Source organism: Rhodococcus sp. A14 (assembly GCF_011603105.1).
Lineage (GTDB): Bacteria > Actinomycetota > Actinomycetes > Mycobacteriales > Mycobacteriaceae > Rhodococcus_F > Rhodococcus_F opacus.
Map to the genome: position 1 here is coordinate 56,528 of NZ_JAAOQS010000014.1, position 55,811 is coordinate 112,338.

The following is a 55,811-nucleotide window of genomic DNA, read 5'->3' on the forward strand; positions in this document are numbered from 1 at the left end:
CCGCACGGGTGGAGGCCAACCCCGCGATCAGTGACGGCAGTTCGGCGTCGGGGACGGCGAGAATGAGCAGCTCGGAGCGGGCCGCGACCTCGGCCACCGGCAGAATCTCGGTCTCGGGGAGCCGGGTCCGTGCCCGGTGACGTGAAGCGTCGGAGACAGCCGAGCAGGCGACGACGACGTGACCCGCCCGCTCCAACGCGGCACCGATTGCTGTACCGACCCGGCCGGCGGAGACGATTCCTACCGTCAACCTCGCAGGCGCAGGGCCATTAGTGATCCCGAAAGAGGTCACCTTCGTCCTCTCGTTCGTTCCAGTCCCGCTCGGCGGGTACCAGACGTTCCAGGGTGAGGATAGCCCGGCTCGAACGCACCCCGCCATGCGCCGGCAGAGTGATATATGCCTCACACGATGCGGGTTGATCCTCGGGCGCGTCCGGCCTTACTCGGCCCGGCGACGCCGGCCACCGGTGCTCTGGCCGGTCCCGGATGCCGACTGCATGTTGGCCATGATCTCGGCGACGGACAGCCCGTTCGAGTGCGCACCCGACGGTTCGTCGTCCTCGGGCGCCCGACGGCGGCCCTGCCGCGCTTCGGGCTCTGCCTCAGCCTCTGCCTCTGCCTTTGAGTCGGGCTCGGGGACCGATTCGGGCTCGACCGGGGCGACAGGCTCCGGCTCGGGTGCCGGCCGGGTCTCGGCAACCGGCTCGGGCTCCGGTTCCGGTTCGACCTCGATCTCGGGTTCGGTCTGCCCGGCGTAGGCGGGTTCCACGATGGACGTCTCGGCGGTGACCGGATCGTCGTCCGGATTCGCGAAGTGGTGAGACGACTGGGCGGAACCGCTCTGATGCCCGGCCCCGGCGGCATGCCCTGCTCCCGGGATGTACAGGCCCGACGCAGCCGGCTGATAGCTGCTGTACGACCCGCCTGCGAGTTCCTGCACACGCGTCGAATCCGCCCGCAGCGCAATCCGTTCGGTCGGCATCGCGCCGTCGAACAGGGCCTCGAGATTCTTGCGGAGCGACGCGAGTTCGGCACGCAGCGCGGCGAGTTCTTCGGCGTCGGCGCGCACGTCGCTGCGCACCCGCTTCTCGACGGTGAGCTCGTATTCGCGCCGTGCCGAGATCTCCCGCTCGAGCTGCAACTCATAGACGGTCTGCAGGTCGTTGACCTTCGCCTTGTCGAGCGCCGACTCGCGCCGGTACTTCGTCATGGCGATGGCACCGACCGTGGCAGCCCACAGCGCGGCGACCAGGCCCACTCGCAGGAGTTGGACGCTGTCGCTGAAGATCAGGAAGAGGGACGCGATCACCGCAAGGGCGAGCAACCCCGCAACGATCATCTGGCTCGCGCTGCGCTTGTTGCGGCGCGCAGACTTGAGGCGACCAGGATTCGTCATGGTGCCAGGGTACTTGGCCGCGAAGGGTGCACCGCGCATTCCATCGGACCTGCGGCGATCCTCCATGTCCTCAATGCGCCGGCTCGTCCGAGGGGTCGTCGGGGGTGCGGCAGCAGTGTTCCAGCCACAGTGCCGCGCCGACGAGGGCCAGTGCGGCGACGAGGCCCACCCACGCGCCGGGAGTGTCCGAGCCCGCGGCCCGGAGCACCGAACGCTGCGGAAGCAGGTACAGCAGGAAGCCGCCCCACACCCCGGCCGTCGCGGCACCGACGAGCGCGGACGCCTTGGCGAGCGCCGCCACCCGGGCGGCGGTGATCGGGTGCAGCTGACGCGGTCCGTCGCCCACCTGATGGTTGCTGACCCGGGATCGCACCATGAACGCGAGCACGACCTCGATCAGCGCGACCGGATACAGCGACGCCCCGGCGTACACGGGAATCGGCGGAAACGAACCGTAGAACACACGGACCAGAATCCAGGTGGCGGCGACGGCGAGAGCGGCCAGGAACAGCAGATCCCAGATCCGGGTGGGTTTCATCGTGCCCGTCGGTTCCGGCTTCATCGCGACCGCCGGTCCAGAACGAGCTGCGTCCGGTGCACACCGGCGCGTTCCTCGTCGCCCAGCAGTGGCAGCAGCGCGTCCACCCGGGTCGTAGTCCCGTCGACCGGCAGCACGGCGTCGGGTTCGACGTCCAGCCACGGAATCAGCACGAAGGCACGCTCGTGCGCTCTCGGGTGCGGCAACGTCAGTTTCGGGTCGTCGCTGCGGACGTCGTCGCACGTGACGACGTCGACGTCGAGCGTGCGCGGGCCCCACCGTTCGATCCGCACCCGGTCGGCGGCAACCTCCAGTTCCTGCCCGCGCCGCAGCCAGCCGTAACCGTCGAGTGCGGGATCGTCGACGACGAGGACCGCGTTGAGGAAGTCCTGCTGCTCGACACCGCCCCACGGCGCCGTCGAATACACCGGAGAGACCGCCACGACCGCGTCGCCCAGACCGTCGAGAACGGACTGCAGATGGGCGAGGCTGTCGCCGACGTTCGACCCGATCGACAACACCGCGCGACTCATGGCCGCGACCTGTGCGCGACCACCGCGACGTCCGCGAAGGTCAGCGGGATCGGCGCGGACGGCTTGTGCAACACCACCTCGGTGCGCCGGACACGAGGGTCGGTCATCACCCCGTCCGCGATCTCCGCGGCGACGGTCTCGATGAGGTCCCGTGAGGGTCCCGCGACGATCGCGGCCGCGTGCTCGGCCAGTCCGCCGTAGTCGAGGGTGTCGTCGAGGTCGTCCGATGCGGCGGCGGGGGCGAGGTCCATCCAGACGGTGATGTCGACGTAGAAGTCCTGACCGTCCCGCTTCTCGTGTTCGAAGACGCCGTGATTGCCACGCACCTTCAAGCCGCGCAACTCGATTCGATCACTCACGTCCGGCTGCACCCTTTGCCCAGGCCTCGGCGACCGCGATGGCGTCGAGGGAACCCTGCGCGTCGTGCACGCGCACTCCCCACGCTCCGTGGGTGGCGGCGAGCGCCGAGACGACGGCGGTCGCGATCTCCCGGCCGGCGGGCGGGCGCGGTTCCCCGTCCGAATCCGCCAGCAGCGAACCCAGGAACCGCTTGCGGGACGCGCCGATCAGGACGGGGAATCCCAGCGCGTTGAACTCGGGCAGCGCCTTCAGCAGAGCCCAGTTGTGGTCGGCGTTCTTCGCGAATCCGAGACCCGGATCCAGCACCAGGGAACCCGGATCCACCCCGGCCTTCACGGCCAGGTCGACCTGGGTCATCAGTTCGTCCCGGACCTCACGGACCACGTCCTCGTAGTGGTCGGCGGTGCCGCGGTGCACGTAGTCGGCAGCCGAACGCCAGTGCATCAGGATCCACGGCACTCCGGCGTCCGCGACGACCGAGGCCATCGCCGCATCCGCACGGCCACCGGCGACGTCGTTGATGATCGACGCACCCGCCTCGATCGCGACCTCCGCGACCGACGCCCGCATCGTGTCCACGCTGACGCAGATGCCCTCGCCCACCAGGTCCGCGATCACAGGTGCGACGCGACCGGCTTCGACGTCGGGATCGACCCGCGCCGCGCCCGGCCGGGTGGACTCGCCGCCGACGTCGACGATGTCGACGCCGAGACGCTTCAGTTCCAGACCGCGCGCGAGCGCCGCGTCACGATCGAGGAAACGTCCGCCGTCGGAAAAGGAATCGGTGGTGACGTTCAGGACGCCCATCACCACGGTTCGGCCTGGCGCGGGCAACTCGATCACGGTCACTTCCGCAGAATAAGGTCCAGAGCCTCGGAACGTGAGGCCGCGCTGGACTGGAGCAGACCACGCACCGCGGAGGTGGTGGTACTCGCACCAGGCTTGCGGATCCCCCGCATCGCCATGCACAGGTGCTCGGCCTCGATGACCACGATCGCACCGCGCGGGTCCAGCTTGCGCATGACAGCGTCGGCGATCTGGCTGGTCAGACGCTCCTGCACCTGCGGACGCTTGGCGTACAGGTCGACCACGCGCGCCAGCTTCGACAGGCCGGTCACCTTGCCCGTCTTACCGGGGATGTACCCGACGTGGGCGACCCCGTGGAACGACACGAGATGGTGCTCACACGTGGAGTACAGCGGAATGTCGCGAACGAGCACCAGCTCCTGGTGCCCCTCGTCGAACGTCGTGTTCAGCACGGTGTCCGGGTCGGTGTAGAGGCCCGCGAAGACCTCGCGGTACGACCGCGCCACGCGGGCGGGCGTATCCCGGAGTCCGGGACGGTCCGGGTTTTCACCGATCGCGATCAGCAGTTCGCGCACCGCAGCTTCGGCACGCGGCTGATCGAACACCCGGCCTGTCTCGAGCGCCACGGGCTCACTACCGAGATGATTCACCGACAACCGAAACTCCTCCAGTACCGGGACCGATCGTCCCGAAGCAACAGCCTAGTGTCGGGCGGATCAGTTCGATCCGTCCGGTCCTTTCCAGGCCCTCGTCTGCGCGTCGTCGTCGCCGGTGCCACGCTGCTCGTGCGGTGGGTTCCACTGGTTCCCCGGACCCTGGTTTCCGGAGTACTGGCCCTCCGGATTCTGGTTGCCCGGATCGCGAGGCGGCCAGCCCGGAGCCGACCAACCCGCGGGGGCGCCGTAGTCCGGACGCGGCTGCGTCATCCCACCCTGCGGCCTGGCCGGTGCCGGCTGCGAGTAGCCGTTGGCGGGTGCCGGCTGCGGGTACTGCTGCTGCGGCGGAGCCTGCTGCGACTGCTGCTGGGCGAACACCGGCTCGGGCTGCTGGGGCCACGGCTCGCCGCGCTCGACCGCGAGTTCCCGCGGCGTCTTGACCGGCGGCTTGTCGGACGGGGTCCGGTGGCCGAAGTCGTTGAACGCGGTGATGCGCGGGCGCTTCTCGACGCTGTGGAAGATCTTCTCGAGATCCTTGCGGGTGAGCGTCTCGCGTTCGAGCAGCTCGGTGGCCAGGATGTCCAGCACGTCGCGGTATTCGTTGAGGATCGCCCACGCCTCGGTGTGCGCGGCCTCGATGAGGTTGCGGACCTCTTCGTCGATCTCGCGTGCGACCTCATGGGAGTAGTCGGACTGCTGACCCATCGACCGGCCCAGGAACGGGTCTCCGCCCTCCTGGCCGTACCGCACCGCACCCAGCTTGGCGCTCATGCCGTACTCGGTGACCATCGACCGCGCGATCTTCGTCGCCATGTCGATGTCGGAGGACGCACCGGTGGTCGGCTCGTGGAACACGAGTTCCTCGGCCGCGCGGCCACCCATCGCCATGACGAGGCGAGCGATCATCTCGGACCGTGTCATCAGGCCCTTGTCGTCCTCGGGCACCGTCATCGCGTGACCGCCGGTGCGGCCGCGGGCGAGGATGGTGACCTTGTAGACGGGCTCGATGTCGGGCATCGCCCACGCGGCGAGCGTGTGCCCACCCTCGTGGTACGCGGTGATCTTCTTCTCGTGCTCGCTGATGATGCGGCTCTTGCGGCGCGGGCCGCCGACGACACGGTCGACGGATTCCTCGAGCGCAGCCTCCGTGATGACGGTGCCGTTCTCGCGGGCGGTGAGCAGCGCGGCCTCGTTGATGACGTTGGCCAGATCGGCACCCGACATTCCGACGGTGCGCTTGGCCAGGCCTTCGAGGTCGGCGTGCTGGTCGATCGGCTTGCCCTGCGAGTGAACCTTCAGGATGGCGCGACGGCCGGCGAGATCGGGGGCGCCGACGGGGATCTGCCGGTCGAAGCGGCCCGGACGCAGCAACGCCGGGTCCAGGATATCGGGGCGGTTGGTGGCGGCGATGAGGATGACGCCGGTGCGGTCACCGAAACCGTCCATCTCGACCAGCAACTGGTTGAGGGTCTGCTCGCGCTCGTCGTGTCCGCCACCGAGGCCCGCGCCACGCTGGCGTCCGACGGCGTCGATCTCGTCGACGAAGATGATGCAGGGGCTGTTCTGCTTGGCCTGGTCGAACATGTCGCGCACACGGGACGCACCCACACCGACGAACATCTCGACGAAGTCCGAACCGGAGATCGTAAAGAACGGGACACCGGCCTCGCCTGCCACCGCGCGGGCGAGGAGGGTCTTACCGGTTCCGGGCGGCCCGTAGAGCAGCACACCGCGCGGGATCTTCGCTCCCAGCGACTGGTAGCGCATCGGGTTCTGCAGGAAGTCCTTGATCTCGTACAGCTCTTCGACGGCCTCGTCCGCACCCGCGACGTCGGCGAACGTGGTCTTCGGCATGTCCTTGTTGAGCTGCTTGGCCTTCGACTTGCCGAAGCCCATGACGCCGCCGCGACCACCGCCCTGCATGCGGCTCATCACGAAGAAGAAGATGCCGAGCAGGATCACCATCGGCAGGACGAACAACAGGATCGACGTGAGCCAGCTCTCCTGCGTGACCGTGGTGTTGTAGCTCTGCAGGCCCTTGTCGGAGATCTCGTTGAAGATCTGCTCGGACGCCGACGCCGGATACTTCGCGAGGATCTCGGTCTTGCCGTCGGTCGCGTCGTTGCCGTCCTTCAGCCACAGGCGGACCTGCTGCTCCCGGTCGTCGATCTGCGCCTTGTCGACGTTGTTCGCGTCGAGCTGCGCGATCGCCACGGAGGTGTCGACACCCTTGAATCCGCGCGTGTCGTTGCCGAAGTAGCTGAAGGCGTAGATCACCAGCAGGATGCCGGCAACTATCGCCAGGTTTCGAAACACAGTCTTACGGTTCATACAGGTCGGCCGAGATGGCCGGTCCTTTCGAGAGTGCGGGTCTTCCGGGTGCGCCTTCCGGCTGCCAACCGGACAAACCAGGTTACCGCGAAGGCACCCCGGCGACTCCAGGTAGCAGCCAACCGCCGTTGGGAGCGGTCTCTTTCTTTCAACGCATGCGATTGCCCATCGGTTCCCTCGGACTCGATCCGGGTCCGAATGTGCGGGAGTTCACCGCGCGGGCGCGACCCTCGGCCAGCCGCCGCCCACCCGCTCGATGTGAGCGGCCAGGGCCAGGATCCTGGCCTCTCCTCCGGGCGGTGCCGCGATCTGCACGGCCAGCGGTGTGCCCGAGTGTGAGTGCGTGCCGACGGGCACACTCGCCGCGGGCCACCCGACGAGATTCCACAGCGCACTGAACGGGGCGTACCGCACGTTGGCCACGATGTTCGACAGCCACGACCGCTCGCTCCACGTCGTCGCCGCGAGCGGCGGCTGCGCGAGAGCGGGTGTGATCACCACGTCGTAGTTCTCGAAGAATGCGCGCAGCGACTCTTCGAGCCTGCCCACCTGCTCGGGGCGGACGAACCGGCCCAGCGCGCGGCCCACCGCGACGTGCCTGCGGGTCCGCGGCTGCAGTAGCCGCAGATCGAGCCCCTTCGCGTCGGCGGCCGTTCCCGCGGTCCAGCGGGCGAGAACGGGAAGCAGGTTGACCGGGTACGGCAACGTCGCAGGCTCGACGTCATGGCCCGAGCCGGTCAGTTCCCTGCCCGCGCGCACGGCCGCATCCCGCCACTGCGGATCGACCGTGGCCAGGAATGTCGGCGACCCTGCCGCCACCGCGATCCGCAGTGGTTCCGACGCGCCGATCCGCGCGAGTTCGGGCCGGTCGGCGAGGACGGACAGCATGAGAGCGGCGTCGTCGACGGTCGTGGCGATGGGCCCGTTCTCGGCCATCCCGAACCACGAGGTGGCGCCGAGTTCGGACGGCACCACTCCCCTGCCCGGTTTGATACCGAACACTCCGCAGTTCGCGGAGGGGATGCGGATCGACCCCAGACCGTCGGTCCCGTGGGCCAGGGGCACCATCCCCGCGGCCACGGCGGCGGCCGCTCCCCCGGACGAACCCCCGCAGGTCCGCGACGGATTCCACGGATTGCGGGTGATGTGGCCGGGCGCGTCGGTGGTTCCCCACACCGCCAGCTCGGGGAGGGTGGTCAGGCCGACGACCACCGCTCCCGCCGCCCGCAGTCGCGCGACGACCGGGTGATCGGAAACCTTCGGTTCGGCACTGGTCGCACCCGATCCCTCGCGCATCGGCAGTCCGGCCACGGAAATGACGTCCTTGATCGCGACGGGCACTCCTGCCAGCGGAAGCGTGGACAGATCCGGCCGGCGAGAGAGGGCGAGGGCGTCGGCTCGGGCCTGTTCGGCGAGGACCGTGACGAACGCCTGAATCTTCGGTTCACGCTCGTCGATGGCCGCGAGCGCGGCCTCGACATGCTCCATCGGGCTCGAGACGCCCGAGCGAACCTGCTCGGCGACGACGACGGCTGAGGTGAACGGGGAGTCCCCCATCACCCGAGTATATGGTGCAGGGAAGCAGTCGTTTCGAGTATTCGCGCTGGATACAGTAGGTCTGCGGGGTTACCATTCGCTTGTCCCTGGATGGGACTCTTCACACCGCTCCAGACAACCTCGATGTGCCCAGAGAACCCGCCCAGTAGAACCCTCGATGTGCAATGACCAGAGGAAACGGGTCGGGCAGAGACGGATCGGCCGCTGGATCGGACTCTGCCGAACGGACCGTCGGAGTCACGAACTCCGAACACGAGAGCAGCGAAGCGACGGTCGCGGCCGGACCGTCGACGGTGGTTGCTGAGCAAACCATGTCCGCACGGACCATGACCGCCGAGCAGACCGCCGCCGCCGAACACACCGCGGCGGCCGAGCAAACCGCACCCGCCGAGCAAACCGCGGCCGCCGAACAGACCGCGGCCGCCGGTCCGACCGTGACCGCCCGCCAGCCGGACACGCTCATCACCACGCCGCCGGGCAATGCGGCGCTCGACGATGTCGAGGTCGGACAGCAGGTCGACGACTTCGATCTGCTGATGGGCCTGGGCAGCGGCGCGTTCGGCCGCGTGTTCCTGGCACGGCAGCGGTCGATGCAGCGACTCGTCGCGGTGAAGATCTCGCACGACAAGGGGAACGAGCCGCAGACCCTCGCCCAGCTCGACCACAACTACATCGTGCGCGTGTTCGACCAGCGGTTGCTCGAGGACCGCGAACTGCGCCTTCTCTACATGCAGTACCTGCCGGGCGGCACCCTGCTGCGGGTTCTGCGCCGCGTACGCGTCACCCCGGAACAGGACCGGACGGGCAGCCTGCTGCTGGATGTGGTCGACGAGGAGATGCGGGAGAAGGGCGAGATCAGGCCCACCGACTCGAGTGTGCGGGACGAGATCGCATCGCTGACCTGGCCGGAGACGATCGCGTGGCTGGGGCGGCGACTGGCGGACGCCCTCGACTACGCCGGCAAGCGCGGCGTCCTGCACCGCGACATCAAGCCCGCCAACATCCTGCTGACGGCCGAGGGGGTGCCGAAGCTCGCCGATTTCAACATCAGTTTCAGCGACACCGTCACTGGCGCGTCACCGCTCGCCTACTTCGGCGGATCCCTGGCCTACATGTCCCCCGAGCAACTCGAGGCGTGTCACCGCGGTATGCCCGGGACGGCGGCGGACCTCGACACCCGCAGCGACATCTTCGCGCTCGGCGTGATGTTGTGGGAGCTGATGTGCGGGCGGCGTCCGTTCGAGGACGAGGACGTGTCGAGCGAGTCGCTCGTCGCACTCGAAGCGATGCTGGACCGCCGCAGCCGCGACATCGACCCGGAGTTCCTCGACCAGTTGCCCTACGACTGCCCGCCGTCGCTGCGACGGGTACTCCTGACGTGTCTGGCACCGAAGCCGGAGGACCGGTGGTCGTCCGGTGCCGAACTGGCCCAGCAATTCGACCTGTGCCTGAATCCCCGGGCCCGCGACCTCGTCGATCCGCCGCCGAACAGTTGGCGCATGCGGCTGCGCCGCTTCGCGCTCCCGATTCTGGTGATCGGTATCGCGGTGCCGAACGCTCTCGCCGGCGCCTACAACTACCACCACAACAAGATGCTGATCATCAGCAATCTGACGCCGGAGGCCCAGCACTCGTTCGAATCGATCCAATTGGTGATCAATTCGATTGCGTTCCCGCTGGGCGCGATCATGCTGCTCTACTGGTGCCGATATCCGCTGCTCGTTCCGCGTGGTCTGCGCAAGGGGAAAACGTACGACCGCCAGACACTGGCCCGGGCCCGCACCGACACCCTGCTGCTCGGCGACCGCGTCGTGCTGGTGGTGTTCGGGTTGTGGGTCATCGCGGGCATCGCCTATCCGATTTCCCTGCAACTCGCGGCGGGGAACGTTCCGCCGGGCGCGTACGTGCACTTCATCGCATCACTGATCGTGTGCGGTGCCGTGTCGGTGGCGTACCCGTTCTTCGTGGTCGCGTTCTTCGCGGTGCGCTGTATCTACCCGACCCTGCTGCCGCAGGACATCGCCAGCAGCGCCGACGCGCACAAACTGCGGGGCCTCGACCGCCGGAGCACGCTGTATCTCGCGGTGGCCGCTTCGGTTCCGCTGGCCGGTGTGGCCGGGGTGACGTTCCTGTCGCCCGACGAGATCACGCTCGTGATCATCGCGGTCCGCATCCTGTGCGTCGGCGGCATCTTCGCGTTCGTCGGCGTGTACTGGCTGTTCCGGCAACTGGAGCAGGACCTGCGGGCGCTGGAGCTCGCCGTGTCGCACGAACCCGTCCGCTGACGAGCAGCGCGGAGATCAGCCGCCGTAGACGGAAGGCTCGAGGGTCCCGATGTACGGCAGGTCGCGGTACCGCTCGGCGTAGTCGAGGCCGTACCCGACGACGAATTCGTTGGGGATGTCGAAGCCGACGTTCGCGACGTTGACGTCGACCTTGATGGCGTCGGGCTTGCGCAGCAGCGTGACGACCTCGAGGGACGCCGGGTTGCGGCTCGACAGGTTGCGCATCAGCCAGGACAGCGTCAGACCGGAGTCGATGATGTCCTCGACGATCAGCACGTGCCGGCCGGCGATGTCCTTGTCGAGGTCCTTGAGGATGCGCACGACGCCGGAGGACGACGTGGACGACCCGTAGGAGCTGACGGCCATGAACTCCATCTGGGTGGGGATGGGGAGGGCCCGCGCGAAGTCGGTCATGAAGAAGATGGCGCCCTTGAGGACACCCACCAGGAGCAGATCCCCTTCCGGGGCACCCTCCGGGTAGCGCTTGGCGATCTCCTCGGCCAGTTCGACGGTACGTCGACGAATCTCGTCCTCGGAGATCAGTACCGATGCGATGTCGCCTTCGTACACGCGATCAAACCCTTCGTCGGTCGTCCAATCCGACGTTCAGCCTGCCACGTCGTCGGCGGACCACCAACCTCGCGTCCGGTGTTCCGCCCCCGATCGCCACCTGTCCCTGTCCCCGCCACCGTGCGACGAGGTCGTCCACGGCCCGCAGTTGCGTGTCTCCGAGACCGCGCGCACCGGCTGCGAGGAGCCAGCTGCGCAGCACCCGCCTGCGGACGGGTGGCGCCGACAGAACGAGTAGGGCCGCGTCGATTTCGCCGTTCACCACGACTTTCGCCTCGGCGTCGGCGGCCATCGCGTCGAGGACCGCCCCTTCCTCACGCAGGTGTTCCCCGGTGCGGGCGAGGGCCCCGGCGACGCCGCCGCCCAGGACGTCCTCGAGCAGCGGGAGCACCTCGGTGCGCAGCCGCACCCGCACGAAGTCGGGCGAGGCGTTGTGCGGATCCTCGTGCGGGCTGAGTCCCAGTTCCACGCAGGCCTGCCGGGTCACCGCGCGGCGCACGTCCAGCAGCGGTCTACCCCACGGGCTGTCGTACGCGCTCATCCCCCAGATGGATCGACCCCCCGAACCGCGCGACAACCCCAGCAACACCGTTTCGGCCTGGTCGTCGAGGGTGTGTCCCAACAGCACCGGGCGGGTTCCGCGCGCCGCGTCGAGGGCGCGGTAACGGGCCTGCCGGGCCGCCGCCTCGAGCCCGCCCGACCCGGTCACATCGACGGGAAGCACCTCGGCGGACGCGCAGCCGAGCGCTCGGGCACGGGCCGCGGCCTCGTCGGCCACGTCGGCCGATCCCGGCTGCAGCCGATGGTCGACGACGAGGGCGCACACCGAACGCGCCTCCGCGGCGGCCGCCGCGGTCAGCGCCAGTGAGTCGGCACCACCCGACAACCCGACCGCGATCTCGCCGTCCGGGGCGTGCGCCGCGATCCAGCGCCGCACGGCGTGACGAACCTCGAGGATCGCCGGCTCCTCGGGAAGCAGCGTCACCGGCTCAGCCCTTCTCGAATCAGCCCAGTACCCGGGACACCCAGGCGTCCGGCGCGTCGATCTCCGCGAGCCGGGGCAACGTGTCGGGGCCGGTCCACACGACGTTGAACCGGTCCATCCCGACCTTGTCCACGACGGCGTCGACGAACGCCTTGCCGCGCACGTATTGCGCCATCTTGGCGTCCATCCCGAGCAGCGCCCGGATGAGACGCTGCACCGGGTTGCTCTTGCGGCGGCGCCGCTGATCGAACGCGGCCCGGATGGCGGCCACCGACGGCACGACCGCGGGTCCGACGGCGTCCATCACGTGGTCCGCATGTCCCTCGAGGAGGGTGCCGAGCACCAGCAGACGGTCGAGTGCCTCGCGTTGCGGCTCCGCCTGGGTGGCGCGCAGCAGTCCGACGATGCCGCCCGGTGCGCCCGACTCGTCCGGCTCTGGGCGCCCGCGGTCGCGCAGCGCGGAGGACAACCGGCCGACCATGTCGGTGACGGACTCGTCCTCGGCGGATCCGAGGGTCTCCACCGACTCCTGCATGTAGCCGGTGAGCCACGGTGACGACGAGAACTGCACCCGGTGCGTCACCTCGTGGAGGCACACCCAGAGCCGGAAGTCGCTGGGCCGCACCCGCAACGTGCGCTCGACGGACACCACGTTGGGCGCCACCAGCAGCAGGGTTCCGTTGTCGCCGGTGAACGGGTCGTACTGGCCGAGGATCGCCGAAGACAGGTACGCGAGCATCGCCCCGGCCTGAAGGCCCGCCGGCTTGCCGAGCAGCATGCCGGGAGCGGCGTCGCCGCCCGTGAGTTGCGACATCGAATGCGCGGCGGCGTGGATCCACCCGGCCCGGTCGAGGATCTGGGCGGTCGGCACCGGAAGTCCGTCGGCGAGGCCGGTGACTTCCCGGACGGGCAGTTCCGCGCGCATCGACGCGTCGGCCAGTTCCGCGACCACGGTTTCGGCCGTGTACCGCGACGTCACCGGTCCGCTGCGCGCGAGCTTCACCCCCGTCCTGGCTGCGAGCTTCCAGTCGACGGCACCACTGAAGGCGTTTCCTTCGGCGGCCATCACTGGCACCCGCACGTGCGGAGCGCAGCGGCAAGTGCGTCGAGTGCGGGACGGCTGACCTCCGGCGGGCGGTCGTTGGACATCAGCGCGAACGTGAGCACCCGCCCGTTCTGGTCCACCACGTAGCCGGCGAGCGCGCTGGCCGTGGACAGGGTGCCGGTCTTCGCCCGCACCCACCCGGCGCCCGTGCGGTTCCCCGACGCGTAGCGGTCGGACAGGCTGCCCGTGGCGCCGGCCACCGGCAGGTAGTCGAGCATCGGCCGCAGGGCGGGATTGCCGTCGCCCGCGGCCGCCGTGAGGACCTGGTCGAGTGTGTGCGGCGCGATGCGGTCGTCGACGGACAACCCGCTCGCGTCGTGCAGGGTGAATCCCGACAGATCGAATCCGGCCGCGGTCAGCGTCTGGCCGATGGTCGCGACGGCGCCCTTGAACGATGCTTCCGCACCGGCATTCATGGCAACCTCCCGCCCGATCGCTTCGGCAAGCACATTGTCCGAGTGTTCCATCATCTGCCGCAACCGGTCGCGCAGCGGCGCGGACTGCACACTCGCCACGGTAGCCGCACCGGGCGCCGCGACCCCCGACGTGACCGCCGACGGGGCGACGCCGAGCGCACCGGCGAGCGTCCGTCCGGCGTCGAGCGCGGGTGTCGAACTGCGCGGCGACTCGTCCACGAGCGGGTCGGCCCGTCCGCCGTCGATCATGATCGGTTCGGTGGGGGTGATGAATCCGGCGCCGACGTCCGTCGGGAACCATCCCTGCGCCATGGTGTCGCCCGAGTAGATGCTGGTGTCGACCACGATGCTCGTCACCTGGATGCCCGCGTTCCGGACCTGATCGACCAGTTGCGAGATGTGCGCCGCACCCGGGTAGTAGCCGTTCTCCCCGACCGGCTTCGCGGTGAGAGTGGGATCACCACCGGCGACGAGGACGATCTCGCCGGGAGTCGCGCCCTGCACCACCTTCGTCGTCACCCGACGGTCGGACGGCAGCGCCAGCAGCGCGGATCCCGCGGTGAGGACCTTGGTGGTCGACGCCGGGGTCATCGGGGTCTGCGGGTTGACGCTCCACAGGACCTGACCGGTGACCGCGTCGGCGACCGTTCCGCTGAACTTGCCGAGGTCGGGGTTCGCGGCGGCCGGACCGACCGCGGCGGCGATCCCCTGCGCCGTCGGCATCGGCGCGTCGTCCGGCACCGGCGTGACCTGCGGGGCCGCCGTGATCGGTGCCGGTTCGGGCGCGATCGTCAGTTCACCGCGGCCCGCCGACGCGTTGTGCGCGGTCACCGCGACCACCAGAACAGCCGCCATCGCGAGCACCACGACGACGACCGACGCGAACAGAATTCGCATGTTCCGACGGTGGCGTCCCGCCAACGAGCCCATCTTCTTCTTTCCCTGGCCCGGCAACGCGCCTCCGTCTTCACTGTGATTCGTGGGTGGTCAGACAACCAACCTTATCCTCGACCCGATATCCTCTCCCCGAATCATCATCGACACGACAGCGAGGAATCGGCGTGGAGTTCGACGTCACCATCGAGATCCCCAAGGGTCAGCGAAACAAGTACGAGGTCGACCACGTGACCGGTCGCGTGAAGCTGGACCGCTACCTCTACACCGCGTTCGGCTACCCGGCCGACTACGGCTTCATCGAGAACACCCTCGGCGAGGACGGCGATCCGCTGGACGCGCTGGTCCTGCTCCCCGAGTCCGTGTTTCCCGGCGTCATCGTCGAGGCACGTCCCGTCGGCATGTTCAAGATGGTCGACGAGGCCGGCGGCGACGACAAGGTGCTGTGTGTGCCGGCCGGCGACCCGCGGTGGGACCACATCCAGGACATCGGCGACGTCCCGCAGTTCGAGCTGGACGCCATCAAGCACTTCTTCGTCCACTACAAGGACCTCGAGCCGGGCAAGCACGTCGAGGCAGCCGACTGGGTCGGGCTCGCCGAGGCGAAGGCCGAGGTCGAGGCTTCGCTCAAGCGTCTGAAGGACAACGGCGGGCACTGAGCCGGCGGCGAATCGTCTGGCACTGAGCCGGCGGCGAATCGTCTGGCACTGAACCTCTCGACGTTCACGGTAGCGGCGTCCATCCCCCGCGGGGGTGGGCGCCGTTGTCGTCTCTCACTCCTCCGTTTCTCCCCGCGCTGCGGCCTGGAGTCCGGACTCGCTGCGGAGCGGTACTTCCTTCCACAGCACGGTGAGGACGAAGGCGACGACGGCGAGCATCGACACGCTGAGGAAGACGGATCCGATGGCGTCCGCGAATCCTTCCCGGAAGGGCAGGGCCAGCACGTCGTCGAGTTTCCCGATCACCGAACTGTCCGTGAGGACTCCGCTGACGCCGGCGTGGTCGGGGGTGAGCATTCCCTGGCCCATGGCGGCCTCCGCGGGGTCGTTGCTCTGGGCGGCCGCCACGACGGCTCGACGGAAGTCGGATGTGCCTGCGGCGGCCGTCACCCGCTCGCCGATGGCCGGGGTGAGGCGGGAGAAGAGGATCGACAGGAAGATCGCGACGCCGGCGGTGCCGCCGATCTGCCGGAAGAACGTGGCCGCTCCGGTCGACACCCCCATGTCCTGTGGGGGCAGCGCGTTCTGAATGGCGAGGGTGAGGGGCTGCATCAGGTTTCCGAGACCGAGTCCGAGGATCAGCATGAACACCATGACGACGGGCATCGGGGTGTCGGCGGCCAGCGTGTGCAGCAGGAACGCGCCGACCGCGATCAGGGCGGTGCCCAGGATCGGGAAGTACCGGTACCGTCCGGTCCGCGAGATCATCTGACCGCTGACCACCGAGCCGGCCATGAGTCCGAGGACCATCGGCAGGATCTGGAACCCGGCGAGGGTGGGGCTCGAGCCCTTCACCACCTGCAGGTACTGGGGTAGCAGGGTGATGCCGCCGAACATGACGGCGCCCACGACGAGGCTGATCACGACGCCGAGCGCGAAGGTGCTGTTGCGGAAGAAGCGCATCGGGATGAGTGCGTCATCCTTCATCGCCAGTTCCACCGCCACGAAGGCGAGCACGCCGATGACGCCGATCACGTAACACGCCAACGACTTCGAACTTCCCCATCCCCAGCTGTGCCCCTGTTCGGCGACGACGAGCAACGGCACCACGCCGACCGCGAGGGCGATCGCACCCCACCAGTCGATCCGCCGGCTTCCGCTCGGTCGTCGCGGCAGGTGCAGCACCCGGGACACGACCGTGAGCGCGACGAGTCCCACCGGCACGTTGACGAGGAAAACCCAACGCCAGCCGTCGATTCCGAGGAGCTCGTCCTGTCCGGCGAACACTCCGCCGAGGACCGGCCCGAGGACGCTGGACGTGCCGAACACGGCCAGGAAGTAGCCCTGGTACTTGGCCCGTTCACGCGGGGAGACGATGTCGCCGATGATGGTGAGCGCCAACGAGAACAGACCGCCGGCGCCGAGTCCCTGGACCGCACGGAAGGCCGCGAGCATGTACATCGACGTCGAGAACGTGCACAGGACCGAGCCGATCACGAACACCGTGATCGCGAACATGAAGAACGGCTTGCGGCCGTAGATGTCGGACAGTTTGCCGTAGAGCGGCGTCGCCAGGGTGGCGGTGACGAGGTATGCGGTGGTTGCCCACGCCTGCAGCGAGTATCCGTCGAGGTCGTCGGCGATGGTGCGGATCGCCGTCGCCACGATCGTCTGGTCGAGCGCGGCGAGGAACATGCCGAGCATCAACCCGCTGAGTACAGCCAGGATCTGCCGGTGGGTATAAGCCACCGGCGTTTCGACCGAATTCGACACTGTTTCCTCGCTGCGCTGTCGTTTACTTGTAGTCGGCAAGTATGCGAGCGCAGCGAGGTTTCGGGCAACTGATGGACTGAGCTTTACCTGCGGATAAGGCTCTGCGACCGGCTATTCGCCCGTGAATTCAGGGGCGCGCTTCTCGAAGACGGCAGTGATCGCCTCGGTCAGGTCCTGCGACGGCAGGAACGCGGCGTTCCATGCGGCGACGTAGCGCAGGCTGTCGTCGACGGCGGCCGCGCGGGAGTGGTCGAGGACGTCCTTGATGCCATGGACGACGAGCGGCGGGTTCGCCGCGATCTCGGCCGCGGTGTCGTGCGCGGCGACGAGGACGGCGTCGGCGTCCGCGAAGACGCCATTGACGAGACCGATCTTCTCGGCGCGCCCGGAGTCGATGTCCTTGCCGGTGAGCGCGAGTTCCCGCAGATGACCGTCGCCGATGATGGCGGGCAGTCTGGCGAAGCTGCCCATGTCGGCGACGATCGCGACCTTGACCTCACGGATGCTGAACTTCGCGTCGGTGCTGGCGTACCGGATGTCGCACGCGGAGATCAGGTCGACGCCACCGCCGATGCACCAGCCCTGGATGGCCGCGACCACCGGTTTGCGGCAGTCGGCGACCGCGTTGATGCCGGACTGCATCCGCTTGATCATGTCGTGGAACGCGGTACGCGGGCCGGCCTGCGCCTTGTCGGCGAGGACGGAACCGAAGCTGCCGCTCATGGCGGGCAGGTCGAGACCGAAGGAGAAGTTCTTGCCGGAGCCGGCGATCACCACGGCCCGCACGTCCGGATCGGTGTCGAGTTCACCGAAGATCTCGGGGAGCTCGCTCCAGAAATCCGGGCCCATCGCGTTGCCCTTTCCGGGTCCGATGAGCGTCACCTGCGCGACGTGATCCTTGCGCTCGACGGTGAACGCATTCCAGGTCTTCTGTTCGGTCATTACTCAAGAGTAACCACCGCTCTTCGACGTCACGCGAAATACCCTGGAGGTCTCTGCACCGTCTTGTGAACGGACGGCCGCCATGACGCACCGGACGATCCCGGCCGGCGACGCCGTAGTCGTCGGCGCCGGAATGGGGGGACTGCTTGCCGCGGCGGCTCTCGCCGGAACGTTCCGGAGCGTCGTCGTCCTCGACCGCGACATCCTGCCCGACACGGCGACCGCGCGCAGGTGCGTGCCGCAGGCCCGGCACGTGCACGCCCTTCTCGCCGGCGGGCAGGCCGCGATGGAGGACCTCCTCCCGGGGTTCGCGTCCGAGCTCCTGGCCCTCGGCGCCACCGCGGGCGACGCGCTGGGCGACATCCGGTGGATCGTCGACGGACACCGGATGGCCCGCGAGATCAGTGGGGTCCCCGGCATTCTCGCGAGCAGAACGCTCGTCGAGTGGCAGATGCGCAGGCGGGTCGAGGCGCTGCCGAATGTGCGAATACTGGACCGTTCCGACGTCACGGGTCTCACCGTCGACGGCGGGCGGGTGACCGGCGTGACCGTGCAGCACCGCGGCGGCGTCCCACCGGAGGTCGTCGGGACCGATCTCGTCGTGGACTCGTCCGGCCGCAGTTCGCAGACTGTCGCCCGGCTCGGCGAGCTGGGTTTCGCGCCGCCGGCCGAGTCGCAGCTGGCCGTGGACGTCAGCTACGCGACGAGGCACTTCCGGCTCGACCCGCCGCATCTGGACGGGGATTCCGGCATCGGGATGGCGCCGGGACCGTCCAGTCCGCGCAGCGGATTCATGGGCGTGCAGGAGAACGGCACCTGGATCGTCACTCTCGGCGGGTACGGGGACGATGTGCCGCCGCTGGATCCGGACGGCTTCCTCGACTTCGTGAAGTCGTTCCCCGCCCCGGACATGTACGAGGCACTGCGCACGGCCGAGCCGGTGGACGACGGGGTGCGTTACCGGATCCCGACGACCGTCCGGCGGCACTATTCCGCGGACGATCTGCCGTCGAATTATCTGCCGTTCGCGGACGCCATCTGCTCGTTCAACCCGATCTACGGCCAGGGCATGAGCGTCGCCGCGGTGGAGGCGACGATCCTGCGGGACTGCCTGCGGTCGGGGCGCGCGCATCTCGCTCACCGGTTCCTCCGCGGGGCGAACCGGTGTATCGATGCCGCGTGGACGCTCACCGTCGACAACGACCTCCGGATCCCGGCCGTGCCCGGTCGGCGGTCGGCGCGGGTGCGGTTGGTCAATGCGTACACGTCCCGGCTCGATCGGGCGGCGTCCGTCGACCCGGCCGTGGGGTCCGCGTTCCTCCGGGTGACGCATCTTCTCGACCGTCCGGGGACGCTGCTCCGGCCGGCGACGGTGTTGCGGGTTCTGCTTGCGTCCCGCTGACGGACGACCGCGAGATTACCTGTATGTTGACGTCACAGATACCTGGAGGATCTGCGCCGCCACGAGAGGAAATCCGTGCTCGACATCGCCTGGAACCCGACGCTGAACACGCTGACCCGCAACGCCTGGCGACTGTCCTTCGGCGGCGGAATCGCACCGGTCCAGCGAACCCCGTCGACGCGCATCCACGAGGCGCCCCATCAGGACCTGTACCGGTTCGACAGCACCGAGACCGACGGCGGCCGACCCGTTCTCCTCGTGCCCCCGCTCGCGGCGCCCGCACACTGCTTCGACCTCCGGCCGGGCCAGAGCCTGGCCGCGCACCTCGTCGGTTCGGGCAAGGCGGCGTATCTCGTCGACTACGGCACGATGGGTTACTCCGACCGCGGCCTGGGGTTCGAGGACTGGATCGACGACTTCATCCCGGCGGCGGTCGACCGCGTGTCCCGACTCCACGACGGTGCACCCGTCGACCTGATCGGCTGGAGCCTCGGGGGAACGATGTCGCTGCTCACGGCCGCGGGCCGGAACTATCTGCCGATCGGTTCGGTGACGGCGATCGGCACGCCGATCGACTACGAGTCGGTGACCATGATCGCGCCGCTGCGGATGGTCGGCCGGTTCACCGGCGACCGCCCCCTCACCACCGCGACGCGGGCGATGGGCGGACTGCCCGCGCCGCTGGTCCAGGCGAGCTACCGTTTCACGGCACTTCAGCGCGAGCTCACCAAGCCGTGGTTCATCGCCAGGAACCTGCACGACACCGAGACCCTGGCACGCATGGAGTCCATCGACCGGTTCATGGCCGACATGCCGGGTTATCCCGCGCGGTTCTTCCGCCAGGTCTGCACCGAGCTGATCCTCGGGAACGCGCTCGCCGCGGGGAGTTTCCAGACCCGGAACGGCGCGATCGCGCTGGCCGATCTCGCGGTGCCGGTTCTCGCGATCGGTGGCACCGAGGACGTCATCGCGCCGATCCCTTCGGTCCGGGCGGCGACGGACGTGCTCACCGGTTCTCCGTCGGTGCGGTTCGAGTCCGCGCCGGGCAGCCACCTCGGGCTCGTCGCGGGCCCGAAGGCCAAGGACTCCACGTGGGCCCACATCGACGGCTTCCTCGACGGGGTCGTCGCGCAGACCGCCTGAGATCAGGTCAGTCCGGCCCTGGCGACGGCGCCCGCGAACAGCGCGGTGACCGCGGCGCCCATCGTCGACTGATCCACTTCCTCGGGGTCGACGGAGTGTTCGAGCACGAGGCCGGAGATGAGGGCCATCAGCGAGATGGCCGTGGTGCGGACGTCGAACGTGTCGTCGACCCCCCACTCCCGCGCGCGCTCGCCGATCAATTCGACGAGCCTTCCCCGCAATTGCCGCCGCTCCCGCAGGTAGGCCTGGGCGATCTGCGGGTCGCGTGCGGCGAGCACACCGAATTCGAGCACCAGCAGTGACCAGCCCGGTTCGCGCACCATCCACGACGCGACGGCCTCGCCCCCTTTGCCCGCGGCGTCCGAGGGGTTCATGCCGGCGATCTCGGCGAGGACCCGTCCCGCCAGTTCGAGTGAGCGCGCCGCGAAGAGTTCGGCGAACAGGTCCTGCTTCGACTCGAAGTTCGAATAGACCGCCCCCTTGGTGAACCCCGCCCGGCGGGCCACCTCGGCGAGCCGGGCCGCGCTGAAGCCCCGTTCCGCGAATTCCTCCGCCGCCGCGTCGAGGAGGCGCTGACGCACGACATCACGACCGGGACGCGTCGTGGGCGCCCATTCGGTGTGACGACTGTCCCGTTGACGATCTTCAGTCACGATACCTAGGGTATTCAATACCCACGGTATTGACAAGGATCGAGGACGTCCGATGACCATGACCGACAGCGAATCCCCCACCCCGGCTCCCGTGCACCACGACAGTCCGGTGTCGAAGTACGGCGCGCCCAAGGTGATGGTCGCGCTGGTCTTCGGCGTTCTGCTCCTCCAACTCGGCTTCATCCTCAGCTACGTGGCCGCGTTCCATCAGCCCACGCCCCGCGACATCGAGATCGGTGTCGTCGCAGCGGAGGGACTGCCCGCAGGCACGGACGAGCAGGTCGCCGACCGGCTCGACGCGATCGACGGCAGGCCGCTGCGCGCCCGTGTCGTCTCGGACACCGCGGAAGCCCGGCGGCTCCTCCACGACCGCGAGATCCAGGGCGCGTTCGTCATGAATCCCGTCGGCCCCGACACCCTGATCACCGCGAGCGCAGGCGGCAGCTCCATCTCCAGCGCGCTCGAATCGGTCTTCACCCAGGTGGAGAACAGTCAGGGTCGCCAGTTCACGCTCCGCGACGAAATTCCGGTCGGCGTGCACGACAACCGCGGACTCTCCGGCTTCTATCTGGCGGTCGGCTGGGTGGTCGGCGGCTACCTGCTCGCGGCGGCGATCGGCCTGTTCATCGGCGCCCCGCGAACCCTGCGTCAGGCGTCCGCTCACACGGCTGTCCTGTTCGGGTACGCCGTGCTGTCCGGCGCCCTCGGCGCCCTGATCACCACTCACGTGCTCGGCACGTTCGCAGGACACTGGTTCCCGCTGTGGCTACTCGGAACAGGCGTCGTCTTCGGCACCGCCGTGTTCACGCTGGGGTTGCGCGCCTCGGTCGGCATCCTCGCCGTCCCCCTCGCGATCGCCGTCTTCGTCATTCTGGGCAATCCCAGCGCCGGCGGGGCGTTCGGTTCGAACGTCATCCCCGCCTTCTACGCGGCCATCGGACGCTGGATCACCCCGGGCGCCGGCACCGAGGGAATTCGCAGCATCGTGTACTTCGACGACGTGGGGCTGGGACAGCCCGCGCTCGCCCTCGCGCTCTACTCGGCGGTCGGGCTCGGACTGCTGTTCGGGTTCACCGCCCGGCGCCTCCGGAAGCCGGAATCGACTACGCCCCGTTCCGATGTCGTGTCGGACGACGCTTCTTGATGTCGTACCGGGGGAATGGACCTACTCTTGGTTCATGCCGACGCCCCTGCACCCCCACGCCGCGCATGTCGCCGAGACTCTGATCGCGCGAGGGCACCATGGGGTGATCGTGACCCAGCCCGACTCCACCCACTCCGCGGCCGAGGCGGCGGAGTCTCTGGGGGTCGATATCGGGGCCATCACCAAGTCGCTGGTGTTCCTCCTGGACGACGACCCGATCCTGCTCCTCGTGTCGGGGGCACACGAGGTGGATCTGACGAACACGGGCAAACGACTGCAGGGAAATCTGACCCGGGCGCCCCTCGACATGGTTCGGATCGCCACCGGCCAGCCGATCGGGGGTATCGCGCCGCTCGGACATCCCACGAACCTTCCGACGTACGTCGACAACGCCCTGTCGGAGTACGCGGAACTGTGGGCGGCCGCCGGGCACCCGGACACGGTCTTCCGCACGTCGTTCTCGGAGTTGGTGCGGATCACCGCGGGTCTGGCGATCGACGTCGACTGAATCCCAGGCTGTTCACGCCCCTATAGTTGACGTCAGATCTCGTGAACGAGAATGACACAGTGCCCGCACGGGCCGACCCGGAGAATGATTTGTCCGACAGAGCCGAGAACGCCGAAACCGTCGATGGTTCGGACCTCCCCCGCGACCATCGACTCGCCCCCGGAATCTGCGCCGAGGATTACCGCGCAGCACTGCGTCGACACCCGGCGGGCGTCACCATCGTGACCCTCGATTCGGGGTCCGGCCCGGTCGGCTTCACGGCGTCCTCGTTCTCCTCGGTCTCACTGGACCCGCCGTTGGTGTCGTTCAACATCGCGAACACCTCCTCCAGCATCGATGCACTTCATTCCGCGGATTCGCTGGTGATCCACCTGCTCGGGGAACACCAGCAGCACCTGGCTCAGCGCTTCTCCCGAAGCGCCGACCAGCGGTTCGCCGACGAGTCGCTCTGGGCGCGACTCGACACCGGCGAACCGGTCCTCCACGGAACTCCCAGCTGGTTGCGGGTCATCGTGGACCAGCTGATTCCCGTCGGCGATCACACGCTCGTCATCGGCCTCGTCACCCGCGTCCATGCCGAGGCAGACGACGATTCCGCCTCGGCTCCCCTGCTGTACCACGAGGGCCGGTACTACCGGCCCACTCCGCTCGGTTCAGCGAACAACGGCAACTGATCTGGTCAGGATGCCAGTACCCGCTCGCGGAGGGGGAGGTCGAAACGACGCAGTGCTTCGTCGACGGCGGCGGCGGCGGTGACGAGACCTCGCTCCTCCAGCCACGGGAGGGTGCCGTCGACGAGCTGCTCCAGAACCCTGGGCAGCGACAGCGGCAGCACGGTCACACCGTCGGCGACGCCGGCCGCCTGGATGTCGGCGATGAGCCCGGCGAGGCCGACCGGAGTTCCGATGTACTGCAACGACACCGGAGCACGCGGTGCATCCAGTGCGCTGTCGAGGAGGGCCAGCTCCTTGCGCGCGGCGCGGGCCTCTCCGGCGATGAGGACCTCGAGGTCCACCAGGACGGTGACGCTGTCGGGGTCGCGACCGTCGGCGACGAGTTCGGCGCGGATCCGCGCGCGTTCCTGCTGCGCCTCACGCAGATCGGACGCCCGGATCCGGACGACGTTCGGCGGGAACGACGTGAGGTCGAGCTGATCCGTCGAGTCGGCGGTCAGGTCCACCCAGTAGTCCGCGCCGTTGATCGGCCGCGTGCCCGGGGCACCCTCGGCCGCCGGGTGATGGCCGGAGCCGGTCAGTTCGACGGCGACGCGAAGGGGACGGGATACGAAGGCATTGTCTCGAGACATAGGGGTTCCTCGGGAATGACGTGTGAATGAAACGGAGCTGGAAGAACGGTCAGCTCGAACACATACCCGAGGCGGTTCGGCACAGATCGACATGCCGACGGCACCAGTGAGCAATCATTGTGCTCCCAGCCTGCGATGCCATGTGGTCATACTAGCGCGTCTCGCGAAAAACGCGTCTCCGGCACCGGATTCCACTGGCCGCTCTCCTTGGCGTAGGTCCAGCTCCTGCGCCCCGCCACCAGCGTGCGCACCGCGTCGACCAGCCGATCCACGTCCCCGGAGCAGCTTCCGAGACCCACACTCACTCGCACGGCGCCGTCGGGCCGGCCGAGGCGTCCCAGCAGCGGATGGGCGCAGAACCGCCCGTCGCGAACTCCGATTCCGTGTTCGGCGGAGAGGTAGGCGGCGATCTCTCCGGGTTCGAACCCGTCGATCGTGAACGTCACGATCCCCACGGTGTCGGGGGCGTCCGACCACAGCCGCAGGAACTCCAGGCCGTCGACGGAGCCGAGGCCGTCGAGGAGGCGGCGGGTGAGCGCCGCCTCGTGTTCGGCCACCGTGCCGAAGTCCAGCTCGGACAGCGCATCGCACGCGGCGGCGAGCGCCGCCGCGCCGAGCACGTTGGGGGTTCCCGCCTCGTGCCGGGCAGGGGCGGGCGCCCACTGGGTGGATTCGACGGTCACGTTCCGGACCGCGCCGCCGCCTGCGAGGTAGGGCTCGGCGGCGTCGAGCCAGTCCCGGCGGCCGACCAGCACGCCGGCGCCGAAGGGTGCATACAGCTTGTGCCCGGAGAAGGCGAGGTAGTCGACGCCCCACTCCTCGACGTCGATGCGGCGGTGCGGCGCGAGCTGAGCGGCGTCGACGAGAATCCGTGCGCCGCAACGATGCGCCACCTCGGCGAGGGCTGCGATCGGCAGCACCTCGCCCGTCACGTTGGACGCTCCCGTCACCGCGAGCAGGGCGGTGGGCTTGGAGCACAGTTCGGCGACGAGCAGGCGGACGGTCTCGTCCAGCGTGTCCGCCGCCTGAACGACGCGAGAGTTCTTCCACGGCAGCAGGTTCGCGTGGTGCTCGATGTCGAGGACCACGGTGCTGCCGGGGACGCAGCCGGCGAGCAGATTCAGCGAGTCGGTCGTGTTCCGGGTGAAGACCACCACCTGGTCCTCGCCCGCTCCGACGAACCGGGCCACCGAGTCGCGGGCCTTCTCGTAGCACTCGGTCGACACCCGCGACGCGTAGCCGGCGCCGCGATGCACGCTGGAGTACGTCGGAAGCAGCGCCCCGATTCGATCGGTCACCTGCGCCAACGCCGGCGCACTGGCGGCGTAGTCGAAGTTGACGTACGCGCAGTCGCCACCTTGAACGAGCGGAACCCGCAGGTCGGAGCCCGAAACCTGGGCCAGGGGGGCAACACACACGTCAGCGGTCAATACAGCAGTCATCACGACATCCCTCGTAGTCAGGGACTCGTCGCAGGGTCGGTGCCCTCTCGGAGTCCGCGCTTGCCGGGTCCGGTATGGACCTCAGCCTGGTCGTCACCCGGAGCACCCCGCCGCGGTGGAGGGTTGCCGACCAGCAAGCCGGGGCTTGACGCTGGTACTCGTGACCTGTTTCGAAGATTGCAGGATCGACGCGCAGTTGTCAACCCGAAATCCGGGAGCGTCCGGGATCCGGGGTGAGAACTCGCGTCAGTTGGGGGTCACCCCGAGGAGCGGGGCGAGCTGATTGGCAATCGGGTTGAGGTCCAACTTGTTCGGATCCTTCTTGGGGGTGGAGTCCCACGGCTGCACGGTGGCGGGGTCTCCGAACACGATCCGGTTCGCGCTCCGGACACCGGTGAGACTGCCCTGCGGAGCTTCGCAGGATGCGGCGGTGTTCTGCGGGAAGTCCTGCTGCGTGTCGTCGAAGTTCGGGTCGTTCCGCTTCATCTCCTGGAGGATCGCCTGGGTACCCTCGTAGCCGACGGTGCACGACGGCGGATTGTTGGTCTCTGCCACCAGGCCCAGGTGAACGGTTCCGTCGTCGGGCGCAATGGTCGAAGACGCGGCCGCCACGCCGGGCAAATACACGAACAGCGTCTGCAGGGCGGTGGCCTGCACCGAGATCGCCTTCGCCGTGGCGGACAGGTTGGCGAGGTTCGTCGTGGCACCCGGCCCGGCCTCCGAGACGAGTTGCCCTAGTCGATCGCTCGCCGGATTTCCGTTGTCGATCAGCCGCCGGACGTCCGGGTCGCTGCTGCGCAGCCGATCCGCGAGCGAGTCCAGGTCGGCGCTGAAATCCTTGATCGCCGACGACTGTTCGGACTGCGTTCCCAAGACGGTGCGGCCGTCGCGCACCAAAGCCACTGTCCGATCGAGCGATTCGGCGCCCGACGCCGACAGCCCGGACAACGAATCCGCGAGCGACTGAAGGTCTTCACCCTTGCCGTCGAACGCCGCCCCGAGCAATTCTTCGACGGGAACCGGCGTCGACGTGTCGGCGGCGGCGATACGGGATCCGTCCGTCAGGTACGGAGCGAGCGACGCGATGCGATTCTGAAGGCCAGCGCCACGGCCATTGCCCAACGAGGTATCCGCGGGCTTCGCGTCAACGATGTCGCGGAGGTCGCGGGCGTGTCGCCGGGACTGCTGTACTACCACTTCAAGGATCGCATCGGCCTCCTCGAGGCCGCCCTGAACCACATCAACGACCGTGCCCGCGCCTACCGCAGCGAGGGTGAGGGATCCGGCGACTCCGCTCGCGACCGGCTCACCCGCTCCCTCCTCGGCGAGATCCAGGACCGTCCCGAGGTCGTGGAGAACTCGTTGGCCTGGAACGAGTTACGCGCCTCCGCCGTGTACGAGGAGGCGCTGCGGGAGCCGCTCGCACGGACCACCGCGGCGTGGGTGTCGGAGATCGCCGACGCGATCACGCAGGCGCAGGTCACGGGCGAGATCTCCCGCTCGCTCGACCCCCAGGCCACCTCGGTCACGATGACCGCCCTTGTCGAGGGCCTGTCCGGGCGGTGGCTCTGCAAGGAGATCTCCACCGAGGACGCCCGCTCCCATCTGCTCGGCGCGATCGACGTCGTGATGTCCGAGCCCACCCCCCGCACTCCCGACACTCCCGTCACATCCAGACCGAAGGAATAACGATGACCATTCGCACGATCACCGCACTGCCCGCACCGTCCTCACCGGCGCGCTTCACCGAATCCGCCCGCACGCCGCTGCGGGTCGGGCTGGTGCAGCACCGCTGGCGTCCCGATGCGGACGCACTGCGCACCGAATTGACCGACGCGATCGGTGAGGCCGCCGCACTCGGCGCCGAGGTGGTGTTCCTGCCGGAACTCACGTTGTCGAAGTACCCCGCCGACACCCGCGCGACCGGGGCCCCCGGCCGCGACGCCGAGGACCTCACGACCGGACCCACGTACAGTTTCGCGGCCGCCGCCGCTGCCCGGCACGGCGTCTGCGTCCACGCTTCCCTCTACGAACGAGCCGACGGCCCGGACGGTCTCGGTTTCAACACCGCCATCCTCGTCGCCCCGTCCGGCGAATTGCTCTCCCGCACCCGCAAGCTCCACATCCCCGTCAGCGCCGGCTACTACGAGGACACCTACTTTCGCGGCGGTCCCGCCGACGACGCCTACCCCGTCTACCGCTCGGCCGAACTGGGCGGTGCCGCACTCGGTTTGCCGACGTGCTGGGACGAGTGGTTCCCCGAAGTCGCGCGGATGTATTCGCTCGGCGGCGCCGAGATCCTCGTCTACCCCACGGCGATCGGGTCGGAGCCGAGCGCCCCGTCCTTCGACACCCAGCCGATCTGGCAGCACGTGATCGTCGGAAACGGCATCACCAATGGCACATTCATGGTGGTCCCGAACCGCTGCGGCAACGAGGGCGGCATCGACTTCTACGGTTCCTCGTTCATCTCCGACCCGTACGGCCGCGTGCTCGTGTCGGCTCCCCGCGACGAGGAGGCGGTCCTGGTGGCCGATCTCGACCTCGATCAGCGGAAGGACTGGCTCGATCTCTTCCCGTTCCTGACCACCCGCAGGCCGGACACCTACACCCGGCTGACGGATCCCGTGGACCACGAGCACCCCTACGGACTTCCGACGACGGTATCGGCCTCGGAGACCCGGTCATGACCTGGCGGATGCCGAGCGAGACCGAACCGCAGGAACGGGTGTGGATGGCGTTCCCGCCCCTCGGGGCCTCGATGACCGCGACCGCGGACGACGCGCACGAGGCGCGAACCGCGTGGACGGCAGTCGCCCACACGATCGCCGAATTCGAACCGGTCACCATGGTCGTCGATCCGGCGGATCGGAACGTCGCCCGGCAATACCTGTCCTCGGACGTGGACGTGGTCGAGGCTCCCCTCGACGACGCCTGGATGCGCGACATCGGACCCACGTTCGTCCTCGACGAGGACGACCGCCTCGGTGCCGTCGACTGGACGTTCAACGGCTGGGGACAACAGGGGTGGGCGACCTGGGATCGCGACCGGTCGATCGGCGCGGCCGTCACCCGGTGGTCCGGTGCGCAGCCGGTCCCGTCGTCGATGGTCAACGAGGGCGGCGGGATCCAGGTCGACGGTCGCGGAACCGTGCTCGTCACCGAGACCGTGCAACTGGACCCGCTGCGCAACCCCGGCCTGGACGCGGCGGGAGTCGAGGCGGAACTCGCGCGCACGATCGGCGCCGAACACGTCGTCTGGCTCCCCCGCGGCCTCACGCGAGATTCCGAGAAGTTCGGCACCAAGGGGCACGTCGACATCGTCGCGGCGCTGCCCGCACCCGGGGTGGCCCTCGTGCACTCCCAGCGCGACCGATCCCACCCCGACCACGAGGTGTCCGCCGAGATCCTGAAAGTTCTGTCCGACAGCCGTGACCGTTCCGGTGCGCCGTGGCGGATCGTCGAGGTACCGGCCCCGACGGTCCTGCGTGACGAGGAGGGCTGGGTCGACTACAGCTACATCAATCATCTCGTCGTCAACGGCGGCGTCATCGCGTGTGGCTTCGACGACCCTCACGATGCCCTCGCCCGCGACATCCTGTCGAGCGTCTACCCCGGTCGCCGCGTCGTCACGGTCGATGCCCGGCAGATCTTCGCGCGGGGCGGCGGCATCCACTGCATCACCCAGCACCAGCCTCGCGGGCGGATCTAGCGGGCACTGTTCTCGCGGTCCACTTCCGCGAGCCGCCTCGCCAGGAATCGCCGGGTCGGTTCGTTCGCCGCCAGGCCGATCGCGGCGCGGTACTCCGCATTCGCCTCCGCGGGCCTGCCCGCTCGGCGCAGCAGGTCGGCGCGGGTCGCGTGCACGGTGTGCGTCCGCGCCAGCCTCGGCTCCCCGGCGAGCGCGTCCAACTCTGCTAGGCCGGCGTCGGGGCCGTCGCGGAAGCTCACTGCGACAGCACGATTGAGACGAACGGTGGGCGAGTCACCGTACGTGCCGAGTTCGTCGTATCCCGCGACGACGGCGTTCCAATCGGTGGCCGCCCAGTTCGGCGCCGTCGCGTGGGCGGCCGCGATCGTGGCCTGCGCGCCGTACGGACCCCCTCCCCTGCGCCGTGCGGCCCGCAGGCACACGACACCTTCCTCGATCTTCGCCCGGTCCCAGCGCCGACGGTCCTGCTCCTCGAGGGGGACGAGATCACCCACGACGTCCGTTCGCTGAGCGCGCCTGCTGTCGTGAAACAGCATGAGCGCCATCAGCGCCCACGCCTCACCCTCGTCCGGCATCAGCTCGCACAGCAACCGGCCGAGCCGCAGCGCCTCCTCGCAGAGTTCGTCCCGGATCGCGGTGTCGCCGGACGTCGCCGAATAGCCCTCGGTGAACACCAGATAAATGCAGGCGAGCACCTGCGGGGTGCGCTCGGGCAGCAGATGGTCGGGCGGGACCCGGAACGGGATACCGGCCGTCCGGATCTTCGACTTCGCACGGCTGAGCCGTTGGGACACGGTCGGTTCCGGGGCGAGGAACAACCGGGCGATCTCCGCGGGCCTCAACCCGGCCACCAGGCGGAGAGTCAACGCGACCTGCGACTCCGGGGACAGCGCGGGATGGCAGCACGTGAACATGAGCCGCAACTGATCGTCACGCACCGGCCACACCTCTTCCTCGTCCGGAGGGGGAACGAGCCGCGCCGCATCGTGCTCCTTGTCGCCGCGCAACGACTCCCGGCGCAACCGGTCCAGTGCCCGGTTGCGGGCGACGGTCGTGATCCAGGCTCCAGGGTTCTTCGGCAGGCCCGCCTCCGGCCAGCTGCGGATCGCCTCGGCGAACGCCTCCTGCACCGCGTCTTCGGCGAGGGACAGGTCGCCGACCATCCGTGCCACGGTGGCCAGCGCCCGACCGGACTCCTCCCGGAAGACGCGGCTCAGCGTGTCGCCGTCCATTACTCGGCGTAGTCGACGATCTGCCGGAGTTCGATGCAGCCCTTCGGCGTCACCGGAATCTTCGCCGACAACGCGATCGCACTCTCCCGGTCGTCGGCTGCGAGCACGTACAGGCCGTTCGCGACCTCGGCTGTCTCGGCGAAGGGGCCGTCGGTGAGAAGAAGTTCCCCGTCCCGAACGCGGATCGTCGTCGCGGAGTCCGGCGGATAGAGGGCCCCGCCGCCACGCACCGCGGACCCGGCGAGCCGACCGAACTTCTCGTGCTCGGCCATTCCCTCGTCCCACTGGGGTGTGCCCGGCGCCACCGCCGCCGCCACCGGTTCGCGGAGCAGCGCCATCCAGCAGCCTGTCTGATCGGTCACGGGCATCCACTCGAACATCGGCCACAACTCGATGATCGCCTCGGGGATGTGCCGCGCCAGATTCAGCACCTCGTCCAGGTCCGGCCCCTCGAGGACGTAGAAACCACCGATCACCTCCGCGGTCTCCGCGAACGGACCGTCCGTGATCAGCGCACGGCCGCCCTCGTTCCGGATGGTGGCCGCCTCCGCGCTCGGATACAGGGCACCACCTCCGACGATCGCGGAGCCCGCTCTCTCCGTGAACGCCTGGTGGCGCGCAACGGCCACCGCGAACTCCGGACTATCCGGTGCCCATTCGGTGGCGTTCTTCTCGTCCGCCAGCAATGCCAGGTAGTACATGAGGTGATCCTTCCTCGAAAAGAAGGAACTCGGGTGCTCCTTCTGACCAGACGACGAAGAAGAGGGACGAACTTCGACACGTGCGGCGAGAGAACCGGCAACTGCGGGTGAAGAATGGACGACGAAGCCCTACGAACCACCAACTGTTCACCATCTGGCCACTTGATCGTGAGATAACGAGCCGTACGCATCACCACCCTCAGAGAAGGAATTCTGGATTGTCTCTCCAGTCGCCGACGGATTCGGACCTGTCGCTCCGTATACCCCGGGAATTCCTCCGCCGTGAATTCGCACCGGCGCCGCGCACTCTCGTCGACATCCTGTTCGCGACGGCCGAGGCGAACCCCGAAGCCCCGGCGATCGACGACGGCTCGACGTCGCTCACCTACCAGGAACTGCTCGAGGAGATCCGGCAGACCGCGGAGGTCCTGGCCGAATCAGGAGTCGGGGCCGGCGATCGCGTCGGAATCCGAATGCCATCCGGATCCTGCTCGCTCTACGTCGCGATCCTCGCGACGCTCGCCGTCGGCGCCGCCTACGTGCCGGTCGACGCGGACGACCCCGAGGAACGCGCCGAACTCGTGTTCGGCGAGGCGCAGGTCCGGTGCGTGATGACCGGCACCGGGATCACCGCGGGTACCGCCCCCGACAGGGCCGAGTCGCCGAGCGCCCGTCCGCCGACCGTCGACGATGACGCCTGGATCATCTTCACCTCCGGTTCCACCGGCACCCCCAAGGGTGTCGCGGTGAACCATCGCAATGCGGCGGCGTTCGTGGATGCCGAAGCCCGGATGTTCCTTCAGGAAGACCCGATCCGGCCCGGCGATCGGGTGCTGGCCGGACTGTCGGTCGCGTTCGACGCGTCCTGCGAGGAGATGTGGCTCGCGTGGCGTCACGGCGCCTGCCTCGTTCCCGCGCCCCGGTCCCTGGTGCGCAGCGGCATGGACCTCGGCCCGTGGCTCGTCGCGCGCGATGTCAGCATCGTCTCGACGGTGCCGACCCTCGCGTCGCTGTGGCCCGCCGAGGCCCTCGAGGCCGTGCGCCTGCTGATCTTCGGCGGCGAGGCCTGCCCACCCGAACTGGCGGAGCGTCTCGCCGTCGACGGACGCGAGGTATGGAACACGTACGGGCCCACCGAGGCGACCGTCGTGGCGTGCGGCGCCCTGATGGACGGCAAGAGTCCGGTCAGTATCGGCCTCCCGCTCGACGGCTGGGACCTCGCGGTGGTCGACGCAACCGGTGAACCCGTCCCCGAGGGCGACGTGGGCGAACTGGTCATCGGCGGTGTCGGTCTGGCCCGGTACCTCGACCCGCAGAAGGACGCCGAGAAGTACGCACCGATGCCGACCCTCGGCTGGGATCGCGCGTACCGCAGTGGCGACCTCGTCCGCCTCGACCGACGCGGACTGCTGTTCCAGGGTCGCGCGGACGATCAGGTGAAGCTGGGCGGCAGGCGGATCGAACTGGGCGAGGTCGACAACGCCCTGCAGAACCTTCCCGGCGTCAGCGGCGCCGCCGCGGCCGTGCGCAGGACCGGAGCCGGTCACCAGATCCTCGTCGGCTACCTGGTCAGCACCAACCCCGACTTCGACCTCAAGGCGGCGCACACCGCGCTCACCGAGCAACTGCCGGCGGCGCTGGTCCCCCGGTTGGTCCTGGTCGACGAACTGCCCACCCGCACGTCCGGCAAGGTCGACCGGAACGCCCTGCCCTGGCCCCCGCCAGGTATCGACGACGCCGCGGAGAAACTGGGTCTCGAAGGCACGCAGGCCTGGGTCGCGGGGCTGTGGACGGCGATTCTCGGCGCCGAGATCACGGGCCCCGACGACGACTTCTTCGAGCTCGGCGGCGGATCCCTCTCGGCAGCCCAGCTGGTCACGGCGCTGCGCGAACGGTTCCCCGAAGTGACGGTCGCGCAACTCTACGACCATCCGCGGCTCGGTTCGCTCGCGGAATACCTCGACGAGCTGGCGCCGATCGACGCCGCCGAACCCCGCATCGTCACACCGACTCCGCGTCGGAGCCAGCTCGCGCAGATCGCGGCCACGGTTCCGCTCACCACGCTCACTGGCCTGCAGTGGGTCACGTGGCTGGCCATCGCGAACAACGCCTTCTCGTGGTTCACGACGGTGTCGTGGGCGCCCACGGTGTCGTGGTGGTGGATTCTGCTCGCGTTCTTCGCGTTCATCAGCCCGGTCGGCCGGATGGCGATCTCCGTGATCGGCTCACGGATCCTGCTGCGCGGACTCGAGCCGGGAACGTATCCCCGAGGCGGCAGCGAACACCTGCGACTGTGGGTGGCGCTGCGCCTGACCGAGGCCAGCGGCGCCGCGAACCTGTCGGGCGCGCCGTGGATGCTCTACTACGCGCGGGCGCTCGGCGCCACGGTCGGCAAGGGCGTAGACCTGCACACGCTGCCGCCGGTCACCGGCATGCTCGAGCTCGGCGACGGTTGCTCCATCGAACCCGAGGTCGACCTGTCCGGGCACTGGGTGGACGGCGACGTCGTCCACATCGGTGCGATCAAGATCGGTCCGGGTGCGTCGGTGGGCGCCCGGTCCACGCTGATTCCCGGCGCCACCATCGGGCGAAACGCCGAAGTCGAGGCAGGTTCCGCCGTGTTCGGACGCGTCAAGGCCAATCAGCACTGGGCCGGTTCACCGGCGGTCAAGGTCGGCAAGGCCGTCCACCCGTGGCCCGAGGAGACCCCGCGCCGCGCCGCGTACTGGGTTCCCGCGTTCGGCGTGACGTCGATGCTCATCGCCGGACTGCCGATCTTCGCCCTCGTCGCCGGCATCCTGGTCATCGGCTGGTGGATCCGCGACGCCGGCACGATCGGATCCGCCGTACTCCAGTCGCTGGTGGTCCTTCCCGTCGCGACGCTCGTCAGCCTCGCCGTATTCGCCCTCCTCACGGTCGTGTCCGTCCGGCTGCTGTCCATCGGGCTGCGTGAGGGCTACCACCCGGTCCGCAGTCGCATCGGCTGGCAGGTGTGGGCCACCGAACGACTCATGGACTCCGCCCGCACGTTCCTGTTCCCGCTGTATGCGAGCCTCCTGACGCCGGGATGGCTGCGGTTGCTCGGCGCCCGGATCGGCAAGAACGTCGAAGCGTCGACCGTCCTCATGCTGCCGAAGTTCACCACCGTGGCGGATGGCGCATTCCTCGCCGACGACACGATGATCGCGAGTTACGAACTCGGCGGCGGCTGGATGCACATCGAACACGCGAAGGTCGGCAAGCGCGCCTTCCTCGGCAACTCCGGGATGACCGGTCCGGGTCGGCGCGTGCCCAAGAACGGTCTCGTCGCTGTGCTCTCGGCCACGCCGTCGAAGGCGAAATCCGGTTCCTCCTGGCTGGGCAGTCCCCCGGTCCGTCTCCGCAGGGCGCCCGGCGACACCGACGCCTCCCGCACGTTCCGTCCCCCGGTCCGGCTCAAGATCGCCCGCGCGGTCGTGGAGACGTGCCGCCTCATCCCGGTGACGGTGACGTTCGGAATCGGCCTCGGTGTGCTGTTCGCGCTGCAGGTGATGGCTCACCACATCGGCTTCTGGCTCGCAGCGCTGGCCAGCGGTGTCGTCCTCCTCGTCGCGGGCGCGGTCGCCGGGCTGATCTCCGTGATCGCGAAGTGGCTGGTGGTGGGTCGGATCGGGAAGATCGAACACCCGCTGTGGAGTTCGTTCGTGTGGCGGAACGAGGTGTCAGACGCCTTCGTGGAGACCGTCGCCGCACCCTGGTTCGCCCGTGCCGCCACGGGCACCGCCGTCCTCAACGTCTGGTTGCGGGGTCTCGGAGCCACCATCGGCAAGGGTGTGTGGTGTGAAACCTATTGGCTCCCCGAGGCGGATCTCGTGACGCTGGGCGACGGCGCGACTGTGGAACGGGGGTGTGTCGTGCAGACTCACCTGTTCCATGATCGGATCATGTCCATGGACACCGTCATCCTCGGAGCCGGCGCCACCCTCGGCCCGCACTGTGTCGCGTTGCCCGCCGCCCGGATCGGCGAAGGCGCCACGGTCGGCCCGGCCTCACTCGTCATGCGCGGCGACACCGTGCCGCCGTCCACGCGGTGGCAGGGAAACCCGATCGCCCCCTGGGCGGCCACGTGAAGTCCGACAAGGGGATCGACGAGCCGGTCGACCCGTACCTCCCCCAGAACGGAAACCGCGGATACCGGGTGTCCCGGTACGAACTCGACCTCACCTACAAGGTTCACAGCAACCGGCTGGCAGGCAAGGCCACGATCACCGCGGTCACCACGGAGGCCCGCTCCCGGTTCGCCCTGGATCTGGCGTCCAACCTGCACGTCACGAAGGTCGCGGCCAACGGTTCCCGCAACACGAAGTGGTTGCACCGGAACGGCAAGCTGATCGTCACGCCCGCGCAGGCGATCCCCGCGGGCGGCGCCCTCGTGCTCACCGTCCAATACGGGGGTTCGCCGAAACCGATCCGCAGTGTGTGGGGTGAGGTCGGCTGGGAGGAGCTGTCCGAGGGCGCGCTCGTCGCCAGTCAGCCCAACGGGGCGGCGTCCTGGTTCCCGTGCGACGACCACCCGAGTTCGAAGGCGAGTTACCGCATCGCGATCACGACCGATTCGCCGTATTTCACGGTGGCCAACGGTGCGCTGGTCAGCAAGCAGACCCGGGCCAGCCAGACGACGTGGGTGTACGAGCAGACCGAGCCGATGGCGAGCTACCTGGCCACCATCCAGATCGGACCGTACGAACGCCGGAGCCTCGGTTCCGGCGGTGTGCCCATGTTCGCCGTCCACCCGCCGCGGCTGCGTCCGACGTTCGACGTGGACTTCGGCCGGCAGCCTCAGATGATGGACGTGTTCTCCCGGTTGTTCGGCCCCTACCCGTTCGCGGATTACACGGTGGTCGTGACGGACGACGAGTTGGAGATCCCGCTCGAGGCGCAGGGACTGTCGATTTTCGGCGCCAACCATTGCACCGGCCGGCGCTGGTCCGAACGTCTGGTGGCGCACGAACTGGCCCATCAGTGGTTCGGCAACAGCCTGACGCTCGGCCAGTGGCGCGACATCTGGCTGCACGAAGGCTTCGCCTGTTACGCGGAGTGGATCTGGTCGGAGAATTCCGGTGGACATTCCGCGCATCAGCTCGCCCTGCAGGCGCATCAGGGCCTGGCCCGCAAACCACAGGATCTGGTGATCGCCGATCCGGGACCGCAGCTGATGTTCGACGACCGCGTCTACAAGCGCGGCGCTCTCACACTCCACGCCTTGCGACGCCGGCTCGGCGACGACAAGTTCTTCGGGTTGCTGCGGCAGTGGACGCTGGCCCATCGCCACTCCACCGTCACGAGCGAGCAGTTCACCGACCTGGCCACCCACTACACCGACGAGCCGCTGCGCCGGCTGTGGGATTCCTGGCTCGGCGAGAAGACCCTGCCGCCGATGTGAGCTGCGCTCACTCCGGGTGCGGCAGGTGCGCGCGCCACTTCGTGAGGGCGAGCGCGAGACAGCCCGCGGCCGCGACCGCGCCGAAGACGAACATTCTCGGGTACGTCACCGCCGGGAACGTCTCGGACAGGTAGGCCATCACGGCGGGCGTCCCGAATCCCAGGTACGTGAGCGAGTAGAAGACGGCGGTCAAGCCGGCCAGGTCGTCCGGTCCCGCGATCCGCTGAATCTCCTGCAGTCCCGACACCATGGCCATGCCGTATCCGCAGCCGAGCACGACGGCGGCGGCGAGCGCGAGCGGAACGGTCAGCGCCGACGCGGCGATGGCGGCGACGCCCATTCCGGCGAGGACGACGACGAGTGACACCACGACGGCACGCGCGTTGCGGGGGGTGTCGATCTTGCGGCCGAGTGCCTGGATCGCGAATCCCGCCCCGAGGCCGACCATGCACATGAGCGCCGAGAACGCGAGCGGCAGCCCACCGGTGTTCCCGGACATCAGCGACGGCAGCACCGCGTAGGCGGCGGCCGCCGTACCGAACACCCACGGGGCGAGCGGTGCGATCACGAACAGGAATCGCTTGTGGGCGGCGGACGGGATCGCGAGGTCGCGGGCGAGCGAGACACGTTCGGAGACCGGCTGGGCCGCCCGGGTCTCCGGGGCCCGCCACAGGGCGACGGCAGCGGCGACGGCGATCGCGCTGTGCACGACGTAGGACAGGACACTCGGCAGTGGCGCCCACTGCGCGAGGACGCCGGCGACGCCCGCGCCGAGGCCGAATCCGCCGGTCAAGCTCATCGCTGCCCGTCGCGCACCGGCACCGTCCGTCGCCGCGGGATCCCACGGCGCGGAGGACAGTTCCTTCACCCAGCTGCCGCCGACGGCCATGCCGAGGCCGAGCGCGACCCCGCACAGGACGCGGCCGACGATGATCATCGCCGCGGAATCGGCGCCGAGGGCCAGGAGCGTGGAACCGGCGATCGTCAGGAACGGTGCCGGGAGCAGGATCGGCCGCCGTCCCAGCCGGTCGGAGAGTGGCCCGCCGAGGAGCAGGGCGGGCACGATCCCGACAACGTAGGCGAACAGGAACAGATCGACCGTGACCGGCGAGAAGCCGTGATCGGCGCGGTACATGCCGAGCAGCGGCGTGAATTCGTTGCCGCCCCACGCGACCGCGAACATGGTCGCGGCCACCAGCAGCCACGCGCGCGGCGACGCGAGGGCCTCGGGCACCTCCATCGGGGATTCGCGGACGACGGTCATCGCGCAACTCCTCTCGGGTTGAGGGCGTGGACCTGGCGCATGTGGACGAGCACCGCGGCGTCGAACCCGGCGGCGTCACCCGCCTCGACGAGTTCGGTCAGCTGCTCGTGGTCGGCGATGATCCTGGGCAGCTGTCCCGGGTCACGGGTGATCGAGTGTGCCGTCATGCGGCGCTGACGCTCGCGGATGCTGGAGTAGAACGTCGCGAGCAGCGGATTCTCGCCCGCCTCGACGATCATCCGATGGAAGTCGGCGTCGGCGGCGCTGAAGGCGGCGACGTCGCCGCGCTCGGCGATCTCCCGCTGCTCCACGAGGTTCTCGCGCAGGCGGGCGACGAGGAGTTCGCGGGCGTGGGGCTGGTCGGCCAGCACCCGGACGCTGTGCGTCTCGACGAGCTGGCGGGCGTCGACCACGTGTTCCGCCTCGCCGTCCGCGACGGGCACGATGAGCGCGCCCCGCTTCGGGTACAGCCGCATCCAGCCCTCGGACTCGAGCCGGAGAAAGGCTTCGCGCACCGGGGTACGGCTGAGCCCCATGCGTCCGGCGATCTCGCCCTCGCTGATCAGCTCACCGCCGGGCAGACCGCCCGACAGGATGAGCTCCTTGACCTCGCGATAGGCCTGCTCCGCGGCGGAATACAACATAGACACAAGATGTATTTATACTCCGGAGCCGGGTGCGGGTCTATGCGCGGACAGCCACTGTGAGCTCTATCTCCACGGGGGCGCCGGACGGCAGGGCGTACACGCCGATCGCGCTGCGCACCGGCAGCGCGTCGAGTCCCAGGCATTCGACCAGCACGTCGGACGCGCCGTCGGCCACCGCGGACAGTTCGCGGAAGTCCGGGGTACACGCGACGAAGACGCTCATGCGCAGACACCGGGAGATGGCCGCCGTTCCGCCGACAGCCGCGGCGACGGCGGCGATCGCGTTTCTCGCCGCGACCCCGGCCGCCTCCCGGGCCCGCGGGATGTCCAGGTCCCGTCCGACGATGCCGGTAACCGTCAGCACCCCGTCGCGGCGTGGCGTCATGCCGGCGCTGTACGCGATCCCGTCGTGCACGACGGCGGGAATGTAGCGGCCCTGTGGTCGTGGGGCGGCGGCGAGGGATTCCTGCTCAGACACCAAGTGCTATTCCTTCCTGGCGGGGGTCGGCGGCGCCGGACAGCAGGCCGCGCGCTGCGTCGAGGGTGATGATCTGCGCGCTTCCACCGGCGGCCCACGGACCCTGCAGTGCGACGTCGTGACCCAGGCGCTCCAACTCGGTGCGCACCTCCTCCGGAATGCGGGACTCGCAGCGCAGTTCCGCCGGGCGACCGACCACATCGGCGTCACTGCCGGGGAAGACGGTGAAGCGGGGTGCCGCGACGGCCTCCGCGGGGTCGAGCCCGTGATCGAGCAGGTGCGAGATCAGTTGCATGTTCCATTGCACCTGCCCGTCCCCGCCCGGGGTGTTTCCGACGTGCAGGAGATTCCCGGACGTATCGGTGATCACCCACGCGTTGAGGGTGTGCAGCGGTTTACGCCGCGGCGCCGCGGCGTTGGGATGCCCCGGGATCAGATAGGCGCCGCGGCCGTATCGGTTGTTCAGCACCACTCCGGTGCCGGGGACGGTCATCTTGGCGCCGAACGTGAAGGCGAGCGAGTGGATGAAGCTGACGGCGCGTCCGTCGCAGTCCACCGCGACGGTCGAGGTGGTGTCTCCGGCGCTGACGCTGAAGGCGCCGGACGACGCCCGGCGGCCGTCCAGCCGGTCCCTCGCCGCTCCGATCGCGGCCGGCTCGAGCACGTCCTTCCACCCGTCGTTGCCGGCACCGCACGTCGCGAACCGATCCTCGAAGGCCAGACGGGCTGCTCTCGCCATGCGATCGATGGCCGGAGCGGTGAGCCACGGGGAGAAGCCGACGACGCCGTCGTTCAGCGCCGCCTGCTGGAGCACCATCCATCCGGGGGTGGGCAGGGGTGTCTGGTGAACGACAGCACCGGCGTAGTTTCCGCTGATCGCGGCCTCCGGTCGCACGTCGGCGCCTGCCGCCCACTCGTCCCCGCCGAACGGCGCCCCACCGGCGCGGAGCGCCTCGACAGCCTGCCGCGCGAACGAACCGGTGTAGAAACCGTGCACGTCGCGCGCGAGCGCACGAATGGACCGGGCGAGGTCGCGCTGCGGCAGCAGCTCCCCGACCTGCGGCAACCGTCCGCCCGGGAGATACACCGCACGCAGTCCGGGGTCGGCGGCGATCGCGGTCTGCGCTTCTCGCACGTCGTCGCGAGTCTTGGCCGAGCAGGGAAGCCCCTTCTCCGCTGCGCGCACCGCCGGCGCCCAGAGGTCCGTCAGCGAGCGCGTGGCGCCACCCGCGTGCAACGCGCCGAGGGCGGCCGGCGCCCCGGGAACCGCCACCGCCAGTGCCCCGTCGAGGGGAATCGACCGCAGCCCACGTTCGGTGTAGAAGTCCACGTCACCGCCGTCGGGTCCGAAGCCGCTGCCCCCGACCGTCCACACCGATCCGTCCGGTTCGCGGACGACGGCGAACGCGTCACCGCCGATCCCGCATTGCCCCGGCAACGTCAGCCAGGTCATCGCGGCCATGGCCAGCGTCGCGTCGATGGCGTTGCCTCCGTCGGCCAGTACGCGGGCACCTACCGTGCTCGCCGCGGGATGACTGGACGAGACCATGCCGTCGGCGGAGAGGGTGGACGGTCGAGGGTTCACTTCATGCACCCCCGCGCGGCCCGCCGGCGCGGGATGGAACTGGTGTCGTCGGGGTCGATGCCGACGAAGATCTCGCCGTCACGTTCCTCGACCGGGTAGGTCTTGATCGCCACCGTCGCCGGTGGGCACACGGGTTCCCCGGTCTCCAGATCGAATACGCTTCCGTGGCAGGAGCATCCGATGCCGTCGTCGACGAGTTTCCCGGACGAGAGCAGGCAGTCCAGGTGCGTGCAGTAGTTGGAGGTTGCGTAGGCCTTCCCGTTCAGGCGGGCCACGGCGAATTCGTGGTCGCCGGCGAAGAAGCGGCGCACGATGCCTTCGGAAACCTGTCCGGAGCGCGCAACGCGAGTGAATTCCATGGTCTTCTCCCTCTGTCGACAGGTAGGTCTCAGACCGAAGGGCTGACGTAGACGGTCTTTTCGGCTTGATAGAACTGCATCATCGACTCGCCCGCCTGTTCCTTGTGGGTTTGCGTGCTCGACGCCTTGTAACCACCGAACGGCGCGTTCATGCTCATGCCGGTGGTGGGCTGATTGATCTTCACCAGACCCGATTCGGAACGGCCCGCGAACGCGAGTGCCTTGGTCACGTCGTTGGTGACGATTCCCGCGCTGAGCCCGAATTCGGTGTCGTTCGCGAGTGCGACCGCCTCGTCGAAGCCGGAGGCCCGCAGGAAGACCAGCAGTGGCCCGAACACTTCTTCCGTGACCACCCGCATGTCGGGGCTGCCACCGGCGAACACGGTCGGGACGGCGAAATAACCGTTCCCACTGTCGAGACTTACTCCGCCACAGATCAGTTCGGCGCCTTCGTCGCGGCCGATCTGCACGTACTCGAGGAACTTCGAGAGCTGTCCCGCGCTCGCGAGAGCCCCCATGCCCACACCCGGGTCTGCGCCCGGGCCGACGGTGATCCCTTCGGCGAGTTCCACCACGCGGTCCAGCAACCGGTCGTGGATCGCGTCCACCGCGATCACCCGGCTGGTGCCCGTGCACGCCTGCCCGGACAAGCCGAAGGCGCCCTTGACGATCAGTGCGGCCGCCTTGTCCACGTCGGCGTCGCCCAGGACCACCACAGGGTTCTTGCCGCCCATCTCGAGCTGACTGCGGCGAGACGGACCCACTGCCGCATGGATCGCACGGCCCACGTGAGTGGATCCCGTGAACGTCACGGCATCGACGCGTTCGTCCGCCGCGACCGCGGCACCGGCACGACCGGAACCCTGGACCAGGGCGAGGGCACCGGCCGGAAGTCCCCCGGCCAGCAGCGCCTCGACCAGTCGCTGTCCCATCAGCGGCGTGAGTTCGGACGGTTTGAACACCACGACGTTTCCTGCGGCCAGCGCCGGTCCGAGTTTGCGCGACGGAATGTTGAGCGGGAAGTTCCAGGGGGTGATCGCCCCGACGATTCCGACGGGTTCGCGCAGGGTGATGACGAGTCCCTCACCCGGGGTGGGGTATGTACTGCCGGTGGTGCGGAGCGCTTCACCGGCGTAGAAGCGCAGGTTCATCGGTGTGCGGCCGACTTCCATGGTCGCCTCGGCCAGGGTCTTGCCCTCCTCGCGGACGAGTTCGTCGACGAGTTCGCCTGCCCGCGCCTCGAGGTGTGCGGCCGCGGCCTCCAGGATCGCCGCGCGGCGTTCCGGGGGCGTCGCGGCCCACTGCGGCGCCACCTTGGCCAGCGCGCTGACGGCGGCATCCACGTCCGCCTCGGTCGAATCCGGGAACACGCCGATCACGTCGTCGTGATCCGCGGGATTGCGCCGCTCGAACGTCGCTCCGGAAAACGACGGGACCCACTGCCCGTCAATGAGATTGAGTCCCTCGATCATGACACCGTCACCAATTCCTCGTCGTCGTCCATCAGGTCGAACAGGTCGACGTCCTGATCCGCCAACCGGCCCGGCGCGATCGACCGGCCGATCAGTTCTCTGGCGGCGCTGATCTCGTCGCCGCGGTCGAGTGCGAAGGCGCCGCGCACGACCCCGCTGTCCAGATAGAAGGCGGTGAACTCGCCGTCGTCGGCGCTGCCGCGGAAGACCAGGTCGGTGTAGCGGGCGGTGCCGGTGAACTGGATGTTCTTGCCGAACTGGTCGGACCAGAACCAGTGCGCGGGGTCCACCACCCCGACGCGTCCGAGCATGAGGTTCGCGGTCGCCGCCCCCTGCTTGCTCGCGTTGTCGAAGTGTTCGACGCGAACATGCCTGCCTGCCGCGTCGGAGAATCGCGCTGCCACGTCGCCGGCGGCGTAGACGTGTGGAATCGATGTCCGCCCCTGTGCATCCACGAGGATCCCGCCGTCGACGGCCAGTCCGGAGGCCTGCGCGACCTCGACGTTGGGGACGATACCGATGCCCACCACCACGACGTCGGCCTGAAGCACCTCGCCGCCCTGGAGGGCGATGAGCACGCCGTCCGGCCGGGTCGTCACGGTGTCGACCCGCACGCCGGCGCGGACGGTGACTCCGTTCTCCCGCTGCAATCGCGTGCAGACGTCGCCCATCTCGGCTCCGAGGATTCGAGCGAGTGGCACCGCGGCCGCCTCGAGAACGGTCACCTCGGCTCCCAGAGCCTTTGCAGTGGCGGCAATTTCGAGTCCGACGAAGCCTCCGCCGATCAGGACCAGGCCGATGCCGGGACGAAGGTGGGCGGCGAGCCGTTCGGCGTCGTCGATCGTCCTCAGGTAGTGCACCCGTTCGGACGCAGGCCCGTTCACCGGCATCGTGCGCGGTCTGCCGCCGGTCGCGACGAGCACGGCATCGGCCGCGATGCTCCGCCCGTCGGACAGGTCGACCGATCCGCCGCTCGGGTCGATCCGGGTCACCGTCGTGCCGGTGAGGAGTTCGACGTTCTGTTTCTCTCGCCACGCGTCGGGAAGCAGCATCAACGACTCGCGATCCTCCTGCCCGGCAAGGAATTCCTTGGACAGTGGTGGGCGCTGATACGGCGCGTGCGGCTCGTCGCCGACGAGGAGGATCCTGCCGTCGAACCCTCGGCGCCGCAGGGTGCGCGCCGCGACGGCAGCGGTCTGACCGGCGCCGATGGTGACGATGGTGTTCAACGTCATGGGGTCACTCGCTCTCTCAGTCGACTTCGGCGGGCGAAGTCGCGGTCTCGGCGTAATCGGGGCTGCGGGTGAGATCCACGTAGACGACGTCGTCCTCGACCTTCACCGCGTAGGTCGGCTGGCACAGGTCCTGGTCTTCCTCGTAGCCGGTGTCGAGGTCGAACGCCCACTGGTGGCCCGGGCAGATGACCCGCCCGTGCAGCAGGGTGCCTTTCGCCAGTGACCGATCCTGATGGATGCACAGATCACGAAAGGCGTAGATCCGGTCGTCGGCCTGGAACAGGGCGACCGCGGTGTCCCCGACCTCGACGCGAAGCTTCCGGCGACGGCCGAGCTCACGCACGGTGACCAGCCGGGTCCAGTTCGTCTCCATCGTTCTCTCCTGTCGGGCGAGTTGCCTGCGTCCGGAGGGGCCCGATGTGGGCCCCTCCCTTCGCACGGTCAGGCGGTCGCGAGCTCGAGGTCGGTCGCCACGTACGTGTCGTAGAGTCCCTTCGTGTACGAGAAGCGCATCTCGGCTCCCCACTGCACGAGTTGCAGGCAACGCTGCTGCAGTTGCGGGGTATCCGCGTGGTCGAGCACGATCTGGTATCCACGCTCACCGTGCACGACGTCCGACGTGATGTGCAGGTCGAAGAATTCGATCTCGTCCTCGGTGAACCCATACACCTCACGCAGAGGGATGATCTGCTTCTTGTAGATGCTCGGTACCTGCGACTCGAGTCCGACGACGAGCGCGGCGGTGGCCACGACGAAGTGCTCACGCTGCGAGACCGCGTAGCACCAGGACTGCAGACCACGGGTGATCGCGTTCATGTTCGACGGATCCTCGACACGTTCCTTCGTGGTGCCGCACGCCTCGGCGAACTTGATGAGGAGGTCGGTGTGCCGGATGTCGGCCAGTTCCTCCTCGTACATGTTCTGGAGGGTGAAATCCTTTGCATTGGTGAAGGTGTCGGGGGTGTTCGAGTAGATGTTCGCGAGGTAGTCGGCGAAGGGGCCGACGTAGTGGTAGTGGTTCTCCGCCCACCGCGCGAAATGGTGCTTCTCGAGCTTGCCCTCGGCCCACGCCTTGCTGAACGAGGCGTTCTTCGCCTCGCGGCCCTTGATGGCGTTCTCCAGAGCTGCGCGGAAATCGTCCCTGCCTAGAAGTTCGGTCATGATGTGCCTCGTCTTCCTCGAGTATGAGAATGGTTGGGGATGCTCCGACTGGAGTGAATTCGACGTTATCGACTCACGGCCTGCCCGACCACGGTCGAAGTGACTGCGTTGGAAGGGTTTCGATGTGCACGTTGTCGGCACATCGTGTCCATTCAGCTGGGTACTGCGGCGAGGGCTTCGAACTCGGCCAGCATCGCCGCTCCGACTGCCTTGTCCTGCTTGCCGCTTCCGCCGCTGATGCCTATGCCGCCGACGATCTGGCCGTCGAAGACGAGGGGAAATCCGCCGACGAACACCGCGAACTTGCCCGGCAGCATCTGGCTGATGCCGAATGCCTCGTTCCCGGGCAATGCCGGACCGTCGGGAGCCTCGTTGAACAGGTGCGTTGCCCGTTCGTGGCCGGCAGCGGTGAACGCTTTGGCGATCGCGATGTCGACGCCGGTGAGGCGCGCTCCCGGCAGTCGGTGCAGGGCGAGCACGTTGCCGCCGTCGTCGCAGACGCACAGGGTCTGCTTGACGCCGATTTCCTCGGCCTTCGCGCGTCCCGCGGCGAGCAGTGGGAGTGCGTCGTCGAGGGTGATTCGGTGAACCTGATGCATTGTCTTCTCCGTTGCGTATTCGGGAGGAAGTGATGCACCGATTTCTATCACCGGCATCACCGGCGGAACCATGGTCAAAATATCCGGCAATCTCGGCGAAATCAGGGCATAGTGCATAGGCAGTGCAGGCGCGCGCTCCGCCATACTGCACTTTTCGATGCCACCCGAGGAGGGTCCGTAGTGGACGACACCACGACACCGAACGCGGAGGACGAACGACTGTCGTTACGCGGCCTCCTGGAAGAGCCCCTGCTCGCGTCGGCCCGGCTGCTGTCCGGCACGGACGCCCCGAGCGGCCCGGTGACGTGGTGCCTGCCGTGGGGTGAGGTGATGAGCCGGCCCGATTCCCTCGCCGAGGTCGCTGTGTACACCCGGCCGGAAACCCTGTCCGCGCACGGACGTGAACTCGAATCGTTGGTGGCACGGGGAGCCGGGGTCCTTCTCGTCGACGGGTCGGCGCCCGCGGGCACGGTCTGGCCGACCGGACTCACGGTCGTGGAGCTGGGATTTCCCGTCGGTTTCACCGCACTCAACCGGCTTCTCGCCGAGCGCGCACTCACCCAGGAAGCGCACGTGATGCGCTATGCCCTCACGGTGCACCAGTCGCTCGCAGGGTTGCTGCACCGCGGAGCGGGCCTGCCGATGCTGATCCGCGAGGTGGCGACGCTGACCTCGGACGTCGCCGTCGCCCTGGACGTCCGGGGGCGGCTCCTCGCCCACGCGGGCCTCCCGGACACCGAGGACACGGGCACCGTCGCCCTGCTGGAGGCTCTCGCGGACGCCCTGCCGCGGCTCGAGGAATCACCACCGGCACGGATGCACAACGTTCACGTGCTCCGCCTGGAGCATCCGGACGGACTGTTCGCGCCCACGACGGCAGTCGCCGGGGCCATGCAGCTGGCCGGCCGCTACGAGGGCTGGATCGTGGTCGTCGTGCCCGGGGCGAACCCCCGCAGGCACGACATCGCACAGCACCGGGTGGTCGTCGAACAGGCCGGGACGATCATCGGCACCGAGATGCTCCGGCAGCGGAGCGTGGACGAGGCCGAGGAGCGGGCCCGCGGCGACTTCGTCCAGGCTCTGGTGCACGGCAACTTCGCCAACGACCACGACCTGCGCACCCGGGCCGCGCTGCACGAGATCGATCTGGACCTGCACTACATCGTGTTCGTCGCGCCCGGCCTCGTCGACCGGGCGTCGGGACGGCCCGGCGCGAGCATGGTCCGGCTGGCACGGTACGCCGCCGGCGTCCTCCCACGTCCGGGCGTACGTTCCCACGTCACCGTCATCGGCGACGTGCTCGTGGTGATCCGCTCGTTGACTTCCGTCGACACACCCGGCGTCGAATCCGAGATCAGCGAGTACGCGCACGCCATGTCGCTCGATCTCGAAACCCGTTTGGGTCAGCGGATCCCGGTGGCCCACGGACGTCCCGCGGCGGGCGCCCGCGATATCGGGGAAAGCTACCGCGAAGCCCGCATCACTCTGGGCATCGCCCAGCGGCTCGGGCTGTCCGGTTCGGTGGCGTACAACGACCTGCGCGGGTTCAGTGTGCTCGCCCGCGCGACCGACACCGACGAGAGCCGACGGCTCATCCGTGACGTTCTCGGCCCCCTCCGGGCGTCGAGTTCGCAGGCCGACACCGAGGAGTTGCTGTTCGCCTACCTCGAGGAGGGCGGCAACATCAACGCGGCCGCGCGGCGTCTCCGGATCCACCGGAACACGATGATCGCCAAGCTCGATCGCACGTCACGGCTCATCGGCATGGACATCCGGGAACCCGAGAACCAGTTCACGCTGTGGCTGGCTCTCCGTCTCGATCTGCTCTCCCAGGTGCAGGACACCGTCAACCACGAGATCGTGACCCGCTAGCCCTCAGACGGCCCCCGGGTTCTCGCCTGCGAACGTCCCGGCCAGTCCGGCGAGCACGACGAGTGCCGCCACGGCGAACAGCAGTCCGTACGGATCGGCCGCCAGGTGCGCGGCCACGCCCACCCAGGCGGCGCCCACCGCCGAGCCACCGAAGCGGATGAGGTTGAACAGTCCCAGACCGGTTCCGACGGCCCCCGCGGGCGATCGGGTCGAACCGGCCGCGGCGGGCGTCTGGACCATGCCGATCCCCACTCCGGCGACGACGAGCACGGCGCCGACGGCGATCGGGTTCCGGACATCGGCGGACAACGTGATCGCCAGTGCGACTTGACTACTGATCAACACCACCAGGCCGGACCGCATCACCACCCGGGCCCCGATCCTGTCGACGAGACGCCCGACGACCGGCGCCACGCACGTCATGACGACCGGCAGCACGAAGAGCATCAGCCCCGCCTGTGTGGTGGAACTGCCCGAGCCCGTCAGGTAGAGCGGAAGCGCAAGCAACAGCGCGCCCAGCGCGAACATCTGGGTGAAGGCGGCGAGAGCGCTACGCAGGAACCGCGATTCGATCACCAGGTCGATGGGCACGAACGGGTTCGCCGCCCGCCGGCAATGGACCACGAACCCCGCCGCGACGACGGCTCCGCCGCCGATCGTCGCGATGCTGACCCAGACGGGAACCTGCTCCATCGAGACGGTCGTGAGGCCGAGGATCAGCAGGACCGCTCCGAGCGTGACGGTGAACGCCCCGATCACGTCGAGCCGCATCTTCTTGCCTGGGTAGCGCGGGATGTAGCGGAGGGTTGCGGCGAACCCGATCAGCGCGACCGGCACCAGTGGCACGAAAGCCCACCGCCAGCCCCACCAGTCGCTGACAATTCCGCCCATCGACGGACCGACGGCCTGACCGATCCCGTTCACCGCCGCCCAGGCGCCGACGGCGCGCGCCCGCCGCGCGGGCCCGAACAGCCACGCGATCAGGCCCATGACCGCAGGCGCGAACGCCGCCGCGGCGATCCCGCCGAGCGACCGCCAGATCACGAGCACGGGCAGGGAGGGCGCGAGCGCCGCGCCGAGCGAACAGACCGCGGTTCCCAGCAGGGCGGCGCAGTACACGCGTCGGCGACCGAACCGGTCCCCGATCCACCCGGCCAGCGGCATTGTCGCCGCGAAGGTGAGGAGGAATCCGACGACGACGAAGATGCCGCTGCCGAGGCCGGCATCGAAGTCCGTGAGGATCGCGTTCAACGGGACGTTGACGATGTTGTTGCTGACCGTGCCGACGAACGTTCCGGCGAGCAGCGCCGCCAGCGCGGGCGACGTGCCGGGTCCGCGTTCGTCCCCCGCGGTTGCACTCTGAGCCTGACCGACCGCCGTGTTCATAGAGTCCACTTTCATCCGAGAATTCGTGTTCCGGCGTTGCCAGTTCTCGCCGGAAACCCTTGCCGCACTCCGCCCACCCAAATTTGGTTAGGCAAACCTAATTATGAACACGGGATTCCGTGAAATGGCCTCTGCCGAGCATTCCTTTACTTGCGCGTGACAACAAGCAATCCCGGCGAAAAATGCCGGGCACAATGCACAAATACGCTGGTTATCGATGTGCACTCTGGACGTTGACCCTGGAAAACGCCCCGCGCAGTATCACTGCACTGTGACTAGTGCCACTAGTCTGTACCTATTTCGAAGGGGCGCACCGTGGATGTAAGTCTCACCGCCGCACATTGGGTGTATCTCGGAGGAATCATCGTCATCCTCGGGACGATGCTCATGCGGAAGAACATCGTCGTCCCCGCCGTCATCGGCACGTTCCTGACCGCCTTCGTGTTCTCCGACAGCCTCGTCACCGGTCTCGCGTCGATTTTCAACGCGAGCCTCGTCGCCGCCCGCGAGCTGTTCAACATCTTCCTGATCATCTCGTTGGTGACGGCGATGCTCGGCGCCCTCCGGCAGATGGGAGCCGACCGGTTGATGGTCGCCCCGTTCCGGCGCGTCATGCGCGGCGGCACCAGCAGCTTCATCGTCCTGGCCGTCGTCACCTACACGATCTCGCTGTTCTTCTGGCCCACCCCCGCGGTTCCGTTGATCGGAGCCGTCCTCATCCCCGTCGCCATCCGCGCCGGCCTTCCCCCGATGGCGGTCGGCATGGCGATCGCGATCTGCGGGCAGGGCATGGCGCTGTCGTCCGACTACATCATCAAGGTGGCGCCGGGTCTGTCGGCGAAGTCGGCGGGAGTCGATCCGGACGTCGTCGCGGACCGCGCCCTGGTGATGTCCCTGATCGTCGGTCTCACCGCGCTCCTCATCGCCTACTTCACGCAGCGCAGGCACATGCGCCGCCCCGCACCGGAACTGCTCACCGACTGGGAGTCACGCGCGGAGAGCGACTTCGGCAAGCCAGGCGGCGACGCCCCCGAGGGCGGTGCGACCCCCACCGGCGGCGCGATCGATCGCGCACCGGCCGAAGCGGCGACGAGTGCCGCTCTCCCGACGACGACGGCCGTCCTCGCCGAACCCGTCACGGCTTCCGCCCGGCAGGTCATCGACGACACGTTCAAGAGCATCCGTGCCGCAAAGACTTTCGCAGTACTCGTGCCCACCGCGTACCTGGCATTCATCGTCTACCTCATGGTCGGCAAGTTCACCGATCTGGTGCCCGACCTCAAGGGCGGCGACGCGGCGGCGATGGTCGGCGGCATCGCCGCGCTCATCCTGTTCGCCGCGGCCGCGACCAACGACAAGAAGGGATTCCTCGAGACGACGTCCGAGCATCTGATCGACGGCCTGGTCTTCGCGTTCAAGGCCATGGGCATCGTGATCCCGATCGCCGGATTCTTCTTCATCGGCAACGGTGACTTCTCCGCCGCCATTCTGGGACTTCCCGCGGACGCGACCGGTCCGACGCTGCTCTTCGACCTGGTGAACGCCGCGCAGTCCCACCTGCCGCAGAACGTGTTCGTCACGTCGTTCGGCATTCTCGCCATCGGAATGATCGCGGGCCTCGAGGGCTCCGGATTCACCGGGCTGCCGCTCACCGGTTCGCTCGCGGGCGCGCTCGGGCCCGCTGTCGGGATGGACCCCGCAACCCTGGCGGCGATCGGTCAGATGGGGAACATCTGGTCCGGCGGCGGAACGCTCGTCGCCTGGTCGTCGTTGATCGCGGTGGCCGGCTTCGCCCGTGTGCCCGTCCTCGAACTCGCCCGGAAGTGTTTCGTGCCCGTGGTGTCCGGCCTGGTGCTGTCCACCGCACTGTCCGTGCTCATCTTCTGACGGCTCGACGGCCTCGGTGGGGCGGTTACCCCGCCGAGGTCACGCGCGCAGTCGATCCGCATTCTCGAGGATGGCGGCACGCAGCGCCTGCTCCGGTTCGCTGAGAACACTCCGGCGGGCCTCCAGCACGAATTCGACGTCGACGTCGGGCCCCCATTCGTCGCGCGAGCGCATCCGCACCGGCGCCAGCCCCGCCGGCGGCAGCGTCTCGGCATGGAACACGACGCCGAGACCCGCAAGACAGGCAGCCCGCAACCCGTTCAAACTGTCCGTCACACAGGCCACCCGCGCGCCGCGCCCGGATTTCTCCAGGACGTCGAGCGCCGCTTCCCTCGTGATCGACGGCGGCGGATACGTCACCAGCGGCACCGGCCCCGCTGCATCCGGAACGAAGTCGGGTGCCGCGAAGAACGCCAGCCGGTCGGTCCACACCAGTTCGCCGTGCCGGTCTCCTCTGCGACGCTTCCCGAAGACCAGGTCCAGCCGGCCTTCGTGCAGTTGCCGGAACAACACTTCGCTCAAGGCCACCGTGAGTTCGAGATCCACCAGCGGATGGCTGCGACGGAACTCGCCCAGAATCCGAGGAAGCTCGTGCAGAACCAGATCTTCGGACGCCCCGAACCGGACGCGTCCTCGCAGACCGGATTGCGTGAAGTAGCGCTCGGCGTCCGAGTGCCGCTCGAGTATCGACGTCGCGAAACCCACCATCACCGTGCCGTCCGCGGTCAGCTCGACCGAATGCGTGTCCCGCAGAAACAGGCGGCGCCCGGCTGCCAGCTCCAGCTTTCCGACGTGCTGGCTGACCGTCGACTGCCGCAGGTTCAGTCGCCGGGCCGCGGCGGTGAAACTCCGGGTGCGCGCGACCGCGAGAAAGCTCCGCAGATGAACCGGATCGAACATCACCCATTGTTATCACGGTTCGGCATTACAGTAAACGCGACTATCGCCTTTCGAAATATCCGCGTGTTCCATACGGTCGAACCATGCTGACGAAGATCCCGCTGCTCAGAAGACTCGATCCGTTCATTCTCGGCATCCTGATCACCGTCGGGATCGCCAGCCTGATCCCCGCGGACGGCACGGCCCTGACCGCGTTCACCTGGGCCACGAAGGTGGCCGTCGGAATTCTGTTCTTCCTCTACGGCGCCCGACTCTCCACGCAGGAGGCGCTGCACGGCCTGCGTCACTGGCGTCTGCACGTCACCATCCTCGCGGCGACGTTCGTGATCTTCCCGCTACTCGGAATCGCTGCGCGCGTGCTGGTCCCGACGATCCTGACCCAACCGCTGTACCTGGGCCTCCTCTACGTCTGCCTGCTGCCGTCAACCGTCCAGTCGTCGATCGCCTTCGTGTCGATCGCCCGAGGCAACGTGCCCGGCGCCATCGTCAGCGCCTCGTTCTCCAACATCCTCGGCATCTTCGTCACCCCGCTCCTCGTGGCATTGCTGATGACGAGTGAGGGGGCAGGCTTCGACGCGTCCTCCGCGACCGGCATCCTCGTCATGCTCCTGCTCCCGTTCATCGCCGGCCAGGCAGTGCGGCGGTGGATCGGCCCCTGGGTGAAGAAGCACGGCGCACCGCTCAAGCTCGTCGACCGGGGTTCGATCCTGCTGGTCGTCTACGTCGCATTCAGTGAGGGAATGAACGAGGGAATCTGGGGCACGTTGTCCGTCGGCCGACTCCTGGCTCTGCTCGCGGTGTGCGCGGTGCTGCTCGCGATCGTCCTGTCCGTCACCTGGTTCGGGTCGAAGCGACTCGGTTTCGACCGGGCCGATCAGATCACGATCACGTTCTGCGGGTCGAAGAAGAGCCTCGCCACCGGTCTTCCGATGGCCACCGTCCTCTTCGCGAGCCAGCCGATCGGCCTGATCGTGCTGCCGCTCATGCTGTTCCACCAACTGCAGTTGCTGGTGTGCGCGTGGATGGCGGGCCGGCTGGCCCGACGCGCCGCAGCCGAGGAGACGGAACTCGCGACCAGTTCGAGCTAGCCGGGAATCAGTCGGCCAGCACGGCCTTCAGGAAGGTCTTGGTGCGCTCGTTCTTGGGCGCGGTGAAGATCGTCGCCGGGTCGCCTTCCTCCACGATCCGTCCGGCGTCGAACATCATCACCCGGTTCGACACGTCCCGCGCGAACTGCATCTCGTGCGTGACGATCAGCATGGTGATGTCGGTGGTGCGCGCGACGTTCCTCAGCACGTCGAGGACGTCCGCCACCAATTCCGGATCCAGTGCCGACGTGACCTCGTCGAGCAGCAGAATGTCGGGGTCCATGGCCAGTGCCCTCGCGATCGCGACCCGCTGCTGCTGGCCACCGGACAGTTGCGTCGGATGCGCGGTCTCCTTGTCCGAGAGCCCGACCGTCTCCAGCAACTCGCGAGCCCGCTGCACGGCCGCGGCCTTGTCGAGTCCGAGAACGTGGATCGGCGCTTCGGTGATGTTCTCGATCACGTTCATGTTGGGGAACAGGTTGAACTGCTGGAAGACCATGCCGATCCGGCGTCGGATCCGGCGCACGTACTTCTCCGACGCCGGCACGAGTTTGCTTCCCTTCTCCTCGTGCGTCAACGGTGTCCCGTCCACCCAGATGACGCCGTCGTTCACCTTCTCGAGGGTCATGAGCAGCCGCAGGATCGTCGTCTTCCCCGATCCGCTCGGACCGATCAGGGTCACCCGGTCGCCGCGCGCGACCTGGAAATCCAGGTGGTCGAGCACGACGTGGTCGCCGAACTGCTTCACGACGTCGTCGAATCGGATCATCGGGGTTGCTGCGCTCGCGTCATCGGGCAAGACGTCTCTCCAATCGCCGTATGAGCAGGGACGTCGGGTAGCTGGCGACGAGAAAGATCACACCCGCCAGGGTCAACGGTTCGAGGTACTGGAAATGCCGGGCGCCGAACTGCTGCGCGGCCGTCACCATCTCCACCACGGTGATGGCGAACAGGAACGGGGTGTCCTTGAACATCGACACCGCGTAGTTGCCCAGCGCGGGGACGACGCGACGGATGGCCTGCGGCAGGATGATCGCCCGCCACGTCCGAGTGGGCGCGATCGACAACGCCCGCGCGGCCTCCCACTGGCCGACGGGCACCGCTTCGATACCCGCACGGTACACCTCGGCCATATACGTCGAATAGTGGATTCCGAGTACGACGACACCGATCTGCAGCGGCGACAGTCCCGTGAACGTGTAGTACACGAACAGCAGTTGCACGACGAGCGGCGTCAGCCGGATGAATTCACTGATCGCGCGGACCGGAACACTCACCCATCGCGGCGCGGCCTGCCGGACCAAGGCGATGACGAGACCGAGAACGACAGAGATCAGGAAACCGAGAACGGTGGCGATGAGGGTGATCTTGAAACCCTCGAGCAGCACGGGCAGAGCCTCGAACGCTCGATCCCAACTCCACTGGACGCTCATTTCTTCGCGGCCTCCAGTCCCCGTGGATCGGTGGGCGCGAGGCTGAAGATCTCCCGTAGGGACGGTCCCGTCCCGAGGCGATTCTTCGCCCGCACCTCCAGCGCGTTCATCACCAGTGTCAGCACGTAGCCGATGACGAAGTAGATGACGAGTCCGACGCCGAACGCGAAGAGCGTGTTTCCGGTCGTCTGCCGGAGTTGGTCGATCTCGAAGGTCAAGTCCTGCAGAAGGATATAGCTCGCGAGCGCCGTGCCCTTGAGGAGTTGGATCAGGAGATTGGTCAACGGAGGAATCATCTCCGCCCAGGCCTGTGGGAAGACCACCCGGCGCAGCCGCTGCCAGTGACTGAAGTCCAGCGCCGTCGCCGCCTCCCATTGCGATTGCGGCACCGAGTTGATCGCGCCGCGCACCACCTCGGCTCCGTAGGCGCCGTAATTCAGCCCGAGCGCGAGGATCCCGCAAAGCACCGGGTCGATGAGATAACCGAACAGCGGAACCACGTAGAACAACCAGAAGAGCTGCACCAACAACGAAGTGCCCCGGAAGAATTCGATGAAGGCGCGAGCCGATCCCCTGATCACGATGTTGTGCGCACGCGCAGCCAGTCCGAGCGCGAGCGCGAGGACGAACGCGAGGAGGGCGCCTCCCGCAGTCAGTTGGAGCGTGACGACGATGCCTTCCTGGATGCTCGGCCACGCATCCAGGAAGGCATCGATATTCTCGTTCACAGGCAGCAGACCTCTACGACGATCAGCCTGCCCCGCCGCAGAGTTTGGCGGTGGTCAGGTTCGGATCGGGCAGTTCCTCCGCGGTGAATCCGAACGGTCCGACGATGGACAGGTACTTGTCCTTGTCGGAGGTGATCTTGGCCAGCTCGGCGTTGTAGGCGTCGCGCAACTCGGTGTCCTCCTTACGGAAGACCGTGCCGCCGGCACCGACCTGGGGGACCCCGTCGATCTCGGCGACGAAGGAGCTGGTCACGTCGACCGGGGCCTGCGGGTTGTTTTTCGCCAGCCAGTTCAGCGAGATCCCGGTGAGCGCAAAGACATCGGCTCGCCCGTTGGCGACGGCGTCCATTCCATCCTGCGGCGACGCCACCTGCATTGCATCGATTCCGAGCTGCTGCGCATAGTCCGATTCGATCGCCCCGGTCATCGCGGCCATCCGCACCCCGCTCTGCTGCACCGACTGCATGTCGGTGAGGTTCGCGGGATTGCCCTTGGGCACCATCAGCGCGGTGGTGTAGTTGAACTCGGGCTCGCTGAACGCCGCCTGCTCGCACCGCTGCGGCAGGATCGACATACCCGCGCTGACGACGTCGAACCGGCGGGCCTGCAGTCCGGGTATGAGCGCTCCGAAGTCGGTGCTCACGCCCTCGACGTTGTCAATGCCCAGGTTCTTGAAGATTTCGCGGTGCAGGGCCACGGTGGCGCCGGTCAACTGGCCGTCCTGCTCGAAGCTGTACGGCGCCTCGCCGGCGAAGCCGACGGTGACCGTTCCGCTGTCCTGCAGTTGCTGGAGGAGCGATCCGCCGCTGGTCGTGTCGGTCTTCGTGCACCCCGCCAGGGAGCCGGCAGCCACCATCATGCCTGCGAAGGCGACAGCCGCTCTGACCGCCGGACGTTGTTTCGACATCGTGCTCGTCACCACAGATTCCCTTCGTCACCTCGGGTGATCCGGGAGGACGCGCACCGCACGGCACGACCCCAACGGATCTGCCCGGGCCACGTTACGCAGGCGAAGGACCTACCATAGGGGAACCGGGGGGACGTTACCGCAGCGTTATCAAATGGCGGTCGGCGAATGTCTCCGGGAATGCCGAAAGCCCCCCAACATGGTTGGGGGGCTTTCGGTAACGGATGTTCGGCGGTGTCCTACTCTCCCACACCCTGTCGGGTGCAGTACCATCGGCGCTGGAGGGCTTAGCTTCCGGGTTCGGAATGGGACCGGGCGTTTCCCCTCCGCTATGGCCG

51 protein-coding genes, 1 rRNA gene, 1 pseudogene and 1 riboswitch (1 of these 54 cut by a window edge) are annotated in these 55,811 nt (G+C 68.3%); of the genes and pseudogenes, 15 read left to right on the forward strand and 38 right to left on the reverse strand.

Annotation, left to right across the window (positions count from 1 at the left end; genetic code table 11):
* The 9 genes from G9373_RS10725 to G9373_RS10765 all read right to left on the reverse strand — a co-directional run.
* Nucleotides 1–292, reverse strand: partial view of a DUF2520 domain-containing protein gene (locus tag G9373_RS10725; protein WP_037242324.1) — the start only. 635 nt of this gene lie to the left of the window's left edge; the window shows 292 of its 927 coding nt (coding positions 1–292); it begins with the start codon at nt 290–292; the stop codon falls past the left edge of the window.
* 147 nt (nt 293–439) lie between these two features.
* Nucleotides 440–1,396, reverse strand: coding sequence for a DUF6779 domain-containing protein (locus tag G9373_RS10730; protein ID WP_206032032.1), 957 nt, complete (start codon nt 1,394–1,396; stop codon nt 440–442).
* Between the two features lie 70 nt (nt 1,397–1,466).
* A complete protein-coding gene (locus G9373_RS10735) occupies nt 1,467–1,934 on the reverse strand; it encodes a DUF3180 domain-containing protein (protein WP_182624050.1) in 468 nt (155 codons plus the stop codon).
* Between the two features lie 20 nt (nt 1,935–1,954).
* A complete protein-coding gene (gene folK, locus G9373_RS10740) occupies nt 1,955–2,467 on the reverse strand; it encodes a 2-amino-4-hydroxy-6-hydroxymethyldihydropteridine diphosphokinase (protein ID WP_167115089.1) in 513 nt (170 codons plus the stop codon).
* Nucleotides 2,464–2,826, reverse strand: a complete 363-nt coding sequence (gene folB, locus G9373_RS10745) for a dihydroneopterin aldolase (protein ID WP_167115094.1) — start codon at nt 2,824–2,826, stop codon at nt 2,464–2,466. Before folB ends, folK begins: the two co-directional genes overlap by 4 nt.
* Nucleotides 2,819–3,676 carry a dihydropteroate synthase gene (folP, locus tag G9373_RS10750; protein ID WP_210460482.1) on the reverse strand — a complete coding sequence of 286 codons (858 nt, stop codon included), beginning with the start codon at nt 3,674–3,676 and terminating at the stop codon, nt 2,819–2,821. Before folP ends, folB begins: the two co-directional genes overlap by 8 nt.
* A complete protein-coding gene (folE, locus tag G9373_RS10755) occupies nt 3,673–4,290 on the reverse strand; it encodes a GTP cyclohydrolase I FolE (protein ID WP_025431746.1) in 618 nt (205 codons plus the stop codon). Before folE ends, folP begins: the two co-directional genes overlap by 4 nt.
* Nucleotides 4,291–4,350: 60 nt before the next feature.
* Complete coding sequence (gene ftsH, locus G9373_RS10760; RefSeq protein ID WP_005574768.1) at nt 4,351–6,621, reverse strand: ATP-dependent zinc metalloprotease FtsH; 2,271 nt, start codon at nt 6,619–6,621, stop codon at nt 4,351–4,353.
* 210 nt (nt 6,622–6,831) lie between these two features.
* The gene (locus G9373_RS10765) at nt 6,832–8,178 is read right to left on the reverse strand and encodes an amidase family protein (protein WP_005574765.1); all 1,347 of its coding nucleotides are present in this window, start codon (nt 8,176–8,178) and stop codon (nt 6,832–6,834) included.
* A 164-nt stretch (nt 8,179–8,342) separates the two neighbouring features.
* Between G9373_RS10765 and G9373_RS10770 the strand changes: the two genes are divergently transcribed.
* A complete protein-coding gene (locus G9373_RS10770) occupies nt 8,343–10,463 on the forward strand; it encodes a serine/threonine-protein kinase (protein ID WP_005574764.1) in 2,121 nt (706 codons plus the stop codon).
* A 15-nt stretch (nt 10,464–10,478) separates the two neighbouring features.
* Here the strand turns inward: G9373_RS10770 and hpt are convergent, their stop codons facing one another.
* Genes hpt through dacB form a run of 4 tightly spaced genes read right to left on the reverse strand, consistent with a single transcriptional unit; the run spans nt 10,479 to nt 14,469 of the window.
* Entirely contained in the window at nt 10,479–11,033 is a 555-nt protein-coding gene (gene hpt / locus G9373_RS10775; RefSeq protein WP_005244976.1) for a hypoxanthine phosphoribosyltransferase, read from the reverse strand.
* A 4-nt stretch (nt 11,034–11,037) separates the two neighbouring features.
* Nucleotides 11,038–12,018, reverse strand: a complete 981-nt coding sequence (gene tilS / locus G9373_RS10780; protein WP_120659837.1) for a tRNA lysidine(34) synthetase TilS — start codon at nt 12,016–12,018, stop codon at nt 11,038–11,040.
* Between the two features lie 19 nt (nt 12,019–12,037).
* Nucleotides 12,038–13,084, reverse strand: a complete 1,047-nt coding sequence (locus G9373_RS10785; RefSeq protein ID WP_005560664.1) for a zinc-dependent metalloprotease — start codon at nt 13,082–13,084, stop codon at nt 12,038–12,040.
* The gene (gene dacB / locus G9373_RS10790; RefSeq protein WP_120659838.1) at nt 13,084–14,469 is read right to left on the reverse strand and encodes a D-alanyl-D-alanine carboxypeptidase/D-alanyl-D-alanine-endopeptidase; all 1,386 of its coding nucleotides are present in this window, start codon (nt 14,467–14,469) and stop codon (nt 13,084–13,086) included. Before dacB ends, G9373_RS10785 begins: the two co-directional genes overlap by 1 nt.
* Before the next feature lie 131 nt (nt 14,470–14,600).
* Here dacB and G9373_RS10795 point away from each other — a divergent pair, with 131 nt between their 5' ends.
* Nucleotides 14,601–15,092: an inorganic diphosphatase gene (locus G9373_RS10795; RefSeq protein ID WP_005244982.1), complete on the forward strand. Its 492-nt coding sequence runs from the start codon at nt 14,601–14,603 to the stop codon at nt 15,090–15,092.
* A gap of 114 nt (nt 15,093–15,206) precedes the next feature.
* Here G9373_RS10795 and G9373_RS10800 read toward each other — a convergent pair whose 3' ends face one another.
* Nucleotides 15,207–16,904 carry an MDR family MFS transporter gene (locus G9373_RS10800; protein WP_167115096.1) on the reverse strand — a complete coding sequence of 566 codons (1,698 nt, stop codon included), beginning with the start codon at nt 16,902–16,904 and terminating at the stop codon, nt 15,207–15,209.
* 72 nt (nt 16,905–16,976) lie between these two features.
* Nucleotides 16,977–17,807 (reverse strand): crotonase/enoyl-CoA hydratase family protein, encoded by an 831-nt coding sequence (locus tag G9373_RS10805; RefSeq protein WP_005262125.1) that lies wholly within the window; start codon nt 17,805–17,807, stop codon nt 16,977–16,979.
* An 82-nt stretch (nt 17,808–17,889) separates the two neighbouring features.
* Here G9373_RS10805 and G9373_RS10810 point away from each other — a divergent pair, with 82 nt between their 5' ends.
* Both G9373_RS10810 and G9373_RS10815 read left to right on the forward strand, forming a co-directional pair.
* Nucleotides 17,890–19,209 (forward strand): monooxygenase, encoded by a 1,320-nt coding sequence (locus G9373_RS10810; protein ID WP_167115099.1) that lies wholly within the window; start codon nt 17,890–17,892, stop codon nt 19,207–19,209.
* A gap of 75 nt (nt 19,210–19,284) precedes the next feature.
* Entirely contained in the window at nt 19,285–20,352 is a 1,068-nt protein-coding gene (locus G9373_RS10815; RefSeq protein ID WP_005570976.1) for an alpha/beta fold hydrolase, read from the forward strand.
* 2 nt (nt 20,353–20,354) lie between these two features.
* Here the strand turns inward: G9373_RS10815 and G9373_RS10820 are convergent, their stop codons facing one another.
* Complete coding sequence (locus G9373_RS10820) at nt 20,355–20,933, reverse strand: TetR/AcrR family transcriptional regulator (protein WP_005570975.1); 579 nt, start codon at nt 20,931–20,933, stop codon at nt 20,355–20,357.
* A 124-nt stretch (nt 20,934–21,057) separates the two neighbouring features.
* Between G9373_RS10820 and G9373_RS10825 the strand changes: the two genes are divergently transcribed.
* The 3 genes from G9373_RS10825 to G9373_RS10835 all read left to right on the forward strand — a co-directional run bounded on the left by G9373_RS10825 (nt 21,058) and on the right by G9373_RS10835 (nt 23,331).
* Nucleotides 21,058–22,149, forward strand: coding sequence for a hypothetical protein (locus G9373_RS10825; protein ID WP_054248643.1), 1,092 nt, complete (start codon nt 21,058–21,060; stop codon nt 22,147–22,149).
* Nucleotides 22,150–22,183: 34 nt separating this feature from the next.
* Nucleotides 22,184–22,657 (forward strand): YbaK/EbsC family protein, encoded by a 474-nt coding sequence (locus tag G9373_RS10830; protein ID WP_005570973.1) that lies wholly within the window; start codon nt 22,184–22,186, stop codon nt 22,655–22,657.
* A 164-nt stretch (nt 22,658–22,821) separates the two neighbouring features.
* Nucleotides 22,822–23,331, forward strand: a complete 510-nt coding sequence (locus tag G9373_RS10835) for a flavin reductase family protein (RefSeq protein WP_337460066.1) — start codon at nt 22,822–22,824, stop codon at nt 23,329–23,331.
* A 5-nt stretch (nt 23,332–23,336) separates the two neighbouring features.
* Here the strand turns inward: G9373_RS10835 and G9373_RS10840 are convergent, their stop codons facing one another.
* The 3 genes and pseudogenes from G9373_RS10840 to G9373_RS10850 form a co-directional block, all read right to left on the reverse strand.
* Nucleotides 23,337–23,963, reverse strand: coding sequence for a hypothetical protein (locus tag G9373_RS10840; RefSeq protein ID WP_065488905.1), 627 nt, complete (start codon nt 23,961–23,963; stop codon nt 23,337–23,339).
* Between the two features lie 146 nt (nt 23,964–24,109).
* Nucleotides 24,110–25,405: an aminotransferase class V-fold PLP-dependent enzyme gene (locus G9373_RS10845; protein WP_043792216.1), complete on the reverse strand. Its 1,296-nt coding sequence runs from the start codon at nt 25,403–25,405 to the stop codon at nt 24,110–24,112.
* A 51-nt stretch (nt 25,406–25,456) separates the two neighbouring features.
* A riboswitch (SAM riboswitch) is annotated at nt 25,457–25,571 on the reverse strand.
* A gap of 80 nt (nt 25,572–25,651) precedes the next feature.
* A pseudogene (locus G9373_RS10850) lies at nt 25,652–26,476 on the reverse strand (mammalian cell entry protein); the annotation flags it as partial.
* An 18-nt stretch (nt 26,477–26,494) separates the two neighbouring features.
* Here G9373_RS10850 and G9373_RS10855 point away from each other — a divergent pair.
* Genes G9373_RS10855 through G9373_RS10865 form a run of 3 tightly spaced genes read left to right on the forward strand, consistent with a single transcriptional unit; the run spans nt 26,495 to nt 29,117 of the window.
* Nucleotides 26,495–27,094: a TetR/AcrR family transcriptional regulator gene (locus G9373_RS10855; RefSeq protein WP_167115119.1), complete on the forward strand. Its 600-nt coding sequence runs from the start codon at nt 26,495–26,497 to the stop codon at nt 27,092–27,094.
* A gap of 2 nt (nt 27,095–27,096) precedes the next feature.
* Entirely contained in the window at nt 27,097–28,095 is a 999-nt protein-coding gene (locus G9373_RS10860; protein ID WP_133985985.1) for a nitrilase-related carbon-nitrogen hydrolase, read from the forward strand.
* Nucleotides 28,092–29,117 (forward strand): agmatine deiminase family protein, encoded by a 1,026-nt coding sequence (locus tag G9373_RS10865; protein ID WP_054248292.1) that lies wholly within the window; start codon nt 28,092–28,094, stop codon nt 29,115–29,117. The genes G9373_RS10860 and G9373_RS10865 overlap by 4 nt, the downstream gene beginning before the upstream one ends.
* On the opposite strand, the gene G9373_RS10870 is transcribed toward G9373_RS10865, so the two are convergent.
* Nucleotides 29,114–30,349, reverse strand: coding sequence for a sigma-70 family RNA polymerase sigma factor (locus tag G9373_RS10870; protein WP_054248291.1), 1,236 nt, complete (start codon nt 30,347–30,349; stop codon nt 29,114–29,116). The genes G9373_RS10865 and G9373_RS10870 overlap by 4 nt on opposite strands.
* The gene (locus G9373_RS10875; RefSeq protein WP_054248290.1) at nt 30,349–31,050 is read right to left on the reverse strand and encodes a YciI family protein; all 702 of its coding nucleotides are present in this window, start codon (nt 31,048–31,050) and stop codon (nt 30,349–30,351) included. The genes G9373_RS10870 and G9373_RS10875 overlap by 1 nt, the downstream gene beginning before the upstream one ends.
* A 218-nt stretch (nt 31,051–31,268) precedes the next feature.
* Here G9373_RS10875 and G9373_RS10880 point away from each other — a divergent pair, with 218 nt between their 5' ends.
* Complete coding sequence (locus G9373_RS10880) at nt 31,269–35,159, forward strand: Pls/PosA family non-ribosomal peptide synthetase (RefSeq protein WP_054248289.1); 3,891 nt, start codon at nt 31,269–31,271, stop codon at nt 35,157–35,159.
* Nucleotides 35,156–36,472, forward strand: a complete 1,317-nt coding sequence (locus G9373_RS10885) for a M1 family metallopeptidase (RefSeq protein ID WP_169695416.1) — start codon at nt 35,156–35,158, stop codon at nt 36,470–36,472. Before G9373_RS10880 ends, G9373_RS10885 begins: the two co-directional genes overlap by 4 nt.
* Before the next feature lie 7 nt (nt 36,473–36,479).
* Here the strand turns inward: G9373_RS10885 and G9373_RS10890 are convergent, their stop codons facing one another.
* The 10 genes from G9373_RS10890 to G9373_RS10935 form a co-directional block, all read right to left on the reverse strand.
* On the reverse strand, nt 36,480–37,736 hold the full coding sequence (locus tag G9373_RS10890; RefSeq protein WP_005570956.1) for an MFS transporter: 1,257 nt from the start codon (nt 37,734–37,736) through the stop codon (nt 36,480–36,482).
* Complete coding sequence (locus G9373_RS10895; RefSeq protein ID WP_005262092.1) at nt 37,733–38,380, reverse strand: GntR family transcriptional regulator; 648 nt, start codon at nt 38,378–38,380, stop codon at nt 37,733–37,735. The genes G9373_RS10890 and G9373_RS10895 overlap by 4 nt, the downstream gene beginning before the upstream one ends.
* A 40-nt stretch (nt 38,381–38,420) precedes the next feature.
* On the reverse strand, nt 38,421–38,861 hold the full coding sequence (locus G9373_RS10900) for a RidA family protein (protein WP_005262091.1): 441 nt from the start codon (nt 38,859–38,861) through the stop codon (nt 38,421–38,423).
* Nucleotides 38,854–40,446: a gamma-glutamyltransferase gene (locus tag G9373_RS10905; protein WP_167115102.1), complete on the reverse strand. Its 1,593-nt coding sequence runs from the start codon at nt 40,444–40,446 to the stop codon at nt 38,854–38,856. Before G9373_RS10905 ends, G9373_RS10900 begins: the two co-directional genes overlap by 8 nt.
* Nucleotides 40,443–40,805, reverse strand: coding sequence for a non-heme iron oxygenase ferredoxin subunit (locus tag G9373_RS10910; protein ID WP_005262088.1), 363 nt, complete (start codon nt 40,803–40,805; stop codon nt 40,443–40,445). The genes G9373_RS10905 and G9373_RS10910 overlap by 4 nt, the downstream gene beginning before the upstream one ends.
* A 29-nt stretch (nt 40,806–40,834) precedes the next feature.
* Nucleotides 40,835–42,277 carry an aldehyde dehydrogenase family protein gene (locus G9373_RS10915; RefSeq protein ID WP_167115105.1) on the reverse strand — a complete coding sequence of 481 codons (1,443 nt, stop codon included), beginning with the start codon at nt 42,275–42,277 and terminating at the stop codon, nt 40,835–40,837.
* Nucleotides 42,274–43,512: an FAD-dependent oxidoreductase gene (locus G9373_RS10920; protein ID WP_167115108.1), complete on the reverse strand. Its 1,239-nt coding sequence runs from the start codon at nt 43,510–43,512 to the stop codon at nt 42,274–42,276. The genes G9373_RS10915 and G9373_RS10920 overlap by 4 nt, the downstream gene beginning before the upstream one ends.
* Nucleotides 43,513–43,528: 16 nt before the next feature.
* Entirely contained in the window at nt 43,529–43,885 is a 357-nt protein-coding gene (locus tag G9373_RS10925; protein ID WP_005245022.1) for a Rieske (2Fe-2S) protein, read from the reverse strand.
* A gap of 68 nt (nt 43,886–43,953) precedes the next feature.
* Entirely contained in the window at nt 43,954–44,673 is a 720-nt protein-coding gene (locus G9373_RS10930) for an iron-containing redox enzyme family protein (protein WP_005245024.1), read from the reverse strand.
* 152 nt (nt 44,674–44,825) lie between these two features.
* A complete protein-coding gene (locus G9373_RS10935) occupies nt 44,826–45,272 on the reverse strand; it encodes a heme-binding protein (protein ID WP_167115111.1) in 447 nt (148 codons plus the stop codon).
* A gap of 180 nt (nt 45,273–45,452) precedes the next feature.
* Here G9373_RS10935 and G9373_RS10940 point away from each other — a divergent pair, with 180 nt between their 5' ends.
* Nucleotides 45,453–47,144 carry a helix-turn-helix domain-containing protein gene (locus G9373_RS10940; protein ID WP_005262082.1) on the forward strand — a complete coding sequence of 564 codons (1,692 nt, stop codon included), beginning with the start codon at nt 45,453–45,455 and terminating at the stop codon, nt 47,142–47,144.
* 3 nt (nt 47,145–47,147) lie between these two features.
* Here G9373_RS10940 and G9373_RS10945 read toward each other — a convergent pair whose 3' ends face one another.
* Complete coding sequence (locus tag G9373_RS10945) at nt 47,148–48,530, reverse strand: MFS transporter (RefSeq protein WP_005262081.1); 1,383 nt, start codon at nt 48,528–48,530, stop codon at nt 47,148–47,150.
* Between the two features lie 315 nt (nt 48,531–48,845).
* Between G9373_RS10945 and G9373_RS10950 the strand changes: the two genes are divergently transcribed.
* A complete protein-coding gene (locus G9373_RS10950) occupies nt 48,846–50,417 on the forward strand; it encodes a hypothetical protein (RefSeq protein ID WP_005569250.1) in 1,572 nt (523 codons plus the stop codon).
* 39 nt (nt 50,418–50,456) lie between these two features.
* On the opposite strand, the gene G9373_RS10955 is transcribed toward G9373_RS10950, so the two are convergent.
* Nucleotides 50,457–51,317: a LysR family transcriptional regulator gene (locus G9373_RS10955; RefSeq protein ID WP_005569252.1), complete on the reverse strand. Its 861-nt coding sequence runs from the start codon at nt 51,315–51,317 to the stop codon at nt 50,457–50,459.
* A gap of 83 nt (nt 51,318–51,400) precedes the next feature.
* Between G9373_RS10955 and G9373_RS10960 the strand changes: the two genes are divergently transcribed.
* Nucleotides 51,401–52,405, forward strand: a complete 1,005-nt coding sequence (locus G9373_RS10960) for a bile acid:sodium symporter family protein (RefSeq protein ID WP_005569253.1) — start codon at nt 51,401–51,403, stop codon at nt 52,403–52,405.
* Nucleotides 52,406–52,412: 7 nt separating this feature from the next.
* Here the strand turns inward: G9373_RS10960 and ehuA are convergent, their stop codons facing one another.
* From ehuA to rrf, 5 genes are all read right to left on the reverse strand, one after another.
* Nucleotides 52,413–53,174 (reverse strand): ectoine/hydroxyectoine ABC transporter ATP-binding protein EhuA, encoded by a 762-nt coding sequence (gene ehuA, locus G9373_RS10965; protein ID WP_005262077.1) that lies wholly within the window; start codon nt 53,172–53,174, stop codon nt 52,413–52,415.
* 19 nt (nt 53,175–53,193) lie between these two features.
* Nucleotides 53,194–53,838: an ectoine/hydroxyectoine ABC transporter permease subunit EhuD gene (gene ehuD, locus G9373_RS10970; RefSeq protein ID WP_133985979.1), complete on the reverse strand. Its 645-nt coding sequence runs from the start codon at nt 53,836–53,838 to the stop codon at nt 53,194–53,196.
* On the reverse strand, nt 53,835–54,566 hold the full coding sequence (gene ehuC / locus G9373_RS10975) for an ectoine/hydroxyectoine ABC transporter permease subunit EhuC (protein WP_167115113.1): 732 nt from the start codon (nt 54,564–54,566) through the stop codon (nt 53,835–53,837). Before ehuC ends, ehuD begins: the two co-directional genes overlap by 4 nt.
* A 22-nt stretch (nt 54,567–54,588) precedes the next feature.
* Nucleotides 54,589–55,473, reverse strand: a complete 885-nt coding sequence (gene ehuB / locus G9373_RS10980; protein WP_037206073.1) for an ectoine/hydroxyectoine ABC transporter substrate-binding protein EhuB — start codon at nt 55,471–55,473, stop codon at nt 54,589–54,591.
* Between the two features lie 226 nt (nt 55,474–55,699).
* Nucleotides 55,700–55,811, reverse strand: a 5S ribosomal RNA gene (rrf, locus tag G9373_RS10985); the annotation flags it as partial.

What these genes read in the sequence shown, in the direction of transcription:
- folK (WP_167115089.1), bottom strand. Translation starts at nt 2,467, where the DNA reads ATGAGTCGCGCGGTGTTGTCGATCGGGTCGAACGTCGGCGACAGCCTC.
- G9373_RS10890 (WP_005570956.1), bottom strand. Translation starts at nt 37,736, where the DNA reads ATGACCGTCGTCCGCGAATCCCCGATGGAGGTGCCCGAGGCCCTCGCG.
- ehuD (WP_133985979.1), bottom strand. Translation starts at nt 53,838, where the DNA reads ATGAGCGTCCAGTGGAGTTGGGATCGAGCGTTCGAGGCTCTGCCCGTG.
- G9373_RS10805 (WP_005262125.1), bottom strand. Translation starts at nt 17,807, where the DNA reads ATGACCGAACAGAAGACCTGGAATGCGTTCACCGTCGAGCGCAAGGAT.
- G9373_RS10730 (WP_206032032.1), bottom strand. Translation starts at nt 1,396, where the DNA reads ATGACGAATCCTGGTCGCCTCAAGTCTGCGCGCCGCAACAAGCGCAGC.
- G9373_RS10920 (WP_167115108.1), bottom strand. Translation starts at nt 43,512, where the DNA reads ATGACGTTGAACACCATCGTCACCATCGGCGCCGGTCAGACCGCTGCC.
- G9373_RS10785 (WP_005560664.1), bottom strand. Translation starts at nt 13,084, where the DNA reads ATGGCCGCCGAAGGAAACGCCTTCAGTGGTGCCGTCGACTGGAAGCTC.
- G9373_RS10770 (WP_005574764.1), top strand. Translation starts at nt 8,343, where the DNA reads ATGACCAGAGGAAACGGGTCGGGCAGAGACGGATCGGCCGCTGGATCG.
- G9373_RS10910 (WP_005262088.1), bottom strand. Translation starts at nt 40,805, where the DNA reads ATGGAATTCACTCGCGTTGCGCGCTCCGGACAGGTTTCCGAAGGCATC.
- G9373_RS10875 (WP_054248290.1), bottom strand. Translation starts at nt 31,050, where the DNA reads ATGTACTACCTGGCATTGCTGGCGGACGAGAAGAACGCCACCGAATGG.
- G9373_RS10810 (WP_167115099.1), top strand. Translation starts at nt 17,890, where the DNA reads ATGACGCACCGGACGATCCCGGCCGGCGACGCCGTAGTCGTCGGCGCC.
- G9373_RS10930 (WP_005245024.1), bottom strand. Translation starts at nt 44,673, where the DNA reads ATGACCGAACTTCTAGGCAGGGACGATTTCCGCGCAGCTCTGGAGAAC.
- G9373_RS10735 (WP_182624050.1), bottom strand. Translation starts at nt 1,934, where the DNA reads ATGAAACCCACCCGGATCTGGGATCTGCTGTTCCTGGCCGCTCTCGCC.
- G9373_RS10765 (WP_005574765.1), bottom strand. Translation starts at nt 8,178, where the DNA reads ATGGGGGACTCCCCGTTCACCTCAGCCGTCGTCGTCGCCGAGCAGGTT.
- G9373_RS10945 (WP_005262081.1), bottom strand. Translation starts at nt 48,530, where the DNA reads ATGAACACGGCGGTCGGTCAGGCTCAGAGTGCAACCGCGGGGGACGAA.
- G9373_RS10935 (WP_167115111.1), bottom strand. Translation starts at nt 45,272, where the DNA reads ATGCATCAGGTTCACCGAATCACCCTCGACGACGCACTCCCACTGCTC.
- ehuB (WP_037206073.1), bottom strand. Translation starts at nt 55,473, where the DNA reads ATGTCGAAACAACGTCCGGCGGTCAGAGCGGCTGTCGCCTTCGCAGGC.
- G9373_RS10915 (WP_167115105.1), bottom strand. Translation starts at nt 42,277, where the DNA reads ATGATCGAGGGACTCAATCTCATTGACGGGCAGTGGGTCCCGTCGTTT.
- G9373_RS10870 (WP_054248291.1), bottom strand. Translation starts at nt 30,349, where the DNA reads ATGGACGGCGACACGCTGAGCCGCGTCTTCCGGGAGGAGTCCGGTCGG.
- G9373_RS10895 (WP_005262092.1), bottom strand. Translation starts at nt 38,380, where the DNA reads ATGTTGTATTCCGCCGCGGAGCAGGCCTATCGCGAGGTCAAGGAGCTC.
- G9373_RS10840 (WP_065488905.1), bottom strand. Translation starts at nt 23,963, where the DNA reads ATGTCTCGAGACAATGCCTTCGTATCCCGTCCCCTTCGCGTCGCCGTC.
- G9373_RS10830 (WP_005570973.1), top strand. Translation starts at nt 22,184, where the DNA reads ATGCCGACGCCCCTGCACCCCCACGCCGCGCATGTCGCCGAGACTCTG.
- G9373_RS10865 (WP_054248292.1), top strand. Translation starts at nt 28,092, where the DNA reads ATGACCTGGCGGATGCCGAGCGAGACCGAACCGCAGGAACGGGTGTGG.
- G9373_RS10825 (WP_054248643.1), top strand. Translation starts at nt 21,058, where the DNA reads ATGACCATGACCGACAGCGAATCCCCCACCCCGGCTCCCGTGCACCAC.
- G9373_RS10860 (WP_133985985.1), top strand. Translation starts at nt 27,097, where the DNA reads ATGACCATTCGCACGATCACCGCACTGCCCGCACCGTCCTCACCGGCG.
- ftsH (WP_005574768.1), bottom strand. Translation starts at nt 6,621, where the DNA reads ATGAACCGTAAGACTGTGTTTCGAAACCTGGCGATAGTTGCCGGCATC.
- G9373_RS10925 (WP_005245022.1), bottom strand. Translation starts at nt 43,885, where the DNA reads ATGGAGACGAACTGGACCCGGCTGGTCACCGTGCGTGAGCTCGGCCGT.
- G9373_RS10845 (WP_043792216.1), bottom strand. Translation starts at nt 25,405, where the DNA reads ATGACTGCTGTATTGACCGCTGACGTGTGTGTTGCCCCCCTGGCCCAG.
- G9373_RS10955 (WP_005569252.1), bottom strand. Translation starts at nt 51,317, where the DNA reads ATGTTCGATCCGGTTCATCTGCGGAGCTTTCTCGCGGTCGCGCGCACC.
- G9373_RS10960 (WP_005569253.1), top strand. Translation starts at nt 51,401, where the DNA reads ATGCTGACGAAGATCCCGCTGCTCAGAAGACTCGATCCGTTCATTCTC.
- dacB (WP_120659838.1), bottom strand. Translation starts at nt 14,469, where the DNA reads ATGGGCTCGTTGGCGGGACGCCACCGTCGGAACATGCGAATTCTGTTC.
- ehuA (WP_005262077.1), bottom strand. Translation starts at nt 53,174, where the DNA reads ATGATCCGATTCGACGACGTCGTGAAGCAGTTCGGCGACCACGTCGTG.